The following is a 47,589-nucleotide window of genomic DNA, read 5'->3' as shown; positions in this document are numbered from 1 at the left end:
GATACTGCCCAAAACCCGCAAGCGCTTTTTTCAGTCAATGTCACTTTTTCTTCGTATGACAAGGTAAAACACTGACAACAAAGGATTTGCTCCCGAAAAAATCATGGGATCAGGCCTGGAAGACCGCGTTGAAGGGTCAGCAGAGGGCCGTGTCTGCCCGAGTCACCCGGCCGCCCGGCCGGCACCTGCGCAGTCCATGGCGCAGGTCGGATCGAAGTCCTGCTTCCTCCCCGAGATCCCGGCATCCCTACCTTACCGAGGCGCGGCCCCCCCTCCCCCGTCATGCGGCCACCGCTCCCGGGCCCGCATGGATTGACCAGCATCGCCGATTGCGGTCTACCGGCATGGATGGTTCTCGAAGGCCAGGTGCTGGAGAGATGAAAAGGGAACACGGTGCGGCCCCACCCGGCGCCAATTCCGTGACTGCCCCCGCAACTGTAAGCGGCGAGCGACCCCGACAGGACCACTGGGCCCCTCCGGCAAGACGGACGGCCCGGGAAGGTTCGGGAGAGTAGCGACCCGCAAGTCAGGAGACCTGCCATCTCCGGCGTGAAGACACGCCGCAGTCACCTTAACCTGGGCGGGGTGCCCTGGGACGGAGCGACAGAGATGGACCAGACAGGCCCGATGACATCGCCAGTTTCCGCAGTGCCGTGCTCTCATGCGCGGAGGGCGCCATGCACACGGAACAGACGATCTTTCAGCTCGACATAGGCCACGTGCCGGACGAGCTTGCCCGGGAAATGGGAGAGCTGGGCTTCATGCAGTGGATGGGCGGGCTGCCCGGGGATGCCGGCTATATCCACGAGGCGGTGCGCGCCTACGAGATGGCGCGCCCGTTCATTGCCAGCTCTCCGGCGGTCGCGGTGTTCTGCCACCTGTTGGTCAGCTCGGTGGCGATGTCCCCTGCGCCGCTGCCCATCGCACTGCCACCCCGCACGCGTCGCGGTGGTGCGCAGGCCCGGCGGATGTCGCTGTAGCGGGGTCTTCGGGGTGGCTAAGGCGGCCGGCCAGCGGTCACCAATCGGCAGGGACGCGACCGTCAGGCTGGCCTGTTGCGCCGGGCCGCGGCAATCGCCCTGACCGGTTCCTCCTCCAGCGCGCGCGGATCCGCTGGCGCCGCGTCGCACCACGAGATCTGCGCCTCGCCCGTGTTCCAGCGATAGCGGATCCCCCTCAACAGTCGTTCGCCCGAGGCCGCGTGTTCGACAAGAAGCGCTTCGGGAAAGGCGTGTTTGCGGACAGGATCGGTCATGGCGCAGGGTCCCGGGCTGGGGTGGCTGTCCCGGTGTAGCGCGCCGCCGGCCGTGCCGCAGCCGCGAGGGTTTGCGAATGCGGGTCAAAGCTTGTGCCCCGCCTGTCAGCCGTGGGGGCCGCACTATCTTGGACGCGCCGCGCCGGGCGTCCGGCCTGTCCACCGCTTGTAGGCCGAGGTGAACCCGGCCTGGTCCGCGTAACCGAGCAGATTCGCCACCTGTGCCAGGCCAAGCCGCCGGTCGCGCAGGTAACGCTCGGCCAGTTCGCGCCGGAGTCCCAGCAGCAGCGCCTCGAAACTGCTGCCCTCGTCCGACAGCCGGCGCGACAGGGTGCGCGGGCTCATCCCGAGGCTGGCCGCCACCTGGTCTTTCGTCGGCGCCCCGCGCGGCAGGCGCGCGGCGATCTCACCCCGGACCCGTTGCCCGATCTCGCCCGGGTGCTCGGCCATCCGGTCCAGCAAGGTCTCGGCATGGGCCGTCAGGTGCGGCAGCAGGAAGGTATCGGGATCGACCAGCGGCAAAGTCAGGAGCGCGCGGTCGAAGACCAGCGCCGGCTCGGCCCCACCCGTCTCGACCGGGGCGCCGAAACAGGCCGAGAGCCGCATGGCGAACTCCGGCGGGCGCCGGTGCGGCAGGGTCACCCGCAACGGCCGCACATTCCGCCCGATCGCGCAGCGCAGCACCGACAGCACAACGCCCAGGGCGTGTTCTATGTAAAGCGGGTTGTCCCGCACCCCGGTTGCCGAGGCATCGACGATCAGCAGCACGTCGTCGCCCTCGCATCGGCTGGTAAAGATCGCCCGCCGCCGCTCCACCCGGACGAACCGCTGGGCCAGTGTCAGCCCCTCCTCCAAGTTGCGGGCGTTCAGCAGCAGGTAGGACAGCAGCGACGTCCGGCGCGGATCGAAGGCCAGCCCGATCTCGGCCGCGGCGATCTCGTCCCCCAGCGTTCCGACCGCCGCCTCCAAAAGCGCCAGCTCGGCCCCGATGGCGATCCGGCCCGGCGGACCATCGGCGGGGCCAAGCCCCAGATCCGCAGGCAGGTCCAGCCGGGCGAGCACCTCGGCCGCCCGGCCGGTCCGGTCGTCGAGAACCTTGGCGATGTTCGCGGCCCAGAAGGGCGGCACGTCCCAGTTCAGCGCCACGCTGATGTCCTTTCCTTTGCGGGCGGCCCTGAAGGCGGCCGGGCCCACATTACCCGCTTTGATCGTCTGTACCATGCGCTTACCTCTTCGAAGACATCACCGATCGGGCGGGGCGCCGCCGGTCCTGGCGCCGCGTGATCTGTGATCGGCGGATAATTACAATGTTCAAAAGATATTTATTGAACAGAATAAATACCGCACGTAACGTTTCCGTCATTCATGCGCCCCGGCGGCCGCTGCCCGCTTCCGCGCGCCCATCCCGTGAGGTGACGATATGGATCAGCTTTCGACCGACATCCGCCCTGCCCTTCTGGCATCCGCCGTCCAGCCCCTGCCCGGCTTCACCTGGCGGCTGGGCAACAGCTGGACCACCGGCTTCACCGCCTACATCGACATCGTGAACGACACCGACAGCGTGATGGAGGATTTCGCGATCCTGATCCCCGACCCAGGCTTCGAGATCACCAATATCTGGGGCGGCGAGGCCCGGGTGCTGGCGAATGGCGACATCCTGATCACCGGCGTCAGCTGGACACAGAACCTGGCCCCCGGGCAGAGCGTGTCGCTGGGCTTCAACGGGGCCGGCCCGGCGCCGAGCGGCGAGAGCCTGACCTATACCGCCGTGATCGACGGGCAGGACCACGTGATCGGCGCGCCGGTCGATCCGGCGGACGGGTCCGATCCGGACGCGCCGGGCCCGGCGAATCCCGGGCCAGCGGATCCCGGGCCAGCGGATCCCGGGCCGGCGGATCCCGGGCCGGCGGATCCCGGGCCGGAGGAGGATGACGGGGCCGCGCCCGCGGTCGCCTTCCGCATCACCTCGGACTGGGGCAGCGGATTCAACGCCGAGATAACGGTGACCAACGACACGGGTGCCGCCATCGCCGACTGGTCGATCCTGATCGAGGATGCGGGCTTTGCCATCCGCCACGCCTGGGGCGCGACCCATGACACCGAAGCCGACGGCGACGTGCGGCTGCGGGCCGATGGCTGGACCCTGAACCTCGCCCCCGGCGAAACGCAGAGCTTCGGCTTCACCGCCGATGGCACGGTGCCCCCTGCCCCCCCTGCGATGATCGTCACGGCCAATGGCGAGAGCGATATCGTCGATCCGGGCCCGGGCGATCCCGGGATGGGTGGCGGCGGCGAAGATCCCTCTGCCCCGACCGGCGGGCCTTTCGATGCCGCCGACTACGGCGCGGCTCTGTCCATGTCGATGCAGTTCTACTATGCCCAATATTCCGGCGCCCTGCCGGAGGATTTCCCGCTGGACTGGCGTAGCGACAGCGCCCTGTCCGACGGCGCGGATGTCGGCGCGGATCTGACCGGCGGCTGGTACGACGCGGGCGATCACGTGAAGTTCGGCCTGCCGATGGCCTTCTCGGCCACGATGCTGGCCTGGGGCGCCGCGGACCATGCAGAGGGCTACGCCGCCGCCGGTGCCACCGAGGACATCCTCGCGCATCTTGAATGGGTCACGGACTACTTCCTGCGCGCCTATGACGACAACGGCACCGCGACGCTGGCCGACGATGTCTTTCACGCCCAGGTCGGCGACGGCCACCTGGATCACCGGGTCTGGGGCGCCCCCGAGGACATGACCATGGACCGGCCGACCTATTCCGTCACTGCCGACCGGCCCGGCACCGAGGTCACGGCCGAAACCGCCGCCGCGCTGGCCTCGGCCTCAATCGCGTTCCGTCAGGCCGGCGACACCGCCTATGCCGACACGCTGCTGGACACCGCGACCCGGCTTTTTGCCTTCTCCGAGGCCTACCGGGGCAGCTATGCCGACGCGATCCCCGAGGTCCGCAGCTTCTACGACAGCCACAGCGGCTACCAGGACGAACTCTCCTGGGCGGCCGCCTGGATGTTCGAGGCGACCGGCGACGCCGCCTATCTCGACAAGGCCGAAGCCCATTACCCCGGCGGCAACGCGGGCTGGGCGCTGGGATGGGACGACAAGTCCAACGGCGTGGCGATGCTGCTGGCCGAGGCCACCGGCGAGGCGCGGTATCTGGGCGACATTGACGCGCATCTGGACCGGATGATGGATCTGCACCGCACCCCGGGGACCGACACCAACGCCGGTCTCGCCTGGCTCGATCAATGGGGCTCGAACCGCTATGCGGCCAACATGGCCTTCCTCGCGGTCGAGCGGGCAGAGCTGGCCGAAGCCACGGGCGATGCGGCTTATGCGGCCCGGTTGCGCGACTTTGCGGCGGACCAGATCGATTACATGCTGGGCGACAACCCCGACGGGCAAAGCTATGTCGTGGGCTTCGGCGACAGCTTTCCGCTCAACCCCCATCACCGCGCGGCCTCGGGGACGACGGACCTGCATGACAGCGCCGACAACCTGCACCAGCTGACCGGCGCGCTGGTGGGCGGGCCGGATGCCAATGGCCATTACACCGACGAGAGGTGGGATTACGTCCAGAACGAGGTGGCGACGGATTACAACGCGGGCTTTTCCGGCGCGCTGGCCGGGCTGATCGCCTGGGACCTCGGCTAAGCCCGCCTCCGATCGCAGCCGCATTTCGGGAGCCTTGCAAAGATATGCTCCGTGCGCTTCGATGTTTCCGTTTTCCGGGCGGCTGGTGTAGGCCGGACGGGTCGCAGCCACCGCCCGGAGCCCTGCCCAGAGATGAGAGAGATTTCCCCCGTGATTTCCCTGGCCGGCCTGCGCGAGGCGCTGGACGCCGGCGGCATCGTCGAGGTCGAATGCATCGACGCCCCCTTCCGCCAGACCAATTCCTATCGCGGCGCCTGGAAGTTCTATGTCATCGCCGAGGTGGACGGGGCCGAACACCGTCTGCTGTTCGTCCATGGCCGGGACATCAAGGCCCGGGTGATCCGCACGGCGACGGGCCTGATCTCCTTCGGGATCGAACTGGGCGTGTCGCCCATAGCCATCCCGCTGCATGCCGGAGAACGGGCGATCTGGCGGAGATACGCGGGCGAACCGGAAGAGACACGGGGCTGACCGCCCCGCCGCCTCAGAACCTGCGGGGCGGCTTTTGGCCCGACACCTGGGCCCAGAACTCGTCGGCGCGCTTCTCGAAGGTCGCCGCCTGGCGCGCGTCGCTCTGGTAGAAATCGCCCGGTTCGACAGAAGGCGCATAGGTCTGCTCCACCCAGCCGCGCGGATCGTCGTGGGGAAAGCGGTAGCCCTTGTGTCCCAGGCTCTTGGCCCCGGTGTAATGCGCATCGCGCAGATGCAGCGGAACCTGCAGCGCCGGCTGGCTGCGCACGTAGGACAGCGCCGCGCCGATCCCCCGCGCGACCGAACCCGATTTCGGCGCCCGCGCCACGTGCAGCGCCGCATGGGCCAGGATGATCTGCGCCTCCGGATAGCCGATCCGTTCCACCGCCTGGGCGGCGGCGACGGCGGTCTGCAACGCGGTGTTGTCGGCCAGCCCGACATCCTCGGAGGCGTGGATCATGATCCGCCGCGCGATAAAGCGCGGGTCTTCGCCCGCATGGATCAGAACCGCCAGCCAGTGCAGCGTGGCATCCGGGTCGGACCCGCGCATGGATTTCACGAAGGCCGAGATCACATCGTAATGCTGGTCGCCCGAGCGGTCGAAATTCACCGCGGCGGCGGCAAAGACCTCGTCTATCATCTCCTCGGTCACCTGCACCGGGCCGTCGCCCTCATGCCCGATCGCAAGGCTTTCCAGCGCCGTCAGCACGCGCCGCGCATCCCCGCCCGAGCGTCCGGCGATGACCCGCGCGTTCTCGTTCGAGACCACGACCTCGATCCCGCCATGCGCCAGATGCGCGATGCCCCGTCGCAGCACCTCCTCCATGTCCTTCAGCGTCAGCGGCTCCAGCTTCAGCACCTGCGAGCGCGAGACCAAGGCCTTGGGGATCGCGTGATAGGGGTTCTCGGTCGTGGCGCCGACGAAATCGGTGGTGCCATCCTCGCAGATGCTCAGCAGGTCGTCGGCCTGGGTGGCCGACAGTCTGTGCACCTCGTCCACGAACATCAGCACCGGGCGGATCCGCGCCTCGTCGGCGATGCGGCGGATGTCCTGGACCCGGATGCCGGCGGCGTGCAGGGCGTGGAACTCCTTGCCCAGCATGTTCCCCACCGCCCGCGCGATCGAGGTCTTGCCCACCCCCGGCGGGCCGTACAGCAGCAGGCTTCCCAGCGCATCCGCCGCGATCCGCCGCCGCAAGAGCGAGCCGGGCGCGACAAGCTTGTCCTGCCCGATCACCTCGTCCAGCGAACTGGGCCGCAGCACATCGGCCAGCGGGTGGTGGCGGCCGTCCGGGGCAGCGGCGAAAAGATCCATGATGTGCGCCTCCTGCTGATCGCGGGCCGCCTCTCCATAGCCCGCCCGGCCCCGGCCCGCCAGAGCCGGGCGCACGGGTCGCGGGACAGGCATCGCGGGACACGGATCGCGAGACGGGCCGGCTGCCCGGACGCGGCGGCACCGGGCCGCGCGGGCACATCCGGCGAAACAGACCAGCCTTCCGGGCGGCGCGGCAGGCGGCCCGGCGAGCAGGCTCACTCCATGGCAAGGATCATGTTGCGCACCACCGGGTAGATCTCGCGCTCCCACCGGCGGCCGTTGAAGACCCCGTAATGGCCCACGTTGGCCTGCGGGTGATGGCGCTTCAGATGCGGGCGCAGCGATCGGCACAGATCATGCGCCGCCGCCGTCTGGCCCAGCGAACAGATGTCATCGCGCCCGCCCTCCACCGTCAGAAGCGCGGTCTTCCGGATCGCGCCCGGGTCGACCTTTTCACCGCGATAGGTGAACGTGCCCCGCGCCAGTTCCGCGCGCTGGAAAACCCGGTCGATGGTCTCCAGGTAGAATTCGGCCGACAGGTCCAGCACGGCGAAATACTCGTCGTAGAAATCCTTGATCTTCTTCGCCTCGGAAAACTCTCCGCGCGCGAGATGGCGATACAGTTTCTGATGCTGGTCCCGGTGCCGGTCCATGTTCATCGCCATGAAGGCGGTCAGCTGCACGAAACCCGGGTAGACCTTGCGCCCGGCGCCGGGATAGCGCGAGGGCACCTCGGCGATCACGTTGTTCTCGAACCACTCGTAGGGCTTGTCGAAGGCCAGCTCGTTCACCAGCGTCGGGCTTTCGCGCACGTCGATTGGCCCCGCCATCAGCGTCATCGACCGCGGTGTCGCCGGGTTCTTCTGCTGCGACATCACCGCCACGGCGATCAGCGCCTGCACGCAGGGCTGGCACACCGCCAGCAGGTTGCCGCCCGGACCGATCTCTTCGAGGAACCGGATCAGGTAGTCGACGTAATCCTCCACCCCAAAGGGGCCGTCCGACAGCGGCACGTCGCGGGCGTTCTTCCAGTCGGTGATATAGACGTCATGGTCGCGCAGCAGCACCTCGACCGTGCCGCGCAGCAGCGTGGCGAAATGGCCCGAGAGCGGCGCCACCACCAGAACGGGGGGCTGCGGCGTGTCGATGTCCTTGGCGAAATGGCGCAGCTCGCCGAACGGCAGATCCAGCGTGACCTCCTCGCGCACCGCGACCTCGCGGTTGCCGACCATGACCGAGGGGATGTGAAAGCCGGGGCTGTGATGGGTCAGCCGGAACCGGGCCAGCATTTCCAGCACCGCATCGGTCCGGGGCACAGCCGGGTTCCACGCGTTCAGCCCCATCCAGCCGTCCAGCCGCATGGTCCGGGCAAAGGCGCGGGCCGGTGCGATCAGGTCGTCCTGGAACTGGTACATCTGATAAAGCATGCTGGCTTCCCTTCGCGGCGCGGGCCATTCGCGGGCCGAATGCGGTCGGATTTCACGCTTGGCAAACGGCCCGGACCGTTTCATGCTGCACTGCGACAGGATTATCTGCAACGCAGAATGTGATGCGAGGGACGGGACATGGGCCGTGCGACACTGACGATCTCCTCGAAGAATTACTCCTCCTGGTCGCTGCGCGGCTGGCTGCTGTGCAAGATGGCCGGGATCGCGTTCGACGAGAAAATCGTCGATGTCGACGATCCGGAGAACCGGCAGGAACTGCTGCTTCTGTCGCCCTCGGTCCGGGTGCCGCGCCTGAGCCACCGCGATGTCGAGGTCTGGGACACGCTGGCCATCGCCGAATACCTCAACGAGATCGCGCCCGACGCCGGCCTGCTGCCGAAGGACAGCAAGGCAAGGTCCCATTGCCGCTCGATTTCCGGGGAAATCCATTCGGGATTCTACAACCTTCGGTCGGCCCTGCCGATGAACATCAAGGCGCGGCACGAGGCGTTCAAGATCTTCTCGGGCGCGCGGCCCGACGTGGCCCGGGTCAAGCAGATCTGGACCGAATGCCTGGCAGCCCACGGCGGCCCGTTCCTGTTCGGTGAACCCTCGATGGCGGATGCGATGTATGCCCCGGTCTGCACCCGTTTCCGCACCTACGCGGTGCCGCTCGAGCCCGGGTTGCAGGCCTATTGCGACACGATCTTCGACTGGGCGCCGATGGTGGAATGGTGCGCCGCGGCGCGGGAAGAACCCGACGAGGTGATCGAGCTTGAAGTCGAGTTCTGAGCGAACCGCCCAATAATCAGGCAGACCCCCATCTGGCGACAGCGCCTGACCGGGGCCCGATCGCGGCTGACCCCGGGACTGCAGGCGCGACGTGCTGCGCGCGCCACCCACCAGCCGCCAGCCACCAGGCCTATGGCCCGCCGCTCAGCGGCTTTCGGGCAGGACCAGCGGCGCGCGGCTCAGCTCGTTTCCGGCGTCTGTCAGCACCTGCAGAAGCCGCAGGAATTCTGACCGGTCCTCGGGCGGAAGCCCGGCGAGGATATCGTGCTGCAGCGCCTGCACCTCGGGCAGGACAACGGCCAGCAGCGCGTCTCCGGCCGGGGTGAGTTTCAGCATGCGGGCGCGGCGGTCGCGCGGGTGAATCTGGCGCGATATCAATCCCTTGGCGTCCAACCGGTCCAGCACCCCACCGATTGTGGCCCGGTCATAGGCGATCAGCCCCGCCAGCGTCGCCTGGTCTATGCCCGGCCGTTCGCTCAGCATGATCAGCGCGCAGAACTGGACCGAGGTCAGGTCCAGCCCCATTTCGGTGATCCGGTCGTTGAAGATCGCCATCGAGATCTGGTTCAACCGTCGGATCAAGTGCCCAGGCATCACATGCAGGGCATACATGTCCTTCGGATCGACAATGGGACCATCGGACATAACGTCCCCCCTAAAACGTATTATTAGGCATCCTTATAGTTGTATATGTATGACCGCTGGCTCTCGCAACAAGTGCGATCGGCATAATTACCATGCAACCTGAAGGCGCTAATCTCAACGGGGTTTGCACATTGGATCACATTTCGAAGCCCGCGTGCATGGTCTCTTGTGGCGTTGCCCACTGCTCCCGCCCTGCCGGCCACATGGCCCCTTCGCCGGAGGAACCGCGCAACCAAGGCGGGCGTCCGGGGTGCCGGGGCGCGGCGGACGGATGCCGGTTGTGGCGGAGACCCCGCCCGCTGCGGGATGGGCCGGAGGGGGACCTTAAGCCATTGAATTATAATTAATTTATTGACAATATCTTTTTGCGAACGCATTACGGCGGCGCGTATTTGGGCAAGGATCAAGCCCGAGGGCCGGTGTGCCGGCGGCCAAAGCCGGCGGTGGACAGGCGGGCGGATGTCAGTGGCGGCGGTCGATCATCAGCGTGGCGAGGGTGGCGCGGCGGTCAGGGTCGATGGGAACGGGCCGGTGGCTGTCGCGGGCAACATAGACATGGATGAAGAAGCCCTCGGCGGCGGCAAGATCCTCGCCTTCGCCGAACAGACCGATCTCGTAACGCACTGAAGATGTTCCCAGTTTCGCGACCCGCATGCCGGCATCGACCCAGCCGGGAAAGGCCAGCTCGGCATGGTAGCGACAGCCGGTTTCCACCACGAGCCCGTAGCTGTGGGAGCCGCGGGGGTCCAGGAGGCCCTGCTCGATCAGCCAGCCGTTCACCACCGTGTCGAAGAGCGAGTAATGCACCACGTTGTTCATGTGGCCATAGACGTCGTTGTCCATCCAGCGGGTCTGAAGCCGGGTGAAACTGGCGTAATCGGCGCGGTTGGCGCGGGGGGGACGGTCAGCCATGGGAGTGTCCGTTTTGTACAGGTCGCGAAAGGGGTGAAACGGCGGTTTGTCCGTTTTGTACAATGTTTGCCCGGCGCGACTAAGAGGGTTTCGGGGGCCTCGCGCGGCGGTCTCGGGCGGAGGCTTGCGCGGCGAGGTGCACGGAACGGACCGGGGGTCTACACTGGGGCAGACAGGGCCCGCGCGCCTGCGGGTGGCTTGCGTACGAGCGGCGCCCGCGCGCCCGTGCCGGGCGGAGCGCAGGCGCCGGGCAGCCCTGCGAACCGCGGGCCGCCCGTGTCGCTCAGAGCGCGGCGGTATAGATCTGGCGGGCGTCGTCGAGGCTGACCTCGCGCGGGTTGTTCACCAGGAGCCGGGTCTGGTTCATCGCGTCGGAGGCGAGCTTGTCGATGTCGTCCTCGGAGATGCCGACGGAGCGCAGACCCGGGTCAAGGCCAAGCTCGGTGTTCAGCGCGGCGAGGCGGTCGATAAGCTCGGCGGTGATCGCCTGGCTGTCGCGGGCGGTGTCGATGTCGGGGAAGATATGCGGGGCCAGCTCGGCGTATTGCGCGCTGCAGGCGGGGGCGTTGAAGCGCATGACCTGGGCCAGGACCAGGGCGTTGGACAGGCCGTGGGGCACGTGGAAGAGCGAGCCGATCGGGTAGGCCAGCGCGTGGACCGCGGCGACCGGGGAATTGGCGAAGGCCTGGCCGGCGAGCATGGAGCCGAGAAGCATGTTGGCGCGAGCCTCGGCATTGGTGCCGTTGGTGACGGCCTCGCGGATATTGGCGCTGAGCAGGTCGAGCGCCTGACAGGCGAGGATGCGGCTGATCGGATTGTTGTTGGCCGACGTGGAGGTATAGGCCTCGATCGCGTGGACCATGGCGTCGACGCCGGTGGCGGCGGTGATCGCCGGCGGCAGGCCCAGCGTCAGATCGGCGTCGAGCAGCGCGATGTCGGGCAGCAGCAGGGGCGAGACGACGCCCTTCTTCTCGGCCGTGCCGGTGGTGAGGATCGAGACCATCGTGACCTCGGACCCGGTGCCGGCCGTGGTGGGAACCAGCACCAGCGGCAGGCGCGTGCCGCGGGCCAGGCCCACGCCGTACATCTCGTCCAGCGGCTGGTCTGAGGCGGCGGCGAGCGAGACGACCTTGGCCACGTCCATCGACGAGCCGCCGCCGAAGCCCAGCACGCAGGCGCAGCCGGTGTCGCGGGCGATGCGGCAGGCCTCGAGCACGGTGGTGGCCTTGGGATCGGGTTCGACCGCGTCGAAGATGGTGACGGAGAAGCCGGCCTCGGCCAGCGAGGACAGGGCCGCATCGGCGAGGCCGAGGGACATGATCCCCGTGTCGGTGACGAAGAGGACCGGGGCGCCGGGGCTTGCGAAGGGCATGGCGCCCAGGATCTCGCCCATGCGGGCGGCGCCGCCGCGCTGCTGGCGGATGGACGGTGTGGTGTTGAAGGTGAAATCGGTCATCTGGCGCTCCCCTGCCCGTTTGCGTGGTCAATTCACACGACGGAACACTGTTTCGCAAGGGGCGTAGGGTGGGTTTTCAACCCACCGCTCCGGCGGAAGGGACCGGGCGGGCGGTGGGTTGAAAACCCACCCTACGCAGCCCGTCGCCTCAGGACCGTCGCCTCAGGGCGTCGTCTGCAGCGTTTCGAGATATTCGGCAAGCGCGATCAGCGCCGACGGGGTGGGCGTGGAGATGCCGTCGCCGCTGTCGTAAAGGACGGTCGGGCTCTCTTCGAGCAGGGCGCCGAAGTCGGGCATGACGAGGTTGCCGTGCTGGGCGCGGGTGAACCCGTCGATGGTCGACATCACCTCGGCCATCGGAAAGGTGCCGCCGTTGCGGGCCGAGATCGTGGTCAGGTCGGCGACAGGCACGGGCAGATCCGCCGTCAGCGGCCCGTCGCCCGTGCCCGACAGGCCGTGGCAGCCGACGCACAGCTCGGCATAAAGCAGCGCGCCCTGGGGCTCGGAGGGCTGGGTGCAGGCCGCGGCAAGGGCGAGGCCGGCGCAGAGACCGGAAATCGTGAGGGCTTTCATGGTGCTGTCGTGCTGTCCTGATGGTGGTCGGCTGCAGTCTGTCGCGCCGCGGCGGCGGGTGCAACCACTGAGAGGCGATTGCCGGGCGCAGCCCCCGGGGGTCGGGCCGCTCAGGCCGGCGGGGTGAAGGCGGCGCGGGCGGCGGCGGCCTTCGGGCGCATGGCGCAGCTCGTGGCGTGATCGTTGACCAGCCCCATGGCCTGCATGAAGGCATAGGCCGTGGTCGGCCCGACAAAGCGCCAGCCGCGTTTCTTCAGGTCCTTCGACAGGGCGATAGAGGCCGCAGACGTGGTGACCGTCTGCGGCTCCGGCAGGGTGGCGGGATCGGGTTCGAACCGCCAGACATAGGCGCCGAGCGAGCCTTCGGCGTCGACCAGCTCGCAGCAGCGGGCCGCATTGTTGATCACCGCGGTGATCTTGCCCCGGTGGCGGACGATGCCCGCATCCGACAGCAGGCGGGCGACATCGCTGTCGTCGTATCGCGCGATCTTGCGGAAATCGAACCCGTCGAAGGCGGCGCGGAAATTCTCGCGCTTGTCGAGGATGGTGCGCCAGGACAGGCCGGACTGGAAGCCTTCGAGGCAGAATTTCTCGAACAGGCGGATGTCGTCTCCGACGGGATAGCCCCATTCGCTGTCGTGATAGGCGAAGAAATCCGGCGCGGCGGCGCACCAGCCGCAGCGGGGGAGGCCGTCGGGGCCGGGGACGGTGTCGGGCATGTGGGGCTCCTGCTTGGGTCGGCAGGATAGGGCCGGCACGGGGCGGGGTGCAACAGGCGCGGTGCCCGGGAGCCCATGTGCCTCCGGCGCCGCGAGGGGCGGCGCCGGGACGGATCGGGATGCCCTAGAAAGCGTGCCTGCAGTGGGTGCCGGGGCGGCGGCGCCCCGGCATGGTTCGGCCGGACCGGATCAGGCCGGTTCGGGGTCGCTGTGCCAGACGTCGACGCCCTTCATGGCCGACATCTGCTCTTCGGCCCAGTTGCGGACGTCGTGCTTGGCGACGATCTCGCGCAGGGCCTTCATGCGGCCGCGGCGGTCGTCTTCCTGCATCTCCAGCGCCTGGGCGATGGCGCTGTCCATGGAGCGGTGCGAGAACGGGTTGGTCAGCACGGCCGAGCCCATCTCGACCGCCGCGCCGGCGAATTCCGAGAGCACCAGCACGCCGTCGCCATCGGTGCGGGCGGCGCAGAATTCCTTGGCCACCAGGTTCATGCCGTCGGCCAGCGGGGTGATCCAGGCGACATCGCAGGCCCGGTAATAGGCGACCAGGTCCTGGAACGGCACGGCGCGCGACACCAGTGTCACCGGCTGCCAGTCGAGCGAGCCGAAGCGGCCGTTGATCCGGCCGGTGGTCGCCTCCAGGTTTTCCTGGATCTCTTCGTAGACGGTCATGTTGCGGTTCGCGGGCACCGAGACATGCATCAGCTGCACCTTGCCGCGCAGGTCGGGGCGGTTGTCGAGCATGCGCTCGAAGGTCTCAAGCTGTTCGATGCCGCCCTTGGTGTAATCGGTGCGCCCGACGGACAGCGCGAGCTTGGCATCGCCCAGCCCTTCGCGGATCTCGGCGGTGCGTTTTTCGGTTTCGGGCGTGGCGGCGATGCGTTCGATGTAATCGACATCGACCCCCACGGGCGAGGCCTGAAGCGCGACCTTGCGGCCTTCGAAGCTGATCTCGGTGGGCACGGATTGCTCGGAGAGCGCGGTGGCCTGCGAGAGCATCTCGGGCTTCACCTTCACCCGCTCGGTCACGTCGACCTCAAGCAGCGAGCGCGCGGCCGAGACGAAGTTGTTCACGTAGCGCGGGATGTGAAAGCCCACCACGTCGGCGGCCAGCAGGGATTGCAGGATTTCCAGCCGCCAGGGCAGCACGTTGAAGATGTCGGCCCCCGGGAAGGGCGTGTGGTGGAAGAACGAGATCTTCACGTCGGGGCGCAGCTGGCGCAGGTAGCCGGGCACGAGCCACAGGTTGTAATCGTGGATCCAGACCACGGCGCCCTCGGCGGCCTCGGCGGCGGCGGCCTCGGCGAAGGCCCAGTTCACCTCGCGGAAGGTGGGCCAGTCGACGGGGTCGTAGTTGTAGCGTTCCTTGAAGCCGTGAAGGATCGGCCAGAAGGCCTCCTTGGACGACACGTGATAGAAGGACGAGACCTGCTCCTTCGTCAGGGGCAGGCGCGAGACGGAATATTTGCCGAATGTGTCCTCGATCTCCACCACCCGTTCGAAATCGGGGTTGGAGGGATCCTCGGCCTCTTTCCAGGCAACCCAGGCGCCGCTTTCGAAGCGGCCGAAGAAGGATTTCAGCGTCGGCACGATGCCGTTGGGCGACTTGTTTTCCTTGTAGGTGATCTTGCCGTTCTCGATCACCTCTTCGTAGGGCTGGCGATGGTAGACGATGACGAGGTTTGAGGAACTCATGTCAGCTGCCTTTCGGGATGTCGTGAAGGGAATGGGCGTCGATCGCTTCCAGGATGCCGGCGGCGCCGTGGGCGCGGGCCTTGTGGACATGGTCCAGCTGACGCACCTGGGCAAGAAGCGCCTCTTCGGAATTGCCGACGGCCACCGCAGGCAGGCCGCATTGCAGCATCGACAGGTCGTTGAGCGTGTCGCCCGCGACCAGCACGCGATCCTCGGGGATGTCGAGATGCGCGACAAGGCGGCGGATCGACGGCCCCTTGGAGACGCCGCGGGGCAGGACATCGAAATAGCGGTTGTCGGAGATCAGCCAGTCGAGCCCCAGCGCCTCGATTTTCTGGCAGGCGGTGTCGTCGAAGCTGTCCGGGGACAGGTCATAGCTGACGCGATAGCGGAAACCGGTGGGCTGAAGCGCCAGGCCGGGATGGTCTTCTAGCACGTCGCGGACCACGGCGCCGCTGTCGTTCCAGCGCTCGGCGATGTCCTCTTCAAGCGCGGGGATCGGTTCGATGCCGCCGGTGTCGGTGACATGGGCGATGGTGGTGCCGACGTCGCCCACGACATATTCGGGCCAGGGCAGGCCCCGCTCGCGGCACATTTCCATGATGAATTCCGGGTCGCGCCCGGTGACAAAGATCAGGCCCACGGTAAAGCGGTTCGCCTCGATCCAGTCGTAGAGAACCTTGCGCGCCTCGTCGGTGCCGCCAAGGAAGGTGCCATCGAGGTCGGTGGCAAGGGTGAAACGGCGATCCGAGAGGCTCGGCCGCGCGGATTGGACAATATTCATCGGCTCAGTTTCCGAATTGCAGCGTGACGGATTGTTCGGGATGCGCGAAGGACAGGTCGAGCGCGCGCGGCTCGGATTCGATCGGGCGGGCCCAGAGCGCGTTGAAGCTTGCGCCCAGGTCGGCGCCTTCGTGCAGCACGGCATGGACAGTTTCGCAGATCGGCATCGACACCCCGATGCGGCGCGCGAGATCGGTGACCGAGACGGCGTTGACCTCGCCCTCGACCACGACATTGCGGCCCTCGAAACATTGCGCGCGGGTCAGCCCCTGCCCCAGCTGGAAGCCCAGCGACATGTTCCGCGAGGTGGTCGAGGAACAGGTCAGGGTCAGGTCGCCGGCGCCGGAGAGGCCCGTGACGGTTTCGCGCCGCCCGCCGAGCGCCTCGGCCAGCAGTTTCATTTCGTCGGTGCCGCGGGTGATCAGCGCCGCGCGGGTGTTTTCCGCGAAGCCGGCGCCCGAGAGCATGCCGCAGGCGATGGCGATGACGTTCTTGACGGCGCCGCCGACCTCGACCCCGATGAGGTCGTCGGAGATATAGGGGCGGAACCCGCTGCCCGAGAGCGACATGGCCATCCGCGCGGCCGGCGAGGCGGCCGGGTCCAGGCGATCCTGGTAGCGCCATTCAAAGGCGACGGTGGCGGCGGTGGGGTGATCCAGCGCGGTTTCGCGGGCAAAGGTCGGACCCGAGATCGCGCCGACCGGATGGCCCGGCAGTTCCTCGCTTACCACTTCGGAGAGCAGCAGGCCGGTGCCGCGCTCGATCCCCTTGCAGCAGAGCGCGATCGGCACGCCCTGGGCCAGGTGCGGCTTCATCGCCTGGCACATGTCGCGCAGCGAGGACGATGGCGTCACCAGCAGCACGGCCTCGGCGGCCATGAGCGCGTCGCCCAGATCCCCGGTGGCGGTCAGGCCCTGCGGCAGGTCGATGTCGGGAAGGTAATCGGCATTCTGCCGGCGGTCGTTGATCTGGTGCACGAGCGCGTCGCGCCGGGCCCAGATCTTGGTCGCGTGTCCGTTGCGGGCAAGCACGGTACCCAGGGCCGTACCCCAGGAGCCGGCGCCCAGCACGGCGAGATTGCGATAGGGAGCATGTGAGATATTGGGGGTTCCGTCTTTGATCGGTCCAACCTCGGTCTGTACGTGTTTCTGTCAGGCGGGGTCAGCCGCCGGGTGAAATGCGAAATCCTGGCGGCGTCGATCAGCTGTCGATCGAACCGGCACAGGGCCAACGCGCGCGCGATGGATCTGGTTCCCGCTGCAGTGCAACATTTCTTCGCAAGCGCGGCATTTCGCTGGTGTGAACATAATCGGTAGGGGCAATGACACAACCGTGAGAGGGCGGATTGCGGCGTTCTGGCCCGGTCTTCGGGGGAATTTGATCAAAAAATGGGTGGTAGAGGTGGCGCTAACAGCTGCACGCGCTGCCGCGACTTGGCGCGATCGAACCGCCGGGCGTAGCGCCAAGGCCCCTGCCCTAATCCTGCAGGATCGCGTCTTCCCAGGCCTGCAGGAACCGTCGCCGCTTGAACTCGTCCAGATAGACCAGCAGTTCCGGCCCCAGCCGGATCCGGCGAAACCGGTCGCGGTTGGTCAGGAAAACCGCGCTGGAGACCGACAGCGGCGATTGCGGCACATCGGCCGAGGACCAGGACGAGGTCAGCAGGAAATCCACGAACCGCCCCGCCAGCCCCGGATCCGGCGCGTTCTGCGGCACCAGCGCGGTGCGCAGCATCACGGTCGAGAAATCCTCGGGCAGGACGATCGCCACCTTGGTCAGGTCGGCCCGCGACAGCGCGTAGCTGGCCAGCACGTTGTAGGCGATCGCCAGATCGCCGCTGGCCACGTCGTCGATCATCTCGGACGAACAGCAATAAAGCCGGGTGCCCAGCGCGCCCATCACCTCGGTCAGGCGCCAGTAGACCTCGGATGTGCGGGCGTCCTGCGTGGCGAACAGATAACCGAGGCCTGAGCTGCGCAGGTCGTAGGTGCCGACCCGGTCCCGGAACAGCTCGGGCGCGTCGCGCATCGCCGAGATCAGCGCCTGCCGGGTTTCGGGCAGAGGCCGGCCCGCGAAGGCCGCGCGCGAGAGCACGATGGCGGCGGGTTCCTGGGTGAAGGCGAAGAGATCGTCGCGCCAGCGCGCCCAGTCGGGCAGCGCCAGGGTCGCGGTGGAGCGGTGCGGCCGGGCGAAGCCGTCGTTGGCGAGCTTGGTCTGCAGGTCCATGGCCGAGGAGATCACCACGTCGAAGGGCACCCGTTCCTCGGCAATGGCGGTCATGATCTCGGCCGAACTGGCGACGGTGTAGTCGACCGACACCTCGGGGTACCCGGCGCGAAACGCCTCGATCACCGGGCCGAAGACATCGACATCGGCAACGGAGAGCACGCGCAGCATGCGGACGGCGTCGGGGTCGCCAAAGATCGCGTGGCCCTCGATTTCGAAGGCGGCGGACGGGCGGGCCGGCAGGGCGAGCACCGCCAGGAGCAGCAACAGGGCGCGGATCAAAGGGCGGGGAAGCAGAGCGTGACGCATGCGCCGGGTCCTTCTTCGTTGTTGCCGGCCAGCAGGTGGCCGCCATGGGCGCGGACGACCTCCTCGGCGATGGTCAGGCCCAGGCCCGAGCCGACAACGCCTTCGACATTGGTGCCCCGTTCGAACCGCCCGGTGAGCGGCGCGGCGCCCCCCTCGGGGAAGCCGATGCCGCGGTCGCGGACCTGCAGCCGGGCCATGGCGCCGTCGTGGTCCAGCGTCAGGGTCACGTCGCTTTCCGGCTGGGAGTACTTGATCGCGTTGTCCAGCACGTTGCGCAGCGCGCTTTGCACGAGGATGCGGTCGCCCTCGATCCGGGCGGGGACGGGCGCAACCACGGCCAGGTCGATGTCGCGCAGCTCGGCCATGGGGCGCAGGCGCTCGACCGTTTCCTCGGCCAGCTGGCCCAGGTCGATCTCTTCGGGTTCCAGGTGATCGGTGCGGAAGGTGACCATGGCGTGGTCCAGCAGCTGCCCGGCCGCGCGCGAGCTTTCGTCGATGGCGCGGATCATCTCGCGGACCGAGGCGCGGTTTTCCTCCTTCTCGACGCGGCGGAGCGTGATCTCGGCCTGGGTGCGGACGGTGGCCAGCGGCGTGCGGACGTGATGCGCGGCCTCGGCGATGAATTCCTCGGACCGCTGAAGCGAGACCTTGAGACGGTCCATGAAGGTGTTGATGGCGCCCACCAGCGGCGCCATCTCGGCCGGGACCGGTGCGGTGACGGGGCGCAGGTCCTGCGGGCCGCGGCGGTCGACGCTTTGCGTCAGGCGCAGGATCGGCCCGATCGAGGTGCGCGCCGCGAGCCCGGCCAGCACGGCGACACAGAGGAACAGGCCCGTGCCCAGCGTGGCGGCCATGGCGATGATCTGTTCGAAGATGCGGGATTGCCCGTCGCGGGTCTGGGCCAGGGTCACGGTGACCGGCAGCGCCCCCTGCTCCAGTGCCAGCCGCCGGGTGGCGGTGATCATGCGCATCGGCTCGCCCCGGTGAACGCCGGTGGCGAAGCGGGTGCCGGCGCCGGCCAGCGGGGCAAGGTCGTCATAGCCGGTGACCAGCCCCGACGGCGCGTGGATGGCGTAGAAGACGCGCTCGCCCTGAAGGCTGGAGAGCATGGAGAAGGCGGCATAGGGCAGATCCACCTGCAGCTCGCCCTCCTGCATGGCCACGGTGTCCAGCATGGCCGAGGCGGCGGCGGCGAGGATGTTGTCCTGGCTTTCCTGCGCCAGGTTGCGCGCGAGGCTTTGCACGATCAGGAACAGCACCACCGCCAGCACCGCCGCCCCGCCCAGCAGCTGCAGCATCAGCCGGCGCCGGATGGATCCCCGCGCAGGCGCGCTCATGTCACCGTCAGCCGGTATCCCAGGCCGCGCACCGTGACAATCCGCGCCCGGCTGCCGTCGAGATGGCGGCGCAGGCGGCCGACATAGACCTCGATCGCGTTCTCGGACGCCTCTTCGTCATAGGAAAACAGCCGGTCCAGCAGCTTTGCCTTGGAAAAGATCTGGTCCGGCGACGAGGCGAAGACCTCGAACAGGCGCAGCTCGCGGTTGCGGAGCCGAATCGCCTCGTCACCGATTCGAAGGGTGCCCGAAAGCGAATCGAATTCGACGTCGCCGAGCTGCTTGAGATTGCTTGCGGCCCCGCCCCGGCGGCGCAGCACGGCCCGGCAGCGGGCCTCGAGCTCGGAAAAATCGAAGGGTTTGGTGATGTAATCGTCCGCCCCGAGATCGAGGATCGTGACCCGGTCCGACACCTCGGAGCGGGCCGTGGTGACGATGACGGGGGTCTGTGCCAGGCTTTCGCGGTGGGACCGCAGGAAGCTGCGACCGTCGCCGTCGGGCAGCATTATATCCAGCAAAATCAAGTCGTATTCGGTGGTCGCGACAAAGTCCTGCGCCTCGGCCAGATCGCCGGCGTGGTCGACCACGTGACCGTCGAGCGACAGCCGGTCCACCGCCGCGCGGGCGAGGTTGTCGTTGTCTTCGATCAGCAGGAAGCGCATCGCATGGCCCGGTCCGGTGTCAGGTTTGTGTCAGCTTGGTCGGTATCTCTGCCTCCATTGAGCGGCGAAGTCTGCCGCTGTCAACTTGGAGGAGACACATGCAGAAATTCAACCTGGGCCGTCGCACCGTGCTTGCAGCGGCCGCGGCCGCGCTGTCGTTCGGCGCACCCGCCATGGCGCAAGAGCAGGTCGTGGACAGCATCCATTTCATCGTTCCCGGCGGCGCCGGCGGCGGCTGGGACGGCACGGCCCGTGGCACCGGCGAGGCGCTGACCAAGTCGGGGATCGTGGGCACCGCGTCCTACGAGAACATGTCCGGCGGCGGCGGCGGCAAGGCGATCGGCTACATGATCGAGAACGCGCCGAGCCTGGACAACGTGATGATGGTGAATTCCACACCGATCATCATCCGGTCGCTGACCGGTGTGTTCCCGCAAAGCTTCCGCGACCTGACACTGGTGGCCGGCACGATCGGCGACTATGCCGCGCTGGTGGTGGCCGCCGACAGCCCGATCAACTCGATGGACGACCTGATGGCCGCCTTCGACGAGGATCCCAACGCCACCGCGATCGGCGGCGGGTCGGTCCCCGGCGGCATGGACCATCTGGTCGCCGCGATGGTGATGGAAGCGGCCGGAAAGGACCCGCTGGACGTCAAGTACATCCCCTATGACGCGGGCGGCAAGGCCATGGCGGCGCTGCTGTCGGGCGAGATCCAGGCCCTGTCGACCGGCTTCTCCGAAGCCATCGCCCTGGCCGATGCCGGCGAGGTCAAGATCCTCGGCGTGACCGCGGACGAGCGCGTGCCGACCTACCCCGACGCGCCGACCATGGCCGAACAGGGCATCGACACCACCTTCGTCAACTGGCGCGGCTTCTTCGCGGCGCCGGGCCTGGACGAGGCCAAGGTCGAAGCCTTCCGCGAGGCGCTGGCCGCGATGTACGACACCCCCGAGTGGGAAGAGGTCCGGGCGCGCAACGGCTGGGTCAACATCCACAACTCGGGCGACGATTTCAAAGCCTTCCTGGAAAAGCAGGAACAGGAAATCGGCGACCTGATGAAGAAGCTCGGCTTCCTGTAAGCCCCCACAGAACGGCGCGCGCGGGACAGGTGTTCCGCGCGCGCTCCGTTCCGGAAACTGCGGAAATTCCGATCGGTGTCCGTCGCAGAAAACGGACATCTGCGTCAACGAAACGCGAAGACCCCCGGAGGAGACAATGGCTCTCGATCGCTGGATCGCCCTGATCATACTGGGCATCGCGCTGGCCTATGGCTACGCGGCCTTTTTCACCATGGACCAGTCGCTGCCGCCATTCATGCAGCGCAACCCGATCTGGCCCTCGACCTTTCCCAAGGTGCTGGCCGTGCTGGCCATAGTCACCTCGCTGGTCATCCTGCTGGGTCTGGAAAAGCCCGACGAGGAACCCAAGACCGCGGATATCGATTACCGCCGTCTGACCGATTACCACCTGGGCCAGGCGCTGCTGCTGCTGGGTCTGATGGTGGCCTATGCGCTGCTGCTGCGCCCCGCCGGCTTTCTGCTGGCGACGGGCGGCTTCATCACGCTTGGCGCCTTCTTCCTGGGAGAGCGCAAGTTCCACATCCTTCTGCCCGTGGCCGCCCTGGTCTCCGGCCTGGTCTGGTACCTGGTCGAGGGCGTCCTGGGCATCTACCTGAGCCCGCTGCCCGCGTTCCTGTGAGGAGATAGAGATGCTTGAAGGATTGCTCATCGGCCTCTCGGCCGCGTTCTCGTTCACCAATATCGCGATGGTCATTGCCGGGTGCCTGATCGGCACCTTCATCGGCATGCTGCCGGGCCTCGGCCCGATGTCGATCATCGCCATCATGATCCCCGTCGCCATCACCATCGGCGACCCCTCGGCCGCGCTGATCCTGCTGGCCGGCGTCTATTACGGCGCGATCTTCGGGGGGTCGACCTCGTCGATCCTGCTGAACGCGCCGGGGGTCGCCGGCACGGTGGCCACCTCGTTCGACGGCTATCCGATGGCGCGCAAGGGCATGGCCGGCAAGGCGCTGACCATCGCCGCGATCTCGTCCTTCTGCGGCGGCACGATCGGGGCCGTCCTGCTGATGATCTTCGCGCCGATGCTGTCGTCGGTCGCGCTGCTGTTCCATTCGGCCGAGTATTTTGCGCTGATGGTGGTTGGCCTGTCGGCCATCGCCGCATTCGCCGGGACCGGCAACGTGGCCAAGGCCGTGATGATGACCCTGCTGGGCCTGATCATGGCCACGGTGGGCGAAGGCGCGCTGTTCAACATGCCGCGCTTCACCATGGGCATCATGGACCTGCAGACCGGCTTCAACTTCATCACCCTGGCCATGGCGATGTTCGCCCTGCCCGAGGCGATCTTCCTGGTGCTGAACCCGGCGCGGTCGGCGCAGGGCGAGAGCGGCAAGATTTCGGGCCTGCGCATCGACCGGTCCGAGGCGCGCAGCATCGCGCCGGTGATCGGGCGCCAGTCGATCCAGGGCTTTTTCATCGGCGTGCTGCCGGGGGCGGGCGCGACCATCGCGTCCTTCCTGGGCTACGCGGTGGAACGCAACCTGGCCAGCAAGGACGAGCAGAAGGAGTTCGGCCACGGCTCGATCAAGGGCCTGGCCGCCCCGGAAAGCGCCAACAACGCGGCCTGCACCGGGTCCTTCGTGCCGCTTCTGACGCTGGGCATTCCCGGATCGGGCACCACGGCGATCCTGCTGGGCGCGCTGATCGCGCTGAACGTGACGCCGGGGCCGCGGCTGATGGTGGACGAGCCGCAGATCTTCTGGGCGGTCATCATCTCGATGTATATCGGCAACCTGGTGCTTCTGGTGCTGAACCTGCCGCTGATCCCCTACATCGCGAAGGTGCTGGCGATCCCGCGCAACTACCTGATCCCCTTCATCCTGTTCTTCACGCTGATGGGAAGCTACATCGGCCAGAACAACCCGACCGAGCTGCTGTTCCTTGTCGGCATGGGCATCGCGGCCACGGTGCTGCGCTTCGCGGATTACCCGCTGGCGCCGCTGCTGATCGGCTTCATTCTGGGCCGGATGCTGGAAGACAACTTTGCCCGGTCCATGCAGCTTTACGACGGCGTGAGCTTTATCCTGGAGCGGCCGATGACCCTGGGCCTGCTGGTGATCGCGGTGCTTCTGGTGGTGGTGCCAAGCTATCGCGCCCGCCGCGCCCGGGCCCGGCAGGAGGGGATTGCCGATGGCGACTGAGACGACCGACACCGGTGGCGGTGGGGTAAAACCCCACCCTACATCTGCCGGCCCGCTTTCAGGGGTCCGGATCCTGGATCTGACCAACGTGCTGGCGGGGCCCTATTGCTGCTATCAGCTGGGGCTCATGGGCGCCGAGGTGATCAAGGTGGAGCGCCCCGGCTCGGGTGACCTGGCCCGTCAGCTGGGCGCCGATCCGGAGCGCAACCGCGCCGGCATGGGGATCTCGTTCCTGGCGCAGAATGCCGGCAAGCGGTCCGTGACGCTGGACATGAAGGCGCCCGAGGGCAAGGCGCTGCTGAAGCGGCTGGTGAAAACCGCCCACGTGGTGGTCGAGAACTTCCGCCCCGGGGTGATGGACCGGCTGGGGCTGGGATATGCCGCGCTGAAGGCCGAGAACCCGGAAATCATCTATTGCGCGATCTCGGGCTTCGGCCAGGACGGGCCGTGGAAGGACAACCCGGCCTATGACCAGATCGTGCAGGGCATTTCCGGGGTGATGTCGATCACCGGCGACGCCGACAGCGCGCCGCTACGCGCCGGCTACCCGCTGGCCGACACGGTGGGCGGCATGACCGCCGCCTTCTCGATCGCGGCCGAGCTGAACAAGTCCCCGCGCGGCGCCTTCATCGACGTGTCGATGACCGAGGCCGTGATCTCGACCATGGGCTGGGTCGTGTCGAACTACCTGACCGGCGGCGTGCAGCCTTCGGCCAACGGCAACGAGAACATGACCTCGGCCCCGTCCGGCACCTTCGCCACCGCCGACCAGCCGATCAACATCGCCGCCAACCGCGACACCCAGTGGGAAAGCCTTGCACGGCACCTGGGCCGCGCGGATCTGCTGGAGAACCCCGATTATGCCACGCGCGAGGACCGCAAGGCGCATCGCCATGCCCTGCGCGCCGAGCTGGAGACCGTGCTGACCACGCGCCCGGCCGACGACTGGACCGCCGAGCTGAACGCGCTTGGCGTGCCGACGGGACAGGTGATGAGCGTGCCGCAGGTGCTGGAGACCGAGCAGGTCGCGGGACGTGGGCTGGTCGGAGACGTGGGCGACGGCCTGCAGGTGCTGGGCTCGCCCGTCATGGTCGACGGCGCCCGCCCTGCCCCGCATGGCCCGCCGCCCGTGCTGGGCGCGGACAACGCATCGGTCTGGACCGAGCTGGGGCTGAGCCCTGCCGAACTGGCCGCATTGAAAGACGAGGGCGTGATATGAGCGAGACAAGCGATGTTGCCGACTGGTGGCGCACATCCATCATCGAGATGGAACCGGGACGGATCGAGATCCGCGGCACCCCGATCCAGGAGCTGATCGGCACCGTCACCTTCCCCCAGATGATCTGGCTGATGGTGCGCGGCGACCTGCCGTCCGAGGCGCAGGCGCGGCTGTTCGAGGCGGCGCTGGTGGCGGCGGTGGATCACGGGCCGCAGGCGCCCTCGATCGCGACCGCGCGGATGGCGGTCACCTGCGGGCTGGGGCTGAACAATGCCATGGCCAGCGCGGTGAACCTGCTGGGCGACGTGCATGGCGGCGCGGGCGAACAGGCGGTCGAGATGTTCGCTCACGTGGACGAATACTACGGCACCGTGGCCGAGGCGCTGGATGCCTGGATCGAACAGCGGGGCAAGATCCTGCCGGGCTTCGGCCACCGCTTTCACACCCCGGTCGACCCGCGCGCGCCGCGGCTGATGGCGCTGGTGGGCGAAGCGGTCGAGGCCGGGGTCTGCGACGGACGCTATGCCGGGATCGCGGGCCAGATCGAGGCCGAGATCAGCAAGCGCAAGGGCCGCCCGATCCCGATGAACATCGACGGCGCCACGGCGGTGATCTACGCCGAACTGGGCTTTCCCGCGCCGCTCGCGCGCGGGCTCTTCTGCCTGTCGCGTTCCGTGGGGATCCTGGCGCATGCCTGGGAACAGCAGCAGCAGGGCGGCCGGAACAAGGGCCCGACGCCGCCGAAGTATCGCTGGACGTTCGATCCGGCGTGAAGACGCATCGGGGGCCGTTTCGGCGGCCCACTGCCGGCGCACCGGCAACCGCCCGCCGGGACGACGCGCGCCCGACAGCGTTAACGGAACCGCAAAGCAACCCGTGCATTGATCTTGCAGAACCCTCGGCCGGGTCACTCCCCGGCCGGAACTCCCGGGAGACTGCATGCTCAAGCTCGTCGTTCTCAGCGACCTTCACCTTCGTCCCGAAGGTGTCCTTTCTCATGGCCTCGATACGCATGACCGGCTGGTGCAGGGCATCGACTGGCTGAACCGGATGCATTCGGATGCGGATCTGTGCGTGCTGGCCGGGGACCTCGTGGATCTGGGCGAGAAGGAGGCCTATGAGCGGCTGAAACACCAGGTGGTGCGCGCCAAGGTGCCGGTTGAGATGACCATCGGCAACCATGACGATCGCGACACCTTCGTGTCGGTCTTCGGCGACAAAGTCCTGTCCGAGACGGGCCATGTCGACAAGGCGATCGACGTGAAGGGCTACCGGATCATCATCCTCGACAGCGCGATCACCGGCGAACCCGCCGGGCGGCTGGAGCCGGCGCAGCTGACATGGCTGGCCGCGCGGCTGGACGAGGCCGCGGACAAGCCGGTGATCGTGGTCATCCATCACCATGCGAACCCGCTGATGACGCGGGTCGACAAGATCATCCTGCAAAACGGCATGGCCTTCGCCCAGGTGCTGTCCCGGCACAAGGACATCCGGCAGGTGATCGCGGGGCATGTGCATTACACCTCGACCGCGATCTGGAAGGGGATCCCCTTTACCACGGTGGCGGGCGGGCATTACTCGGTCCAGGCGATGCTGGACCCGGAAAAGCCGGTGCCACGCCTGACGGGGCCCGCGCAGATGGCGGTGATCCTGGGCGGGAAGGACGGGACCACGGTGCATTTCGACGACTACATCAACGGCAACCCGGTGCTGAGCGTCGGCTGACAAGGGGCCATGCGCGGAGGTGGCAGCGGAGATGGGCGAAAGCCCCCTGCCCTCCGCTCGACCGCCATCGCGGCACACCCGTTCGCGCCCCCTTTGCACCGCTGCAAAATCCGCTAGGCTCGCCCCCAACACGAGCCCCGAACGGACACCCGGCCATGCGCATCTTCTACTCGGAAACCCACCGCCGCCACTTCCCGCAAGGAGAGCTGAACGGCGGCGAACTGGTCACCCCTTTTGAACGGCCAAGCCGCGTGGAATACGTGCTGGCCCGGCTGAAGGAGCGCGGGCTGACCGACATCAACGCCCCCGACGCGCCGGACATGGCGGCGATCCGCGCGCTGTGCGATCCGGGCTACCTGGACTTCCTGGAAACGGCCTGGGACGACTGGGTGGCCGAAGGCTTCCGGGGCGAGATCATCGCCGCCTCCTTCCCGGTGCGGCGGATGCAGATGGGCCGGCCGCCGCGCAACATCGACGGCAAGGTCGGGTATTACTGTCTCGCGGCCGAGACGGCGATCACCAACGGCACCTGGGAGGCGGCGCTGAGCTCGGCCGCCTCGGCGCAATCGGCCACCAGGGCCGTGATCGCCGGGGAAAAGGCGGCCTTCGCGCTGTGCCGGCCGCCGGGGCACCACGCCACGGCGGACATGTACGGCGGCTATTGCTTCCTCAATAACGCGGCGCTGGCGGCGGAACAGCTGCGCGCCTCGGGCGCCGGGAAGGTCGCGGTGCTCGACATCGACTTCCACCATGGCAACGGCACGCAGGATATCTTCTACGACCGGGGCGATGTCTTCTTCGCCTCGCTGCACGGCGCGCCCGAGGATGCCTTTCCCTATTTCCTGGGCTATGCCGACGAGACCGGGACCGGCGACGGTGACGGCGCCACGGCCAACTTCCCCATGGCGCCGGGCACGCCCTATTCCGAATGGAGCCAGGCGCTGGACCAGGCCATCGCCCGGATCCGCGCGCATGGGGCCGAGGCTCTTGTCGTCTCGCTGGGGGTGGATGCCTACAAGGACGATCCGATCAGCTTCTTCAAGCTGGACAGCCCGGATTTCACCGATGCCGGGCGCCGGATCGCCACGCTGGGCCTGCCGACGGTGTTCTGCATGGAAGGCGGCTATGCGATCGAGGCGGTTGGGATCAACACGGTCAACGTGCTGGAAGGATTCGAGGGGGCCTGAGCGGCCCGACGGGACGATTGGCGGGACGGCGGGCGGGGCGATGCCGAAGGCGAGCGCCCGCCCCCGGCCCCTAGCGTTTGGACGAGGCGTAGGTTTCCGAGGCCTTGTAGTACTCGTCGAAACCGATGCGCTGGCGCAGTTCCACGAAATCCATCTGCCGCGGCCGCTGGTCCTGTTTCATCGCGCGCAGGCTGGTGACCATGGCCTGCATCGCCGCCGCCATCAGCGACAGCGGATAGGCGGCGATCCCATAGCCGATCTCGTGCAATTCGGCATTGGTCAGGTCCGGCGTCTCGCCGCCTTCGACGATATTGGCCATCTTCGTCCCCGGCAGTTCGGCGCAGATGCGGGTCATCTCCTCCACGTTCTTGGGCGCTTCGACAAACAGGATATCCGCCCCCAGCCGCGCGAATTCGGCGGCCCGGGCAATCGCCTCGTCCAGCCCGTGTTCATGGCGCGCATCCGTGCGCGCGAGGATCAGGATATCGCCGCCCTGGTCGCGCAGCCGCGCGCGTTCGTCCACCGCCGCGCGGATCCGGTCGAAGGCCTCCTCGCGCGCCACCACCGCCTTGCCCGGCGTATGGCCGCAGCGTTTCGGCGCCAGCTGGTCCTCGATCATGACCGATGCACAGCCCGCCTTGGCAAAGCCCGCCACCGTCCGGCGCACGTTCATCGCGTTGCCATAGCCGGTGTCGCCGTCGCCGATCAGCGGGATGTCGATGGCATCCGCGATGTTGCGCGCCTGGTCCAGCACCTCGCCATAGCTCATCAGCCCCAGATCCGGCGCCCCGATCCGCGAGGCGGAGGCGGCGAAGCCCGACATGAAGGTCAGCGGATAGCCCTCCTGCTGGATCAGCCTGGCCGACAGTGCGTCGAAACAGCAGGGCATGGTGTGGCAGGTGTCCTGCGCCAGAAGGGCGCGGAGGGTGGCGGCAGCATTCATAGGTCTCACCATTTGAAGGGAATGTAGAGCGCGAGATCCGGCACGATGTAGAGCGCCACGACCGTCACCAACATCAGCACGAGGAACGGCCAGACCCCCCGCGCCACCTGCCCCAGCGAGGTCTTCGCAACGGACTGGATGACATAGAGGTTCAGGCCGACGGGCGGCGTGATGAGGGCGATCTCGACCATGATGACCATGTAGATGCCGAACCAGACCGGGTCAAAGCCCAACCCCATGGCCGAGGGCAGCAGCACGGGCGTCATGATCAGGATCATCGACAGCGCCTCGAAAACCAGCCCCATCAGGATCAGCACCACCGACACCGCCACGATGAAGGCCAGCGGCCCTTCGAAATTCTGCGCGATGAAGGCCGAGACATCCTGCGGGATCCGGTAGAGCGCGATGGCCTTCCCGAAGACCTTGGCGCCGGCGATGATCAGCAGGATCGCCACCGTGGTCAGCGCGCTTTCGCGGATCGCGGCCCGGAAATCGGCCCAGCTGAGCGAGCGAAGCCAGAAGGCGGTGATCGCCAGCGCGGCGGCAAAGCCCACCGCCGCGCCCTCGGTCGGTGTGAAGGCGCCGGAATAAAGCCCCACGATCACCAGCAGCGCCAGCGCCACCGAGGGCAGCGCGCGGCGCGTGGCGGCCATCCGCTCGGGCCAGGTGGCAGCCGGTGTGGGCGTATAGGCCTGCGAGAACCGGCTGAACAGCATGGCGAAGACCACGAAGAGCACGATCAGCACCGCGCCCGGGGCCAGTCCGCCGAGAAACAGCGCGATGACCGATTGTTCGGTGACGAAGCCATAGACGATCATCGGGATCGACGGCGGGATCAGGATGCCCAGCGTGCCGCCGGCGGCCAGCAGCCCATAGACAAAGCGGCGGTCGTAGCCGCGCCCGATCATCTCGGGGATGGCCACGGTGCCGATGGTGGCGGCGGTGGCCACCGAAGAGCCGGAGATTGCCGCGAAAAGCGCGCAGCTGAGGATCGTCGCCACCGCCAGCCCGCCGGGCCAGTGCCCGACCCAGGCCTGCACCGCGGCAAAGAGGTCGCGGCCCACACCGCCCTTCAGCAGCACGTTGGACATCAAGAGGAACAGCGGCACCGCCAGCAGGATGAAACCGTCCAGCGTCGACAGGATCGCCTGCGGCGCCATCAGCGGCGAAAAGCCCCCCAGCATCAGCATGCCAAGGCCCAGCCCGCCAAGCGCAAAGGCCACCGGCACGCCCAGCAGCAGAAGGCCGAACAGTGCCACCAGGATCAGGATGACGGTCATTCGTGGCTGCTCCCCAGGGTGATCGTGGTGGTGCCGCGCAGCGCCACCAGCTCGGCCACCGCCTGCAGCGACAGCAGCGCAAAGCCCACCGGCACCGACAGTTCGGCCACCCACGCAGGCAGGTCCAGCAGCGAGCCGGTGGTGCGCCCGCGCACCCAGCTTTCATGAAAGATATCCCAGCCCCAGCGCATCACGATCAGCGAGAAGCCCAGGATGAAGAGCAGCGCGAAGGCGACGCAGAGCCTCTGGATCTTGCGCGGGAACAGGCCGGTCACCGCGTTGACGGTGATGTGGTGGCGCTGCGCCAGCACCCAGCCCATGGCCAGCAGGCAGCCCCAGATCAGGCAGAGCTGGCTCAGCTCGGCGGCCCAGATCGTGGGCTTGATGAAGAAATAGCGCGCGATGACCTCGTAGGTCAGCATCGCGCCGGTCGCCGCAAGAAGCACGGCGCCGATCGCTCCGGCAAGCCGGGAGAGTCGTGTGATCACATGCATGGAATGGCCCCGTGTGTCCGCCCCGTGTGTCCGGGCCTGTGGTCCGGGCCCGGATCTGGCGTCTGTCCGGCGGGCGGCGCGCGGCCGCCCGCCGGGACGGATCAGTCGGCGACGCTGTCGAGGATCTTCTGCCCCGCATCGCCGGTCGCGGCGACGTAATTGTCATAGACCGGCTGCACCACCTCGGCCCAGGCGGCCAGATCCTCGTCCGAAAGTTCGACGATGGTCATGCCGTTCTCCTCGGCGGCGGCATAGGCCTCGGCTTCGATCTGGGACATGCGATCGCGCACGTCTTCCTGCGCCACGGCGGCGGCTTCGGAGATCTGGGTGCGGATTTCCTCGGACAGGCCGTTCCACCATTCGGTGTTCACCACCACGACGAATTCGATATCGGCATGGTTCGTCACGGTGATCGTGTCCATCACCTCCCACAGCTTGCGGGATTTCACGCCCGAGACGCCGGTCATGCCCACGTCGACGGTGCCGCGCTGGTAGGCCAGGTACTGCTCCGATCCCGAGATCAGCGTCGGCGCGCCACCGGCGGCGGTCACGAAATCGCCCAGCGTCTTGCCGAAGACGCGGACCTTCTTGCCTTCCAGGTCCTCGGGCCGCCTGATCGGATCGCCCTGCGACAGCAGGATCGCGCCGCCATAGGCCTGCCAGTAGAGGATCTGGCCGCCGGTCTCGGCCACGGCCTCCTCGATCGTCTCGCGCACGGTGTTGCCTTCGGAGACGGCGGCGCGAACCTTGTCTTCGGTGTTGAACAGGAACGGCATGTAGAAGACATCGACCACCGGCGCGTCGCCCACGTAGCGGGTCAGCGAGGCAACCCCGGCCTCGATCGCGCCCGAGCCCACGGCGGCGGGCACTTCCTTGTCCTTGTAAAGCGTGGCGCTGTCGTAGATCTCGACATCGATGGCGCCGCCTGTGCGGTCCTCGACCTCTTTCTCGAACAGCGACAGGTTCTCGCCCAGGTGGCTGGTCAGCGGCAGCTGCAGCGAGATGCGCATCTTTTCCTGGGCCGCCGACGCGCCCGCGATCAGGGCGCCGAGAGCGGCGCCGAGCAGAAGTGTTTTCATGTTGTCTCCTCCCATGTGCCCGGCCGGTCGTCTGGCGGGCCGGTGCAGATTAACGGAAGAGACCGGTCACGCAACCGTTACCCGGCTGGGAAAGCGACGGAATTTTCAAGCGCGGGGCAGCGCGCGCCCCGAAGCGGGCCTGTCCACGAACGGAAACCGCCCGGACCGAGGGGACCGGGCGGCGCGATACGGGACGGTGAGGCGAGGTTACTCGCAGGTCCAGTACATGGTGGAAAAGTCGTAATCCCAGCTCATCATCGGCTTGAAGCCGTAGCCCTGCAGGCACTCGCTCATGGCGTGGCGCTTCTGCTGGACCAGCATGTAAACGTCGGAGGCGCTTTCATGCAGCTTCGCCTGGATCTCCTTGTAGATCACGTTCTGCTCGGCCACGTCGGTGGTCGCGCGGCTTGCGTCGATCAGCCCGTCGATCTCGGGATCCTGCTGCCATTCCATCGAGGCCCAGGTGCCGGCGGAATCGGAATGGTACTGCACGTAGAACACCGAATCCGGCGAAGGGTAGGACGGGCCGTTGAAGACCTGCGTCGTGGCCGGGGTGGTCTCGGGCGCGCCGGCAAGCTCGGTGATGCGGTTCCAGGGTTCCGGTTTCAGGTCCAGCGTGATGCCGATCGCCTCGAGGTTGGCCTGCATCAGCAGGGCGATGTCCTCTTCGAACGACAGGCCCGCCACGTAGGTGTGGCTGATCGTCAGATCCTCGCCGGCGTATTTGGACTTGGCCAGCTCTTCGGCCGCCTTCTCCAGGTTGTATTCCGGCGCCGGAAGGTCTTCGTTGTAGGCATCGGCGAAGGCCGGGGCGAGCGGGCCGTTCATCGGAGCGCCGGGGTAGATCACCGACTGGATCGTGTCGTAATCGGTGGCATACTGGATCGCGCGGCGCACATGCACGTCATCGGTCGGCGCGACCTTGGTGTTCATCTTGATGTAGAAACCTGTGGCGGTGGGGATCTCCTCCACCCGGTAGCCGTCGAGCGCGCCGATGGTCTCGAAGGTTTCGTTCGCATGGGCCGAGGCCGAGAAGGCCAGTTCGCCCGAGCTGGCGAGCGCCTTGACCGTGGCCTCGTCGTTTGTGATCACAAAGCGGATCGTGTCGATCGGCGTGCCCTTGTCCCAGCCGGCGTGGTACTCGTCGTAGCGCTCCATCACCAGTTCGGACCCGCGGTTCCAGCTGGCAAGACCGTAGGGCCCGGCGCCGAAGCTGGCCTCGCCCACGGCATCCTCGGCCCATTCCTCGTCCGAGGCGGCCTTCACCGCCTCTTCGTTCAGGACCAGCAGCAGGGGCGTGGTGGTGATGAAAGGGGCGAAGACCTTGGTCAGGCCGATCTTGACGGTCCTGGCATCCACCGCCTCGATCGCCTCGGGGTCCACCAGCCCGGTGAACAGGTACGACGGCCCTTCGTTCAGCGCCAGAAGCCGCTTGACGGAATAGACCACGTCCGAGGCCTCGACCGGGGAGCCGTCCTGGAACGTCGCGCCGTCCTTCAGGGTGAAGGTGTAGGTCAGGTTGTCGTCCGAGACCTCCCAGCTGTCGGCCAGCTGCGGCACGATCGCGCCGTCAGTGTCGAGCGTGGTGAGCCCGTCGTAGAGGTTCACCGCGCCCATGTATTCCGTGTAGTCGTTGATCTTGGCCGGATCGACCGTGCCGAAGACCTGGGTGGCGTTCACGGTGATCGAAACCTGCGCCAGCGCCGGCATGGTCATCATCGTGGTGGCGGCCAGCGCCGCCAATGTGCGTTTGGTGAGTGTCATCTTTATCCCTGTTGTGTTGCCGTTGTTTTTGCCTTTGTTTCCGAATGGGACTGTGTGCCCCTCACCCGCCTCGCGGATGAAACTCGTACTCGCCCCGGGGGGGGGAAACTTGTGCCTTCACCCTCCCAGCGGGCGAAACTCGTGGTCATAGCCAAAGTACCCCGGACCGGCGAGCGCGATGCCCGCGGGGGTGCGCCATTGCGGATCCGAAGGCACGCCGGTCAGCTCGATCATCAGCCCGTAGCGCAGCTGTTCGGTCGTCACCGGCATCCCCATGTCCGCGTCCAGCGCGCAGATCAGGTCGGGGGTGGAACAGAGCACCTCTCCACCGGCGGTCTCGGCGATGAGAAACTCGTTCTGGAAGCGGACGATCATCTCTTGCCCCTGGAAGTCGTCCACGCCGCGCACCTTCACCGTACCACGGGCAAAGCCCCCGGTGGTGGCCCGTTCGACATCGACGACGCGGCCGGTGAACAGGTGTGTGCCGTTCAGGTTCTTCCGCAAGGCCGGGCCGGGATGTTCGGACTTCGCGCGCGAGGCCAGGATCGTCTGCCCGATCTCGCGGATCAGCGACATGGTGCCCCGCAGGATCGACGTCTTCATCTGCGCCCCCGACATCGGGTAGGCCGCGACCAGCGCGGCGCCTCCCATCTGCACCGTCACCGCGCGGGCGAGCCGCTCGGTCCAGGCGTTGTCGATGGTGGAAAACAGCGTCGAATTCCCCTTGTCATCGGCCAGCGCCAGCGGCGTGGCGGCGATGTCGTGCATCGTGAAGCTGACCATCTGCAGTTCGGGGAAGGCGCGGCCCATGCCGTCGCCGTCGATCAGCGGCAGGCCGGTGATGGCCGCCACGGCATAGGGAATGGTGGAATTCAGCCCCCCGGCCTCGACACAGATCAGGGCTTGCGCCTTCTGGCCGAGGAAGCGTTCCAGCTCGGCCAGGGCCTTCAGGATCTCTTCGCCCGAGGGCAGTTTTTCGACCATCACGGTGGGCGCGCCCATCATGAAGACCGGCACGCAAAGCGCGTCGTCCGCGACCTCGTCGGCGTCGATCACCTGGACCGGCCCGTGTTCGGCCAGCGCATTGCGGGCCATCAGCTTGCCGATGTAAGGGTCCCCGCCCCCGCCGGTGCCAAGAAAGGCGCCGCCAAGCGCGATCGCGTCGAGATCCTCGGCTGTTACGGTGTATCCCATGGCTCAGACCCCCTTCAGCGGCGTATAGGTGACATCGAGGCCGAAGGCCTTCGGCCCCACCACCTCCAGCGCCTGCGGCGAGCGCAGCAGGTCGTGGCAGGGCAGCGCCACGATGGCCACGCGCTGGCCATAGCGCAGCATCTCGGTGGTGATCGCCTCGCCCGTGTCCACGTCGAGCACGAGGATCAGGTCGGGCACGCAGCATTCCATCTCGCCGTCGTGGAAGAAGACGAGGTTCTCGTTCTGGATCAGGACCGAGCCGCTTTCGCCGGTGTGGGTGTCGATGCCCGACAGCTGAACCTCACCCCGGACGAAGCCGCCCTTCAGGTGGCGTTTCAGGTCGCTGATCTTGCCGGTGAACAGCTTGCGGCCCTTCTCGACCCGGCAGATTTCGGCGATCGGGTCGTCATGGGCCTTCTGCGCGCGCAGCACGGCATGGCCGAGGTTGACGGCCTGGGTATAGCTGTCGGGAATGCCGAACTGCTTGACGAAGGCGCCGCGCATTGGGGCCGAGGCAAGCGTCGAGGCCCCGCCCTGCGACACCACGCAGGCGCGCGCCATGCGTTCGTGCCAGATCTCGGAGGCGGCGTGCTGGAACAGCACCGCGTTGCCGTGCACGTCGCACATGGCCGAGGGCGTGGAGCGGTGGCCGTAGATCGAATAGGTGGTCATCTGCATTTCCGGGAAGGCACGCCCCATCCCGTCGCAATCGATCACCGGCAGGCCGGCGAAGGCCCCGACCATCAGCGGCTCCATCGAGTTCGATCCGCCGATTTCCTCGCAGGCCACGGCATCGACACGCACGCCCAGGTGTTCTTCCAGAACGCGGACACAGCGCAGGCCCTCGCGGCCCTCGCGGATCCGTTCGACACCGACCACCGGCGCGCCGATGCCGCCAAGCGAGACGCACAGCGCGTCGTCGGCGATCTTCTGGTGCGGCAGGATGGTCAGCTTGAAACCGTCGCGCATCGCCTGTTCGGCGCGCAGGCGGCCGATATAGGGATTGCCCCCGCCGCCGGTGCCCAGGATGCCCGCGCCGATTTCCAGCGCGCGCAGGTCTTCGTGGTCCAGCACCCAGAGGTCGGCCGGATCATAGGCCAGGTCCTTGACGCTTGCCGCCTCAGTCATGGGCGGCCCCCATTTCGCCCACGACCTTGACGTGGATGCGGGTGGCATTGCCCGGCAGGTAGGCCAGCGGCACGTCTTCGCGTTCGATCACCTGGATGGTGGACCTCGCCGCACCCGCGGCGACGGCGTTCTCGGTCGCTTCCTCTTGCGCCTGCGACAGGCAATCCTCGCGCGTCAGCCCGTTTTCCAGGGCAAAGACCCGGTCCACCTCGCCCGAGATCTGGGCGATGGCCGCGCCGACGGCATTGGCCACGGCAAAGTTCTCGGGGCGGATCACGTCAAGCTCGCCCAGCGTGTCGGGCATCAGGATCGAGCCGCCGCCAACGGCGATTACCGGGATCGGATCGGGCGACACGCGCGACCGTTCGACGGCGTTTTCCAGCATGTCGGTGATGGTGTTCAATGCGGCGGTGACCAGATCCGGAGACAAAGTGCCAACCCGTCCCGCATCGCCCACCGCCGCCTTGCCGCCGGCCACCGCGATATCGGTGGTGGTCAGCGTGTCGCCCCCGAAGACGAGGGCTTCTTCCGTGATGCGGTAGCCGACCGATTGGGGTCCAACCCTGGCGCCGTTCTCTGCAACGAGAGAGCCGCCGCCCAAGCCGATCGAGAAGACATCGGGCATACGGAAGTTCGTGCGCACCCCGCCCACGTCGACGACGGTCGCCGCCTGCCGCGGGAAGCCAAGGTGCAGGGCTCCCACATCCGTGGTCGTGCCACCGATGTCAACCACGATGGCTTCCTTGACGCCGGTCAGGAAGGCCGCGCCGCGCATGGAATTCGTGGGGCCAGAGGCAAAGGTCAGAACGGGGAAGCGCTTGACCGTTTCGGCGGCCATCAGAGTGCCGTCGTTCTGGGTGATGTGGAACGGGCAGGTCAGCCCGGCATCGGCCAGCGCCTTGCCGAAGGCGGTGACCGTCTTGTCGGCCAGTTCCAGCAGCGAGGCGTTCATGATCGCCGCGCTTTCCCGTTCAAGGATGCCGATGCGACCGATCTCGGTCGATTTCACCACCGGCACGCCCGGGCAATGTTCGGCAAAGATCTCGGCGGCGCGGTCTTCCATCGCGGCGTTGATCGGGCCGAAGACGCAGGTGACGGCAATCGCCTTCAGTCCGTTCTCGCGGACCTCTCCGGCGATGCGGACCAGCTCGGCCTCGTCCAGCGGGGCAATCTCGCGGCCGTCGAATTCATAGCCGCCGTGCACCAGGTACCCGTGCCGGTCGACCACGTATTTCAGGTCGTCCGGCCAGTCGACGGTGGGCGGCAGGCAGGCTGTGGCAGGCAGGCCCAGGCGCACTGCGGCGACCTGGCTGAGGTGGCGCCGTTCGATCACCGCATTGGTGAAATGGGTGGTGCCGATCATCACGTTGCCGACCTTCGCCCGGTCGATGCCGGCGGCCCCGATGGCGCCTTCAAGCGCGGCCACCACGCCGGTGGTCACATCCTCGGACGTGGGCGCCTTGATGCCCGAGAGCACCTTGTCCCCGTCCATCACAACCGCGTCGGTATTGGTGCCGCCCACGTCAATTCCAAGTCTCAGCAACGGGTCTCTCCTTTCGCGGTCATTCGGTGCCCGTGGCCTGCGGCGCGGCCTGTCCGCCACCGCTGGTCACGAGAAATCTCGCGCGTTCTTCTTCGGTTACACTGGGTTTGAGCGCCTGTTCCTCGGCCGTCAGAACCGGGATCGCCGAGATCAGCGCGCGGGTATAGGGATGGCGGGCCTCGGCGAAGACTTCGGCCGGGGTGCCCTGCTCCACGATCTCGCCCTTCAGCATGATCGCGATACGCGAGCAGAAATTGCGCATCAGCGACAGGTCGTGGGAAATGATGACATAGGTCAGCCCGAGGCTCTCGCGCAGCTCCAGCAGCAGGTCGATGACCGTCTTCTGGACCGAGACATCCAGCGCCGAGGTCGGCTCGTCCAGGATGATCAGCCTGGGCTTCGCGGCCAGCGCGCGGGCGATGGCCACGCGCTGTTTCTGCCCGCCCGAGAGTTCGTGCGGGTATTTCGACAGGTAGGACACCGGCAGGCGAACCAGGGTCAGAAGCTCTTCCATCCGGGCCTGACGATCGGCCGGCACCTCGGTCCGGGCCAGCGGCACCGACAGGGTCTGCGCCACGGTGCGCTTGGGGTTCAGCGAGGTGCCGGGGTTCTGATAGACGATCTGGCTGAGCCGCTGGGCGCCTTCGGCCGGCGCGCCGGTCACGGCGATCATGCCTTCGGTCTGCGACAGCAGGCCCATCATCATCCGCGCCACGGTCGTCTTGCCCGATCCGCTTTCCCCGGCCAGGCCAAAGATCTCGCCCTCGTTTACCGTGATGTTGATGTCATCCACGGCCAGGTGGCCTTCGCCCCGGTTGAACAGCCCGCGTTTGGCATAGACCTTCTTCACCCCCTGCAGGGTGATCATGGGCGTCTTGTGGCTGACCGGCTGATCCACCACCTGCGGCCCGTAAAGTGGCGGCACGGCGGCCATCAGATCGCGGGTATATTGCTCCTGCGGGGCGTCGAAGACCTGGGCCAACGGCCCCTGCTCGACGATCTTGCCATGGCGCATCACCAGCACACGGTCGGCGGTCTGGCGCACGACACCCAGGTTATGGGTGATCATCAGCAGAGACAGACCCTCTTCGGCCACCAGCCGGTTGATCAGGCGCAGGATCTCGTCCTGCGTGGTGACGTCCAGCGCGGTGCCGGGTTCGTCCGCGATCAGCATCCGGGGCCGGTGCAGCAGCGCCAGCGCGATCAGCACCCGCTGGCGCATCCCGCCCGACAGCTCGAACGGCCAGGCGTTGTAAACCCGCCCGGCATCGGCCAGCTGCACCTTGCGCAGGGTGTCGTGGATCCGCGCCTTGCGTTCGGCGGCGGAGGAGACCTCTCCGCGCCGGCGGTCGGCGTAATACATCACGTCGTCCAGGTGCTGGCCGATCCGAAAGACCGGGTTAAAGGACGACAGCGGGTCCTGCATGATGATGGAAAAGGCCGTGCCCTTCAGCTTTTCCCGGTCGGCCATGGATTGCCGGAACAGGTCGAGCCCGTCGAAGGCGATCGACCCGCCATCCACACTTGCATTGCCCGGCAGCGTGCCAAGGATCGCCTTGGCGGTCACCGACTTGCCCGATCCCGTCTCGCCGATCAGGGCCACGCGTTCGCTCGCGCCCACCGAGAACGAGACATCGTGCAGCACCTGCCGGGTCCGCCCGTAGCCGGAGAAGGACATGTTGAGGCCGTTGACGTCGAGCAATGTCATCTCAGGCCTCCACGTCGAACATGTCGCGCAGGCCGTCGCCCAGCAGGTTGAAGCCCAGCGTGGCGTAGAAGATGGCGAACCCGGGGGCGAGCACCTCCCACCATTTCTCGGGCAGGAACTGGCGCCCGTCGGCGACCATCGACCCAAGATCCGGCGTGGGCGGCTTCACCCCGAAGCCGAGGAACGACAGCGTCGCGCCGAATAGGATGACAAAGGCCGCGTCCAGCGTCGTCTTGACCGAGATCACGGCGATGCAATTGGGCAGGATCTCGCGGAACAGGATGTGGACCGGCCCGGCCCCGGCAAGGCGCGCGGCCTCGATGAAATCCTCATTCGCGACCGAGACGGTCACGCGGTAGACCAGCCGCGCATGCCAGGTCCACCACAGCAGGGTGATTGCGAACATCGCGTTGATCAGCGTGGGCTCCAGCACGTTGCCGATGGCCAGCGCCATGACCAGCGGCGGCATGGCCAGCATCACGTTGGTCAGCCCGGTGATGATCTTCTCGGCCCAGCCGCCGAAATAGCCCGCGCACATGCCCAGCACCGCGCCCACGGGGACCGAGATCACCAGCACGCCGAAGACCAGCAGCAGCGAGACCCGGAAGCCGAAGACCGTCCGGCTGAAGATGTCGCGCCCGGCCTTGTCGGTGCCCATCCAGTTGACGGCCGAGGGCGGCGCATGGCGGTTGCGGAAATCGACGACCGATCCGACATGGTCGGGAAACGGCGTGATCCAGGGCGCCAGCGCGGCCATCACCAGTACAGAGATCACGATCGCCGCGCCGATGATTGCCGCCGGATTGCGCGAGAACCGGTACCAGCCCATCCAGGCTGCGGTCATCTGGGTGTCGTCGGTCGTGTCCAAGTGGCTCATGCCGATTGCCCCCTCAGGCGCAGGCGCGGGTCGATAAGCGAGAGCGCCAGATCGACCAGAAGGTTCGCGAAGATGAAGAACAGGCCCGAGATCAGCACCACGGCCATCAGCGCGTTCAGGTCCTTCTGCAGGATCGCCGTCAGCCCGTAGGAGGCGAAGCCGCCCCAGCCGAAGACCATCTCGACCACGAAGGCATTGCCGATGAGCGAGGCGAATTCGAGCCCCATGATGGTCAGCGGGGCGATGGACGACAGCTTCAGCAGGTAGCGGAACACCACGACGCGTTCCGGCACGCCGAAGCTGCGCAGCGTCAGGACATGGTCCTTGCGCAGGTTCTCGATCATGGCCGAACGGGTGATGCGGGTGATCTGGCCGATGCCGGCCATGGCCAGCGCCAGCGCCGGAAAGGCGAGGTGCTGCAGCGCATCGACGAAGACATCGAAGCGGCCATGCACGAGGCTGTCGACCAGCAGCAGACCGGTGGGCCCGTCGGGCGCGTTCAGCTGGTAATCGACCCGGCCCAGGATCGGCCAGTCGGGAAAGAACGACCCGGCCAGCAATTGCAGGCCCACCGCGAAGAGAAACGAGGGGATCGTCACCCCGAACAGCGAGAAGAACCGCCCGGCATTGTCGATCCAGCGGTCCCGGTAGCGCGCGGTCAGAACGCCCAGCGGAACCGAGATCAGGAAAACGAGAAATACGGTGACAAGCACCAGCTCCAGCGTGGCAGGCAGGAAGTCGGCGATGTCAGCGGTGACCGAGCGGTTGGTGACCAGAGACTCGCCCAGGTCCCCGCGCAGGGCGTTGCCCATGTAGCGCCCGTATTGAACGATGATCGGCTGATCCAGCCCCATCTCGGCCTGAAGGTCGGCCACCTGTTCAGCCGTGGCCGAGGGGCCAAGGGCCATGCGCGCCGGATCGCCGGGCACCACGCGGGCCAGCACGAAGATCATCAGAGACAGCACGAACAGGACAAGCAGGACGGAGGCCGTCCGCCTCAGAATGCCCTCGATAATCTGTCGTCCCATTCGGGTGCCTCCGGTGGCGACTGCGTCTTTCGGGCATGATGGCGCGCCGTCCCTGCTCCTCTCAAGGCAAGGAAAGGATAGGTTCGGGACAGAAAGGGATAGGTTATTTCATCCAGCCCAGGGCACGCGCCGCCCGGACCGCCTCGGCCCGGCGGTTGCAGCCAAGCTTGGCGTAAAGATTCTTGAGGTGGAATTTCACCGTCGGTTCGGTGATCCCCAGCTGCCGGGCGACGATCTTGTTCGACGCGCCCTCGGTCAGCATCATCAGCACCTTCAGCTCCTGCCGGGTCAGGTGCGCCCGTGCCGCCTCGGTCCCCGAGGTGAACCGGCTTTCCTCCAGCCGCCGCATCACCAGCCGCGCCGGCCCCACCGCCGACAGGTAGGCCGCAGTGCCCGCGTCGCGCCACATCTCGCCCAGGAACAGCTGTTCCTCGGACAGGACGGACAGCCCCCTGTCACGCGCGACGATGTCGAAGACCGACCGCAGCAGCGCCCGCATCTGCGAGGGTTCGCGCGTTTGCCGGGCGACATGGGCGCGCCAGATGTCCAGCGCGATGCGCTGGCGCCCGGTCAGCTGTGGGTTGGCGGCCATGTGGTCCAGCTTGCGCCCCAGATAGGGCAGCCGGGGATATTCGTAGGCGATCTGGCGCAGCCAGCAGAGCGCAAGCAGGATCTCGTCCCGCGTGGCCAGCCGCGCGAATTCGGTGTCGGCGCTTTCGATCCAGACCCGGTCGATGCGCGCCTGGATCGGCGAGAGCGCCCGCGCCGCCTCTCCCCAGCGGCCGGCATTCTGCAGAACCTGGGCCTTGCGCAGATCCAGCAGCACCCGGAACTGCCGGTTCATCGCCAGCCGCGCCCACCAGCGGTCCAGATAGGCCAGCGCCGCCCGGGTCGAGACGTGCTCGGCCAGGGCCTGGGATCCGAACTGCACCGCAAGCTCGACCAGGGTGGGCCAGGTCTCGCCGCCCGAAAAGGCATCGAGATCGGCATCGAGAAAGCCAAGGATCGGCCCGGCCTCGCCTTCCTCGAACCGGGCGGCGGCCTCGACCAGCCGGGCAATGCGGGAGTCGCCGGGGCTGTCGAACTCCAGCTTGTCCAGCCAGGCGCGCGCATCGGCCAGCTCGGGCAGCGCGGCGCCGGACTGGCCGCGCAGCAGACCCATGACCGCGCGGTGCAGGCCGATGTAGAAGCGCAGCAATACGGCATTGGCGCTCTCGTAGGCCTGCGCCGACCGCTCGGCGGAAAACTCGAGCTCGGCATAGCGGCGCTGGCGCAGGTAGATTTCCAGCAGGGCATTGTGGCAGGAGCCCCGCATCAGGTGCGCCTCCAGCGGCAGGCGCGACAGGACCGACAGGATGGTGTCGAGCATGTCCTCGCTCACGGGAATGTCCTCGTAGATCAGCAGGACGATGCGAAAGGCCTGAACCCGCAGGGACAGCGGGCTGTCGGGCGCCAGCCCGCGCCGCAGGTCGAGCACGTCCATGCCCGGCGCCCCCCCGAACCGTTCCTCAAAGCGGCGCCGGACCCATCCGACCTCGCCCGCCTTGAGCCCCAGCAGCATCTGGGCCAGCGCCAGCTCCTCGTCCCGGTCGCGCAGCTCGGCGGGCATGTCGTCGACAAGGGCCGCGAAATCCCGTGGCGGCAGGGCATAGAACAGGTGCCAGCCGCCCGAGCGGCGAAACAGATCCAGCGCGGTCCCGCTGTCGCCGGCGGCCAGCGCGGTGCGGATCAGCCGCGCGGCAAGGCGCGGGCGCGGCGGCAGGACGTTCTCGGACCAGCCGAGCGCGGCGGCGCCGTCCTCCAGCAGCCGCGCCGCCAGGGCGGTTTCGACGGCGCCGGGCAGCAGCGCGCGAAGCGGCGCGTCGGCCAGGGCAAGCGGCGGGATGCGCGCGCGCAGATCGTCGGTCTCGCCCCGGGTGGCGGCGAGCAGGCGATCGGCCGGCAGGTCGGCCAGCACCTCGTGGACGAGATAGGCGGTGAGGTCGGCATCCGACACCTCGGGCGCGCCCACAAGCACCGGCCAGCCGGCCGACCGCGCCCAGGCCCCGGGCGGCAGCGTCTCGCGCGCAAACAGCAGGTCGGCGGCGGGAATGTCCCCGACCTCGCCATGAAGCCGGGCCCGCGCGAGGCCGGACGGGACCTGTCCCGGACGGACAAGCAGGACCAGCCGCTCCGGCCCGTCGAGCGTCTCGGGCGGCACCCCGTCGCGGATGCGCCAGCCGGGCCCGTCCCAGGCGCCTGGCCGGCCGGGCACGGGCGCGGCCCCCACCGCGCGGGCCAGCTGCCCTGCGAGGACGCTCTTGCCAAAGCCCGCGGGCGCCTGAACCAGGGTGATCCGGTGGCCGTCTGCGCGGATCGCGGCGATCAACGCCGTGCGCGGCAGAATGCGCGGCGCCTGCCCGCTGTCGGCCTGCCCCTGCGTCTCCACTTCAGTCAACGGCCCCCGACGGCTCCGCGCGTCATGCCTCGGCCATCCGGTCGCGCAGGCGCGCGGTGATCGCCGCCCTCGTATCCCGCCAGAGCGGGACCAGCGCGGCCAGCTCCGCCTCGTCCGGCGGGCTGTCCAGCTTCACGCCGGCAACGATCCGTTTCAGCGCCGCACGCATCGCCTCGGCCCCGTAGGTCCCGCAGGAGCCCGCGCAGCGATGCGCGAGCGCCCCCAGGTCCGCGGGCGCCAGGCCGGCCTCGGCCAGGGCCAGCACCTCGGCCTCGGTCTCGTCGAGGAACCGGGCCATCAGCCGCTCCGCCTGATCCTGGGGCACCCGCGACAGGAAGACCGAGAGCAGCGCCTCGTCCAGCAGGGGCAGCCGCGGAAGCCGGTCGGCCCCGGTGTCCGAGGGCCCGGCGTCCAGCGTGTCGTCCGGCAGATCCCCGCGCGCCAGTTCCTGCAGGGTCTGCAACAGCAGGTCGCGGTCGATCGGCTTTGACATGCAGGCAGTCATGCCCGCCTCGCGGAATCGGGCGAGTTCCTCGGGCAGGGCATGGGCGGTCAGCGCCAGGATCGGCACGTCGCACGAGGCCTGGTTGCCGGCACGGATGCGCCGCGTCGCCTCGGTGCCGTCCATGACGGGCATCGAGACATCCATCACGATCACGTCGAAGCGCCGCAACGCCGCGGTTTCGACCCCGTCGCGGCCGTTCTCTGCCTCGACTACACGGTGCCCCTCGAGCGCAAGCATCTCACGCACGATGAAGCGGTTGGCCTCGTTGTCCTCGACCAGCAGCACATCGAGCAGGCGCTTGTCTTCGCAACCGGCCGCGCCGTCCCGGGTCTGGCCGGCACCGGGCCGGGCCTCCACCGGCTCCAGCGGGAGCCGCACCCAGAAAAGGCTCCCCTCCCCCGGCCCGCTCTCGGCGCCGATCTCGCCGCCCATCAGCCGCATCAGGCGGCGCGAGATGCCAAGGCCCAGCCCGGTGCCCCCGGCTTCGCGCGCATATGAGCTGTCGAGCGTCTCGAAATCGTGGAAGATCCGTTCCAGGTCCGCCTCGGCGATGCCGATGCCGGTGTCGATCACGCGGAACTCCACCTCGGTGGCGTTGATGTACTCGGCCTCAAGCTCCACGCTGCCGTTGCGGGTGAACTTGATCGCGTTTCCGACAAGGTTCAGCAGCACCTGGCGCAGCCGCCGCGCATCGCCCAGCGCGTGGGTCGGCGCCGGGCCCGTCCAGCTCCAGTCTAGCGCGTTGCCGTTGCTGCGCGCCATAGGCGCCGCGGTGTCCACCACCCCCTGCATCAGCCGTTCGAGCGAGAACGGCTTGCGATCGGCCTTCATCATGCCGGCCTCGTACTTGGCCAGGTCCAGCACGTCGTTCACGAGCCCCAGCAGCAGCTCGCCCGACCCCTTCATCCGTGCCAGCAACCCGGCCTGGCGTTCCGTCATGCGGTGGTCGTTCAGCAGCTGGATCGTGCCCAGCAGCCCGTTGAGCGGCGTGCGCATCTCGTGGCTCATCACCGCCAGGAATTCCGATTTCGCCCGCTCGCCGGCCAGCGCCTGGTCGCGCGCCTGCATCAGTTCTTCCTCGGCGCGCTTGCGGCGCGAGATGTCGCGGATATGGGCGACGTAGATCGGCCGGTCGGCCGACGCGCGATCGATGGCCAGCTCGGCGGCGAAACGCCTGCCGGCATTGTCCTGCAGGTCGATTTCAAAGTTGCGTTCCCCGCGCGCCGGGCGGCGGTGTTCGGACAGGAAGGCGAACGGCCCCAGCCGGGCCCGCGCACGTTCCGACGGTGGCACCAGAAGATCGACAATGTCGCGCTTCAGCGCCTCTGCCCGGTCATTCCCAAGGATGCGTTCGGCCGCCGGGTTGAATTCGCGTATCCGGCCCACATCATCCGTCACGACGATGGCATGGGGCGAGGTCTGGACGATGGTGCGCATCCGGACGCCGGCGGTCTCCACCTCGTCGGCGCGGCGTTCGGCCAGGCGGAACAGCCGGAAATGCGACACGGCGAGCATCCCCAGCGCGACGATGGTCGCCATCAGCACCGCAGCCAGCCAGCCCAGCAGGCGCAGCACGCTGGCGCGGCGTTCGTCCGACAGCCGGGCAAAGGCCTGCAACGCCGCGAGCGAGAAGGCCCGGACATCCTCGCCCACCGCCTCGGCACGGGGGATCAGGTCGGGCACCGCGGCCAGCAGTTCCTCGTCCGGCCCGTCGAACAGGTCGACATTGTCATCGAGAAAGGCGCGAACTTCGGCCCGCGGCCCGACAAAGGCGGGGTCGCCCGCCATGGAGCGGAAGACATTGCCCCGTTCGACGATCGAAACACGTGCGTAGAAGATGTTGAAGGTCTGGCGCAGCTCGGTCACGGCCGCGGGATCGTGGCGCGCCTGTTCCAGCGCCAGGCGGAAACGGTCGAATTCCACCTGCGCCTGCGACAGGCTCCATTGCAGGTTGTCGGACTTGGAATCCGAAAGCCCGTCGATCTGGCGCAGCACGGCCACCGCCAGCCAGGCCGACAGCGCAAGGCAGACCACCACCGCAGCCGAGGCCGCCACCGTCGCCGTGATCGTGGGCAGGCTCGTCGCTCGCCCGGGCCCGGTTCGGGCCAACAGGCCGCGCCGCCCCGTCCGGGGCGGGCCCGACGGGTCCGGCGCGGTCCGGTCCGACACCGGATCGGAAGAGGATGCCACGTCCATGCGTCAGCCTTTCGCGGGATGAAGGGGCAGAACGAGATCCGCCCGAGCTATCTGGCGCGTCCCAGTCTAGTCGCCGACGATGATCCGGTCGAGTTGCCAAATGCTGCGCGAATAGATCACCTCGCTGCGATACATCGGATCCTCATCGAAGGGATAGACCACCCAGAGCGGCCCCTTGTCCCGCACCTTCATCGGGCCGCCGTTGCGATAGTAGGCCAGCATCGGTCCGCCCGAGGACCAGTCCTCGTGGGGGATATCGACAGCGTAGTCGTTGATGGCCGTGGCATGGATGGTCACCGGCGCGGCGCCCACCGCCTCCATCAGAGTCGACAGCGACACGCCCACGAAGCTTTGCATGTCCTCGGTCCAGATCGTCGTCGTCTCGATCTCACGCGCTCCAAGCGCGCGCAGCATCTCGAGGTCCATCTGCACGGTGTCACCGACGTTGGCCTTCGCGATCTCGCCCGAGACGGTGAGGATGACCGGCCCGTCGGGCACGGGCAACTCGTCCGCGAGGGCTGGCAGCGCGGCGAGCAAGGCGCCGATGGTCGCGCCAGCTAGGGATCTCAGGCATCTCATAAGGGGGTCTCCTGTTCGGTCATGCCATGTATGGCATACTCCGGTGGGGCCGTGGTATGTCGCGACAGGGGAAGGGTACTATCCGGACGGATAGGTTTGACGTTACGTCAAATCGGCTTTGCCGCGGTCCGGACGAATGGAGCGCGGGGCCCTTGCTGGTCTGCCCGCCGGCCCGCGGACGGGAGCGCCAGGCGGCCGCCCCGAGGCGATGCCCGGGGGACGACGGGGGGCGATAGGGGATTGACATACCCCGTGATACCAATGCTTTCCTTGTCCCAGACCACCTGGTCCGACCATGGCCCCTGCCCTGCGCATCGGCCCGTCAGGGGCCCGGGTTCGCCCACCCCCGGGAGGAAAAAGACATGCGGTTCGGAAGGATCGAACGGTGAGCACGGGTCTAGGCACCATGAGAATCCTGATCGCGGATGACCACGACCTGCTGCGTGACACGCTTCAGGTGTTCCTTGACGGGGAAGGCGCGTTCGAGACGGAAACCGTCGCGAGCTATGCCGAGGCCGAGGCGAAGGTGCGCCAGGGCCCGGCCTATGACCTCGTGCTGCTTGATTACACGATGCCGGGAATGGACGGGCTGACCGGGCTGAAGCGGATGCTGACCCAGGCCAACGCCCGGCGCGTGGCGCTGATTTCGGGCACGGCAAGCCGGACCATCGCCGATGCGGCGCTGGCAGGCGGCGCGGCCGGGTTCCTGCCCAAGACCCTGTCGGCGAAGTCCGTCGTCAACGCGGTGCGGTTCATGGCCATGGGCGAGCAATACGTGCCGCCCGGCTTCCTGCGCGACGACGAGGCCGGGCCGGCGCATCCCCTGGCCGAACTGCTGTCGCGCCGGGAGATGCAGGTGCTGGAATGCCTGACACTGGGCAAATCCAACAAGGAAATCGCCCGCGACCTGGATATCCGGGAGCCGACGGTGAAGCTGCATGTGAAAAAGCTGTACCGCAAGATCAACGCGCAGAACCGGACCCAGGCGGCGATGATCGCGAAAGAGGCCGGGCTGTTCTGAGCGGTTTGCGCCGGTCCCCGGCGAACCCCCCTTCCGTCTTCGGTCGTGCGATGGCTGCAATGGCTTCGGCCCACGGATCGGCGCATTCATCGGCCCACCAATCGGCCGCCGGTTCCGCCCGCATCGGACCGGCATGACACTCGCCAGTGCGGCTTGCCTGCGGGCGAACATTCCGATCCCTCCTCAATCCTTGGCCAGCCGCACTGCCGTCTGCGCAA

Annotated in this window: 42 protein-coding genes and 1 riboswitch (1 of these 43 running past the window's edge); of the genes, 12 read left to right on the top strand and 30 right to left on the bottom strand. The window is 67.6% G+C overall.

What is annotated here, in order from left to right:
- Positions 1–332 precede the first annotated feature (332 nt).
- A riboswitch (cobalamin riboswitch) is annotated at positions 333–557 on the top strand.
- Between the two features lie 120 nt (positions 558–677).
- Positions 678–980: a hypothetical protein gene (locus tag ATO3_RS17455; protein ID WP_088651168.1), complete on the top strand. Its 303-nt coding sequence runs from the start codon at positions 678–680 to the stop codon at positions 978–980.
- A 62-nt stretch (positions 981–1,042) separates the two neighbouring features.
- Here ATO3_RS17455 and ATO3_RS17450 read toward each other — a convergent pair whose 3' ends face one another.
- Both ATO3_RS17450 and ATO3_RS17445 read right to left on the bottom strand, forming a co-directional pair.
- A complete protein-coding gene (locus ATO3_RS17450) occupies positions 1,043–1,255 on the bottom strand; it encodes a hypothetical protein (protein WP_088651167.1) in 213 nt (70 codons plus the stop codon).
- A 123-nt stretch (positions 1,256–1,378) separates the two neighbouring features.
- On the bottom strand, positions 1,379–2,476 hold the full coding sequence (locus tag ATO3_RS17445) for an AraC family transcriptional regulator (RefSeq protein WP_088651166.1): 1,098 nt from the start codon (positions 2,474–2,476) through the stop codon (positions 1,379–1,381).
- Between the two features lie 199 nt (positions 2,477–2,675).
- On the opposite strand from ATO3_RS17445, the gene ATO3_RS17440 reads away from it, so the two are divergent.
- Together ATO3_RS17440 and ATO3_RS17435 are read left to right on the top strand one after the other, a co-directional pair.
- On the top strand, positions 2,676–4,916 hold the full coding sequence (locus ATO3_RS17440; RefSeq protein WP_088651165.1) for a glycoside hydrolase family 9 protein: 2,241 nt from the start codon (positions 2,676–2,678) through the stop codon (positions 4,914–4,916).
- Positions 4,917–5,048: 132 nt separating this feature from the next.
- Positions 5,049–5,387: a hypothetical protein gene (locus ATO3_RS17435; RefSeq protein ID WP_143747299.1), complete on the top strand. Its 339-nt coding sequence runs from the start codon at positions 5,049–5,051 to the stop codon at positions 5,385–5,387.
- 13 nt (positions 5,388–5,400) lie between these two features.
- Here ATO3_RS17435 and ATO3_RS17430 read toward each other — a convergent pair whose 3' ends face one another.
- Both ATO3_RS17430 and ATO3_RS17425 read right to left on the bottom strand, forming a co-directional pair.
- A complete protein-coding gene (locus tag ATO3_RS17430; RefSeq protein WP_088651163.1) occupies positions 5,401–6,702 on the bottom strand; it encodes a replication-associated recombination protein A in 1,302 nt (433 codons plus the stop codon).
- A gap of 215 nt (positions 6,703–6,917) precedes the next feature.
- Positions 6,918–8,129 (bottom strand): polyhydroxyalkanoate depolymerase, encoded by a 1,212-nt coding sequence (locus tag ATO3_RS17425; protein WP_088651162.1) that lies wholly within the window; start codon positions 8,127–8,129, stop codon positions 6,918–6,920.
- Positions 8,130–8,267: 138 nt separating this feature from the next.
- On the opposite strand from ATO3_RS17425, the gene ATO3_RS17420 reads away from it, so the two are divergent.
- Positions 8,268–8,921, top strand: a complete 654-nt coding sequence (locus tag ATO3_RS17420; RefSeq protein WP_088651161.1) for a glutathione S-transferase family protein — start codon at positions 8,268–8,270, stop codon at positions 8,919–8,921.
- 144 nt (positions 8,922–9,065) lie between these two features.
- Here the strand turns inward: ATO3_RS17420 and ATO3_RS17415 are convergent, their stop codons facing one another.
- From ATO3_RS17415 to ATO3_RS17365, 11 genes are all read right to left on the bottom strand, one after another.
- Positions 9,066–9,566 (bottom strand): MarR family winged helix-turn-helix transcriptional regulator, encoded by a 501-nt coding sequence (locus ATO3_RS17415; protein WP_233152197.1) that lies wholly within the window; start codon positions 9,564–9,566, stop codon positions 9,066–9,068.
- Between the two features lie 462 nt (positions 9,567–10,028).
- A complete protein-coding gene (locus tag ATO3_RS17410; RefSeq protein ID WP_088651160.1) occupies positions 10,029–10,478 on the bottom strand; it encodes an acyl-CoA thioesterase in 450 nt (149 codons plus the stop codon).
- A gap of 283 nt (positions 10,479–10,761) precedes the next feature.
- Positions 10,762–11,934, bottom strand: a complete 1,173-nt coding sequence (locus ATO3_RS17405; protein ID WP_088651159.1) for an iron-containing alcohol dehydrogenase — start codon at positions 11,932–11,934, stop codon at positions 10,762–10,764.
- Positions 11,935–12,096: 162 nt separating this feature from the next.
- Positions 12,097–12,507 (bottom strand): c-type cytochrome, encoded by a 411-nt coding sequence (locus ATO3_RS17400; RefSeq protein ID WP_088651158.1) that lies wholly within the window; start codon positions 12,505–12,507, stop codon positions 12,097–12,099.
- A gap of 110 nt (positions 12,508–12,617) precedes the next feature.
- On the bottom strand, positions 12,618–13,226 hold the full coding sequence (locus ATO3_RS17395) for a DNA-3-methyladenine glycosylase I (RefSeq protein ID WP_088651157.1): 609 nt from the start codon (positions 13,224–13,226) through the stop codon (positions 12,618–12,620).
- 189 nt (positions 13,227–13,415) lie between these two features.
- Positions 13,416–14,921: a glucosylglycerol-phosphate synthase gene (gene ggpS, locus ATO3_RS17390; RefSeq protein ID WP_088651156.1), complete on the bottom strand. Its 1,506-nt coding sequence runs from the start codon at positions 14,919–14,921 to the stop codon at positions 13,416–13,418.
- A gap of 1 nt (position 14,922) precedes the next feature.
- Positions 14,923–15,705 (bottom strand): HAD family hydrolase, encoded by a 783-nt coding sequence (locus ATO3_RS17385; RefSeq protein ID WP_088651155.1) that lies wholly within the window; start codon positions 15,703–15,705, stop codon positions 14,923–14,925.
- A 4-nt stretch (positions 15,706–15,709) separates the two neighbouring features.
- Positions 15,710–16,774 (bottom strand): NAD(P)H-dependent glycerol-3-phosphate dehydrogenase, encoded by a 1,065-nt coding sequence (locus ATO3_RS17380; RefSeq protein WP_088651154.1) that lies wholly within the window; start codon positions 16,772–16,774, stop codon positions 15,710–15,712.
- 406 nt (positions 16,775–17,180) lie between these two features.
- Positions 17,181–18,239 carry an ABC transporter substrate-binding protein gene (locus ATO3_RS17375; RefSeq protein WP_198963294.1) on the bottom strand — a complete coding sequence of 353 codons (1,059 nt, stop codon included), beginning with the start codon at positions 18,237–18,239 and terminating at the stop codon, positions 17,181–17,183.
- The gene (locus ATO3_RS17370) at positions 18,209–19,576 is read right to left on the bottom strand and encodes a sensor histidine kinase (RefSeq protein WP_088651153.1); all 1,368 of its coding nucleotides are present in this window, start codon (positions 19,574–19,576) and stop codon (positions 18,209–18,211) included. The genes ATO3_RS17375 and ATO3_RS17370 overlap by 31 nt, the downstream gene beginning before the upstream one ends.
- Positions 19,573–20,238, bottom strand: a complete 666-nt coding sequence (locus tag ATO3_RS17365) for a response regulator transcription factor (RefSeq protein WP_088651152.1) — start codon at positions 20,236–20,238, stop codon at positions 19,573–19,575. The genes ATO3_RS17370 and ATO3_RS17365 overlap by 4 nt, the downstream gene beginning before the upstream one ends.
- A 98-nt stretch (positions 20,239–20,336) precedes the next feature.
- On the opposite strand from ATO3_RS17365, the gene ATO3_RS17360 reads away from it, so the two are divergent.
- The 7 genes from ATO3_RS17360 (at position 20,337) to ATO3_RS17330 (ending at position 27,595) form a co-directional block, all read left to right on the top strand.
- A complete protein-coding gene (locus ATO3_RS17360; RefSeq protein WP_088651151.1) occupies positions 20,337–21,320 on the top strand; it encodes a Bug family tripartite tricarboxylate transporter substrate binding protein in 984 nt (327 codons plus the stop codon).
- Positions 21,321–21,456: 136 nt separating this feature from the next.
- The gene (locus ATO3_RS17355; RefSeq protein WP_088651150.1) at positions 21,457–21,939 is read left to right on the top strand and encodes a tripartite tricarboxylate transporter TctB family protein; all 483 of its coding nucleotides are present in this window, start codon (positions 21,457–21,459) and stop codon (positions 21,937–21,939) included.
- Positions 21,940–21,949: 10 nt separating this feature from the next.
- A complete protein-coding gene (locus ATO3_RS17350; protein WP_088651149.1) occupies positions 21,950–23,464 on the top strand; it encodes a tripartite tricarboxylate transporter permease in 1,515 nt (504 codons plus the stop codon).
- Positions 23,454–24,683 carry a CaiB/BaiF CoA transferase family protein gene (locus tag ATO3_RS17345; RefSeq protein ID WP_088651148.1) on the top strand — a complete coding sequence of 410 codons (1,230 nt, stop codon included), beginning with the start codon at positions 23,454–23,456 and terminating at the stop codon, positions 24,681–24,683. The genes ATO3_RS17350 and ATO3_RS17345 overlap by 11 nt, the downstream gene beginning before the upstream one ends.
- Complete coding sequence (locus tag ATO3_RS17340; protein ID WP_088651147.1) at positions 24,680–25,456, top strand: citryl-CoA lyase; 777 nt, start codon at positions 24,680–24,682, stop codon at positions 25,454–25,456. Before ATO3_RS17345 ends, ATO3_RS17340 begins: the two co-directional genes overlap by 4 nt.
- Before the next feature lie 166 nt (positions 25,457–25,622).
- Positions 25,623–26,408: a metallophosphoesterase gene (locus tag ATO3_RS17335; RefSeq protein ID WP_088651146.1), complete on the top strand. Its 786-nt coding sequence runs from the start codon at positions 25,623–25,625 to the stop codon at positions 26,406–26,408.
- Between the two features lie 155 nt (positions 26,409–26,563).
- The gene (locus ATO3_RS17330; RefSeq protein ID WP_088651145.1) at positions 26,564–27,595 is read left to right on the top strand and encodes a histone deacetylase family protein; all 1,032 of its coding nucleotides are present in this window, start codon (positions 26,564–26,566) and stop codon (positions 27,593–27,595) included.
- A gap of 70 nt (positions 27,596–27,665) precedes the next feature.
- Here ATO3_RS17330 and ATO3_RS17325 read toward each other — a convergent pair whose 3' ends face one another.
- The 14 genes from ATO3_RS17325 to ATO3_RS17260 form a co-directional block, all read right to left on the bottom strand.
- The gene (locus ATO3_RS17325) at positions 27,666–28,538 is read right to left on the bottom strand and encodes an isocitrate lyase/PEP mutase family protein (RefSeq protein ID WP_088651144.1); all 873 of its coding nucleotides are present in this window, start codon (positions 28,536–28,538) and stop codon (positions 27,666–27,668) included.
- 5 nt (positions 28,539–28,543) lie between these two features.
- A complete protein-coding gene (locus tag ATO3_RS17320; protein WP_088651143.1) occupies positions 28,544–29,818 on the bottom strand; it encodes a TRAP transporter large permease in 1,275 nt (424 codons plus the stop codon).
- Positions 29,815–30,312 carry a TRAP transporter small permease gene (locus ATO3_RS17315; protein WP_088651142.1) on the bottom strand — a complete coding sequence of 166 codons (498 nt, stop codon included), beginning with the start codon at positions 30,310–30,312 and terminating at the stop codon, positions 29,815–29,817. The genes ATO3_RS17320 and ATO3_RS17315 overlap by 4 nt, the downstream gene beginning before the upstream one ends.
- Positions 30,313–30,413: 101 nt before the next feature.
- The gene (locus ATO3_RS17310; protein WP_088651141.1) at positions 30,414–31,391 is read right to left on the bottom strand and encodes a TRAP transporter substrate-binding protein; all 978 of its coding nucleotides are present in this window, start codon (positions 31,389–31,391) and stop codon (positions 30,414–30,416) included.
- Between the two features lie 207 nt (positions 31,392–31,598).
- The gene (locus tag ATO3_RS17305) at positions 31,599–33,155 is read right to left on the bottom strand and encodes an ABC transporter substrate-binding protein (protein WP_088651140.1); all 1,557 of its coding nucleotides are present in this window, start codon (positions 33,153–33,155) and stop codon (positions 31,599–31,601) included.
- Between the two features lie 117 nt (positions 33,156–33,272).
- Positions 33,273–34,349, bottom strand: a complete 1,077-nt coding sequence (locus ATO3_RS17300; RefSeq protein WP_088651139.1) for a DUF917 domain-containing protein — start codon at positions 34,347–34,349, stop codon at positions 33,273–33,275.
- A gap of 3 nt (positions 34,350–34,352) precedes the next feature.
- Positions 34,353–35,477 carry a DUF917 domain-containing protein gene (locus ATO3_RS17295; RefSeq protein WP_088651138.1) on the bottom strand — a complete coding sequence of 375 codons (1,125 nt, stop codon included), beginning with the start codon at positions 35,475–35,477 and terminating at the stop codon, positions 34,353–34,355.
- Positions 35,470–37,020 carry a hydantoinase/oxoprolinase N-terminal domain-containing protein gene (locus tag ATO3_RS17290; RefSeq protein ID WP_088651137.1) on the bottom strand — a complete coding sequence of 517 codons (1,551 nt, stop codon included), beginning with the start codon at positions 37,018–37,020 and terminating at the stop codon, positions 35,470–35,472. The genes ATO3_RS17295 and ATO3_RS17290 overlap by 8 nt, the downstream gene beginning before the upstream one ends.
- Positions 37,021–37,039: 19 nt before the next feature.
- Entirely contained in the window at positions 37,040–38,728 is a 1,689-nt protein-coding gene (locus ATO3_RS17285) for an ATP-binding cassette domain-containing protein (protein WP_088651136.1), read from the bottom strand.
- A gap of 1 nt (position 38,729) precedes the next feature.
- On the bottom strand, positions 38,730–39,605 hold the full coding sequence (locus tag ATO3_RS17280; protein WP_088651135.1) for an ABC transporter permease: 876 nt from the start codon (positions 39,603–39,605) through the stop codon (positions 38,730–38,732).
- Entirely contained in the window at positions 39,602–40,633 is a 1,032-nt protein-coding gene (locus ATO3_RS17275) for an ABC transporter permease (protein ID WP_088651134.1), read from the bottom strand. The genes ATO3_RS17280 and ATO3_RS17275 overlap by 4 nt, the downstream gene beginning before the upstream one ends.
- 103 nt (positions 40,634–40,736) lie before the next feature.
- Positions 40,737–43,061: a LuxR C-terminal-related transcriptional regulator gene (locus ATO3_RS29235; RefSeq protein WP_088651133.1), complete on the bottom strand. Its 2,325-nt coding sequence runs from the start codon at positions 43,059–43,061 to the stop codon at positions 40,737–40,739.
- A gap of 31 nt (positions 43,062–43,092) precedes the next feature.
- A complete protein-coding gene (locus ATO3_RS17265; protein ID WP_088651132.1) occupies positions 43,093–45,771 on the bottom strand; it encodes an ATP-binding protein in 2,679 nt (892 codons plus the stop codon).
- Positions 45,772–45,837: 66 nt separating this feature from the next.
- The gene (locus ATO3_RS17260; RefSeq protein ID WP_088651131.1) at positions 45,838–46,350 is read right to left on the bottom strand and encodes an oxidoreductase; all 513 of its coding nucleotides are present in this window, start codon (positions 46,348–46,350) and stop codon (positions 45,838–45,840) included.
- Between the two features lie 406 nt (positions 46,351–46,756).
- Between ATO3_RS17260 and ATO3_RS17255 the strand changes: the two genes are divergently transcribed.
- On the top strand, positions 46,757–47,371 hold the full coding sequence (locus tag ATO3_RS17255) for a response regulator transcription factor (RefSeq protein ID WP_088651130.1): 615 nt from the start codon (positions 46,757–46,759) through the stop codon (positions 47,369–47,371).
- A gap of 183 nt (positions 47,372–47,554) precedes the next feature.
- Here the strand turns inward: ATO3_RS17255 and ATO3_RS17250 are convergent, their stop codons facing one another.
- Positions 47,555–47,589: the end of a protein-glutamate methylesterase/protein-glutamine glutaminase gene (locus ATO3_RS17250; RefSeq protein WP_088651129.1), read on the bottom strand. The gene runs 1,051 nt beyond the window's last position; only the last 35 of its 1,086 coding nucleotides appear in the window; the start codon falls outside the window, past its right edge; its stop codon occupies positions 47,555–47,557.

Origin of the sequence: Marinibacterium profundimaris, assembly GCF_002210095.1 — a bacterium.
Lineage (GTDB): Bacteria > Pseudomonadota > Alphaproteobacteria > Rhodobacterales > Rhodobacteraceae > Marinibacterium > Marinibacterium profundimaris.
This window is presented reverse-complemented; position numbering and strand designations above follow the sequence as displayed.

Bases quoted from the DNA above. Each gene is read 5' to 3' on its own strand.
- ATO3_RS17455 (WP_088651168.1), top strand. From the start codon at position 678: ATGCACACGGAACAGACGATCTTTCAGCTCGACATAGGCCACGTGCCG.
- ATO3_RS17450 (WP_088651167.1), bottom strand. From the start codon at position 1,255: ATGACCGATCCTGTCCGCAAACACGCCTTTCCCGAAGCGCTTCTTGTC.
- ATO3_RS17445 (WP_088651166.1), bottom strand. From the start codon at position 2,476: ATGGTACAGACGATCAAAGCGGGTAATGTGGGCCCGGCCGCCTTCAGG.
- ATO3_RS17440 (WP_088651165.1), top strand. From the start codon at position 2,676: ATGGATCAGCTTTCGACCGACATCCGCCCTGCCCTTCTGGCATCCGCC.
- ATO3_RS17435 (WP_143747299.1), top strand. From the start codon at position 5,049: ATGAGAGAGATTTCCCCCGTGATTTCCCTGGCCGGCCTGCGCGAGGCG.
- ATO3_RS17430 (WP_088651163.1), bottom strand. From the start codon at position 6,702: ATGGATCTTTTCGCCGCTGCCCCGGACGGCCGCCACCACCCGCTGGCC.
- ATO3_RS17425 (WP_088651162.1), bottom strand. From the start codon at position 8,129: ATGCTTTATCAGATGTACCAGTTCCAGGACGACCTGATCGCACCGGCC.
- ATO3_RS17420 (WP_088651161.1), top strand. From the start codon at position 8,268: ATGGGCCGTGCGACACTGACGATCTCCTCGAAGAATTACTCCTCCTGG.
- ATO3_RS17415 (WP_233152197.1), bottom strand. From the start codon at position 9,566: ATGTCCGATGGTCCCATTGTCGATCCGAAGGACATGTATGCCCTGCAT.
- ATO3_RS17410 (WP_088651160.1), bottom strand. From the start codon at position 10,478: ATGGCTGACCGTCCCCCCCGCGCCAACCGCGCCGATTACGCCAGTTTC.
- ATO3_RS17405 (WP_088651159.1), bottom strand. From the start codon at position 11,934: ATGACCGATTTCACCTTCAACACCACACCGTCCATCCGCCAGCAGCGC.
- ATO3_RS17400 (WP_088651158.1), bottom strand. From the start codon at position 12,507: ATGAAAGCCCTCACGATTTCCGGTCTCTGCGCCGGCCTCGCCCTTGCC.
- ATO3_RS17395 (WP_088651157.1), bottom strand. From the start codon at position 13,226: ATGCCCGACACCGTCCCCGGCCCCGACGGCCTCCCCCGCTGCGGCTGG.
- ggpS (WP_088651156.1), bottom strand. From the start codon at position 14,921: ATGAGTTCCTCAAACCTCGTCATCGTCTACCATCGCCAGCCCTACGAA.
- ATO3_RS17385 (WP_088651155.1), bottom strand. From the start codon at position 15,705: ATGAATATTGTCCAATCCGCGCGGCCGAGCCTCTCGGATCGCCGTTTC.
- ATO3_RS17375 (WP_198963294.1), bottom strand. From the start codon at position 18,239: ATGCGTCACGCTCTGCTTCCCCGCCCTTTGATCCGCGCCCTGTTGCTG.
- ATO3_RS17370 (WP_088651153.1), bottom strand. From the start codon at position 19,576: ATGAGCGCGCCTGCGCGGGGATCCATCCGGCGCCGGCTGATGCTGCAG.
- ATO3_RS17365 (WP_088651152.1), bottom strand. From the start codon at position 20,238: ATGCGCTTCCTGCTGATCGAAGACAACGACAACCTCGCCCGCGCGGCG.
- ATO3_RS17360 (WP_088651151.1), top strand. From the start codon at position 20,337: ATGCAGAAATTCAACCTGGGCCGTCGCACCGTGCTTGCAGCGGCCGCG.
- ATO3_RS17355 (WP_088651150.1), top strand. From the start codon at position 21,457: ATGGCTCTCGATCGCTGGATCGCCCTGATCATACTGGGCATCGCGCTG.
- ATO3_RS17350 (WP_088651149.1), top strand. From the start codon at position 21,950: ATGCTTGAAGGATTGCTCATCGGCCTCTCGGCCGCGTTCTCGTTCACC.
- ATO3_RS17345 (WP_088651148.1), top strand. From the start codon at position 23,454: ATGGCGACTGAGACGACCGACACCGGTGGCGGTGGGGTAAAACCCCAC.
- ATO3_RS17340 (WP_088651147.1), top strand. From the start codon at position 24,680: ATGAGCGAGACAAGCGATGTTGCCGACTGGTGGCGCACATCCATCATC.
- ATO3_RS17335 (WP_088651146.1), top strand. From the start codon at position 25,623: ATGCTCAAGCTCGTCGTTCTCAGCGACCTTCACCTTCGTCCCGAAGGT.
- ATO3_RS17330 (WP_088651145.1), top strand. From the start codon at position 26,564: ATGCGCATCTTCTACTCGGAAACCCACCGCCGCCACTTCCCGCAAGGA.
- ATO3_RS17325 (WP_088651144.1), bottom strand. From the start codon at position 28,538: ATGAATGCTGCCGCCACCCTCCGCGCCCTTCTGGCGCAGGACACCTGC.
- ATO3_RS17320 (WP_088651143.1), bottom strand. From the start codon at position 29,818: ATGACCGTCATCCTGATCCTGGTGGCACTGTTCGGCCTTCTGCTGCTG.
- ATO3_RS17315 (WP_088651142.1), bottom strand. From the start codon at position 30,312: ATGCATGTGATCACACGACTCTCCCGGCTTGCCGGAGCGATCGGCGCC.
- ATO3_RS17310 (WP_088651141.1), bottom strand. From the start codon at position 31,391: ATGAAAACACTTCTGCTCGGCGCCGCTCTCGGCGCCCTGATCGCGGGC.
- ATO3_RS17305 (WP_088651140.1), bottom strand. From the start codon at position 33,155: ATGACACTCACCAAACGCACATTGGCGGCGCTGGCCGCCACCACGATG.
- ATO3_RS17300 (WP_088651139.1), bottom strand. From the start codon at position 34,349: ATGGGATACACCGTAACAGCCGAGGATCTCGACGCGATCGCGCTTGGC.
- ATO3_RS17295 (WP_088651138.1), bottom strand. From the start codon at position 35,477: ATGACTGAGGCGGCAAGCGTCAAGGACCTGGCCTATGATCCGGCCGAC.
- ATO3_RS17285 (WP_088651136.1), bottom strand. From the start codon at position 38,728: ATGACATTGCTCGACGTCAACGGCCTCAACATGTCCTTCTCCGGCTAC.
- ATO3_RS17280 (WP_088651135.1), bottom strand. From the start codon at position 39,605: ATGAGCCACTTGGACACGACCGACGACACCCAGATGACCGCAGCCTGG.
- ATO3_RS17275 (WP_088651134.1), bottom strand. From the start codon at position 40,633: ATGGGACGACAGATTATCGAGGGCATTCTGAGGCGGACGGCCTCCGTC.
- ATO3_RS17265 (WP_088651132.1), bottom strand. From the start codon at position 45,771: ATGGACGTGGCATCCTCTTCCGATCCGGTGTCGGACCGGACCGCGCCG.
- ATO3_RS17260 (WP_088651131.1), bottom strand. From the start codon at position 46,350: ATGAGATGCCTGAGATCCCTAGCTGGCGCGACCATCGGCGCCTTGCTC.
- ATO3_RS17255 (WP_088651130.1), top strand. From the start codon at position 46,757: ATGAGAATCCTGATCGCGGATGACCACGACCTGCTGCGTGACACGCTT.